Annotated in this window: 44 protein-coding genes and 1 CRISPR repeat array (1 of these 45 running past the window's edge); of the genes, 23 read left to right on the forward strand and 21 right to left on the reverse strand. The window is 63.5% G+C overall.

Features of this window, described 5'->3' with window-relative positions; all coding sequences use genetic code 11:
• Together GDH07_RS27340 and GDH07_RS27345 are read left to right on the forward strand one after the other, a co-directional pair.
• A partial coding sequence (locus tag GDH07_RS27340) for an IS3 family transposase (RefSeq protein WP_152899209.1) occupies window positions 1–96 on the forward strand: 96 nt, incomplete at its 5' end.
• Window positions 77–643, forward strand: a complete 567-nt coding sequence (locus GDH07_RS27345; RefSeq protein ID WP_152899504.1) for a hypothetical protein — start codon at window positions 77–79, stop codon at window positions 641–643. The genes GDH07_RS27340 and GDH07_RS27345, both read left to right, overlap by 20 nt.
• A 348-nt stretch (window positions 644–991) precedes the next feature.
• Here the strand turns inward: GDH07_RS27345 and GDH07_RS27350 are convergent, their stop codons facing one another.
• Window positions 992–1,405 (reverse strand): hypothetical protein, encoded by a 414-nt coding sequence (locus tag GDH07_RS27350; RefSeq protein WP_152899505.1) that lies wholly within the window; start codon window positions 1,403–1,405, stop codon window positions 992–994.
• Between the two features lie 298 nt (window positions 1,406–1,703).
• Here GDH07_RS27350 and GDH07_RS27355 point away from each other — a divergent pair, with 298 nt between their 5' ends.
• Window positions 1,704–2,000 carry a DUF6388 family protein gene (locus tag GDH07_RS27355; RefSeq protein ID WP_031320853.1) on the forward strand — a complete coding sequence of 99 codons (297 nt, stop codon included), beginning with the start codon at window positions 1,704–1,706 and terminating at the stop codon, window positions 1,998–2,000.
• Window positions 2,001–2,063: 63 nt separating this feature from the next.
• On the opposite strand, the gene nadC is transcribed toward GDH07_RS27355, so the two are convergent.
• Window positions 2,064–2,912, reverse strand: coding sequence for a carboxylating nicotinate-nucleotide diphosphorylase (gene nadC / locus GDH07_RS27360; RefSeq protein ID WP_152899506.1), 849 nt, complete (start codon window positions 2,910–2,912; stop codon window positions 2,064–2,066).
• 362 nt (window positions 2,913–3,274) lie between these two features.
• Between nadC and GDH07_RS27365 the strand changes: the two genes are divergently transcribed.
• The 5 genes from GDH07_RS27365 (at window position 3,275) to GDH07_RS27385 (ending at window position 9,707) form a co-directional block, all read left to right on the forward strand.
• Window positions 3,275–5,503, forward strand: coding sequence for a DUF1631 domain-containing protein (locus GDH07_RS27365; protein WP_152899507.1), 2,229 nt, complete (start codon window positions 3,275–3,277; stop codon window positions 5,501–5,503).
• Between the two features lie 63 nt (window positions 5,504–5,566).
• Entirely contained in the window at window positions 5,567–6,127 is a 561-nt protein-coding gene (gene ampD, locus GDH07_RS27370; RefSeq protein ID WP_152899508.1) for a 1,6-anhydro-N-acetylmuramyl-L-alanine amidase AmpD, read from the forward strand.
• Complete coding sequence (gene ampE / locus GDH07_RS27375) at window positions 6,124–6,960, forward strand: regulatory signaling modulator protein AmpE (protein WP_022642187.1); 837 nt, start codon at window positions 6,124–6,126, stop codon at window positions 6,958–6,960. Before ampD ends, ampE begins: the two co-directional genes overlap by 4 nt.
• Window positions 6,961–7,140: 180 nt before the next feature.
• Window positions 7,141–9,171 carry a methyl-accepting chemotaxis protein gene (locus GDH07_RS27380; protein WP_343038350.1) on the forward strand — a complete coding sequence of 677 codons (2,031 nt, stop codon included), beginning with the start codon at window positions 7,141–7,143 and terminating at the stop codon, window positions 9,169–9,171.
• A 164-nt stretch (window positions 9,172–9,335) separates the two neighbouring features.
• Window positions 9,336–9,707 (forward strand): hypothetical protein, encoded by a 372-nt coding sequence (locus GDH07_RS27385; protein ID WP_152899509.1) that lies wholly within the window; start codon window positions 9,336–9,338, stop codon window positions 9,705–9,707.
• On the opposite strand, the gene GDH07_RS27390 is transcribed toward GDH07_RS27385, so the two are convergent.
• Together GDH07_RS27390 and cra are read right to left on the reverse strand one after the other, a co-directional pair.
• Window positions 9,693–10,484: a TatD family hydrolase gene (locus tag GDH07_RS27390; protein WP_343038351.1), complete on the reverse strand. Its 792-nt coding sequence runs from the start codon at window positions 10,482–10,484 to the stop codon at window positions 9,693–9,695. The two genes, GDH07_RS27385 and GDH07_RS27390, sit on opposite strands and share 15 nt — an antisense overlap.
• A gap of 3 nt (window positions 10,485–10,487) precedes the next feature.
• The gene (cra, locus tag GDH07_RS27395) at window positions 10,488–11,483 is read right to left on the reverse strand and encodes a catabolite repressor/activator (protein ID WP_085599024.1); all 996 of its coding nucleotides are present in this window, start codon (window positions 11,481–11,483) and stop codon (window positions 10,488–10,490) included.
• 297 nt (window positions 11,484–11,780) lie between these two features.
• Here cra and ptsP point away from each other — a divergent pair, with 297 nt between their 5' ends.
• The 10 genes from ptsP to GDH07_RS27445 all read left to right on the forward strand — a co-directional run bounded on the left by ptsP (window position 11,781) and on the right by GDH07_RS27445 (window position 28,651).
• Entirely contained in the window at window positions 11,781–14,642 is a 2,862-nt protein-coding gene (gene ptsP / locus GDH07_RS27400; protein WP_152899510.1) for a phosphoenolpyruvate--protein phosphotransferase, read from the forward strand.
• Complete coding sequence (pfkB, locus tag GDH07_RS27405; RefSeq protein WP_152899511.1) at window positions 14,642–15,583, forward strand: 1-phosphofructokinase; 942 nt, start codon at window positions 14,642–14,644, stop codon at window positions 15,581–15,583. Before ptsP ends, pfkB begins: the two co-directional genes overlap by 1 nt.
• Window positions 15,584–15,594: 11 nt before the next feature.
• The gene (locus GDH07_RS27410; RefSeq protein WP_152899512.1) at window positions 15,595–17,358 is read left to right on the forward strand and encodes a PTS fructose-like transporter subunit IIB; all 1,764 of its coding nucleotides are present in this window, start codon (window positions 15,595–15,597) and stop codon (window positions 17,356–17,358) included.
• Window positions 17,359–18,183: 825 nt separating this feature from the next.
• Window positions 18,184–18,561: a DUF6124 family protein gene (locus GDH07_RS27415; protein ID WP_152896622.1), complete on the forward strand. Its 378-nt coding sequence runs from the start codon at window positions 18,184–18,186 to the stop codon at window positions 18,559–18,561.
• 405 nt (window positions 18,562–18,966) lie between these two features.
• On the forward strand, window positions 18,967–22,053 hold the full coding sequence (gene cas3f, locus GDH07_RS27420) for a type I-F CRISPR-associated helicase Cas3f (protein WP_178124004.1): 3,087 nt from the start codon (window positions 18,967–18,969) through the stop codon (window positions 22,051–22,053).
• A 131-nt stretch (window positions 22,054–22,184) separates the two neighbouring features.
• On the forward strand, window positions 22,185–23,537 hold the full coding sequence (gene csy1, locus GDH07_RS27425; protein WP_152896624.1) for a type I-F CRISPR-associated protein Csy1: 1,353 nt from the start codon (window positions 22,185–22,187) through the stop codon (window positions 23,535–23,537).
• A complete protein-coding gene (gene csy2 / locus GDH07_RS27430; RefSeq protein ID WP_152896625.1) occupies window positions 23,530–24,513 on the forward strand; it encodes a type I-F CRISPR-associated protein Csy2 in 984 nt (327 codons plus the stop codon). Before csy1 ends, csy2 begins: the two co-directional genes overlap by 8 nt.
• An 18-nt stretch (window positions 24,514–24,531) precedes the next feature.
• Window positions 24,532–25,554, forward strand: coding sequence for a type I-F CRISPR-associated protein Csy3 (csy3, locus tag GDH07_RS27435; protein ID WP_152896626.1), 1,023 nt, complete (start codon window positions 24,532–24,534; stop codon window positions 25,552–25,554).
• 3 nt (window positions 25,555–25,557) lie between these two features.
• Window positions 25,558–26,121 (forward strand): type I-F CRISPR-associated endoribonuclease Cas6/Csy4, encoded by a 564-nt coding sequence (gene cas6f / locus GDH07_RS27440; RefSeq protein WP_152896627.1) that lies wholly within the window; start codon window positions 25,558–25,560, stop codon window positions 26,119–26,121.
• A gap of 130 nt (window positions 26,122–26,251) precedes the next feature.
• A CRISPR array of direct repeats spans window positions 26,252–26,879; the repeat unit is 28 nt; unit sequence GTTCACTGCCGTATAGGCAGCTAAGAAA.
• A 230-nt stretch (window positions 26,880–27,109) separates the two neighbouring features.
• Window positions 27,110–28,651, forward strand: coding sequence for an alkaline phosphatase D family protein (locus tag GDH07_RS27445; RefSeq protein ID WP_152896628.1), 1,542 nt, complete (start codon window positions 27,110–27,112; stop codon window positions 28,649–28,651).
• 112 nt (window positions 28,652–28,763) lie between these two features.
• On the opposite strand, the gene GDH07_RS27450 is transcribed toward GDH07_RS27445, so the two are convergent.
• Together GDH07_RS27450 and GDH07_RS27455 are read right to left on the reverse strand one after the other, a co-directional pair.
• Window positions 28,764–31,295, reverse strand: a complete 2,532-nt coding sequence (locus tag GDH07_RS27450; RefSeq protein ID WP_343038106.1) for a PepSY domain-containing protein — start codon at window positions 31,293–31,295, stop codon at window positions 28,764–28,766.
• Between the two features lie 152 nt (window positions 31,296–31,447).
• Complete coding sequence (locus GDH07_RS27455) at window positions 31,448–33,751, reverse strand: TonB-dependent receptor (protein WP_152896630.1); 2,304 nt, start codon at window positions 33,749–33,751, stop codon at window positions 31,448–31,450.
• 208 nt (window positions 33,752–33,959) lie between these two features.
• On the opposite strand from GDH07_RS27455, the gene GDH07_RS27460 reads away from it, so the two are divergent.
• Window positions 33,960–34,640: a Fe2+-dependent dioxygenase gene (locus tag GDH07_RS27460; RefSeq protein WP_053138545.1), complete on the forward strand. Its 681-nt coding sequence runs from the start codon at window positions 33,960–33,962 to the stop codon at window positions 34,638–34,640.
• A 3-nt stretch (window positions 34,641–34,643) separates the two neighbouring features.
• On the forward strand, window positions 34,644–35,543 hold the full coding sequence (locus tag GDH07_RS27465; protein WP_152896631.1) for a tetratricopeptide repeat protein: 900 nt from the start codon (window positions 34,644–34,646) through the stop codon (window positions 35,541–35,543).
• A 93-nt stretch (window positions 35,544–35,636) separates the two neighbouring features.
• Here GDH07_RS27465 and GDH07_RS27470 read toward each other — a convergent pair whose 3' ends face one another.
• The 5 genes from GDH07_RS27470 to GDH07_RS27490 all read right to left on the reverse strand — a co-directional run bounded on the left by GDH07_RS27470 (window position 35,637) and on the right by GDH07_RS27490 (window position 40,874).
• On the reverse strand, window positions 35,637–36,800 hold the full coding sequence (locus GDH07_RS27470; RefSeq protein WP_053138548.1) for a type III PLP-dependent enzyme: 1,164 nt from the start codon (window positions 36,798–36,800) through the stop codon (window positions 35,637–35,639).
• 604 nt (window positions 36,801–37,404) lie between these two features.
• Window positions 37,405–38,562 carry an osmoprotectant ABC transporter ATP-binding protein OsmV gene (locus GDH07_RS27475; protein ID WP_053138550.1) on the reverse strand — a complete coding sequence of 386 codons (1,158 nt, stop codon included), beginning with the start codon at window positions 38,560–38,562 and terminating at the stop codon, window positions 37,405–37,407.
• The gene (locus GDH07_RS27480; protein ID WP_022642285.1) at window positions 38,559–39,227 is read right to left on the reverse strand and encodes an ABC transporter permease; all 669 of its coding nucleotides are present in this window, start codon (window positions 39,225–39,227) and stop codon (window positions 38,559–38,561) included. Before GDH07_RS27480 ends, GDH07_RS27475 begins: the two co-directional genes overlap by 4 nt.
• A 12-nt stretch (window positions 39,228–39,239) precedes the next feature.
• Window positions 39,240–40,133 (reverse strand): glycine betaine ABC transporter substrate-binding protein, encoded by an 894-nt coding sequence (locus GDH07_RS27485; protein WP_022642286.1) that lies wholly within the window; start codon window positions 40,131–40,133, stop codon window positions 39,240–39,242.
• Between the two features lie 24 nt (window positions 40,134–40,157).
• A complete protein-coding gene (locus GDH07_RS27490) occupies window positions 40,158–40,874 on the reverse strand; it encodes an ABC transporter permease (protein WP_053138556.1) in 717 nt (238 codons plus the stop codon).
• 463 nt (window positions 40,875–41,337) lie between these two features.
• Between GDH07_RS27490 and GDH07_RS27495 the strand changes: the two genes are divergently transcribed.
• Both GDH07_RS27495 and GDH07_RS27500 read left to right on the forward strand, forming a co-directional pair.
• Window positions 41,338–42,921 carry a peptide chain release factor 3 gene (locus tag GDH07_RS27495; protein ID WP_022642288.1) on the forward strand — a complete coding sequence of 528 codons (1,584 nt, stop codon included), beginning with the start codon at window positions 41,338–41,340 and terminating at the stop codon, window positions 42,919–42,921.
• Window positions 42,922–43,156: 235 nt separating this feature from the next.
• Window positions 43,157–43,399: a hypothetical protein gene (locus GDH07_RS27500; protein WP_022642289.1), complete on the forward strand. Its 243-nt coding sequence runs from the start codon at window positions 43,157–43,159 to the stop codon at window positions 43,397–43,399.
• 104 nt (window positions 43,400–43,503) lie between these two features.
• Here GDH07_RS27500 and GDH07_RS27505 read toward each other — a convergent pair whose 3' ends face one another.
• The 10 genes from GDH07_RS27505 to GDH07_RS27555 form a co-directional block, all read right to left on the reverse strand.
• Window positions 43,504–44,472: a peptide ABC transporter ATP-binding protein gene (locus tag GDH07_RS27505; protein ID WP_022642290.1), complete on the reverse strand. Its 969-nt coding sequence runs from the start codon at window positions 44,470–44,472 to the stop codon at window positions 43,504–43,506.
• Window positions 44,472–45,440, reverse strand: coding sequence for an ABC transporter ATP-binding protein (locus tag GDH07_RS27510; RefSeq protein WP_085596336.1), 969 nt, complete (start codon window positions 45,438–45,440; stop codon window positions 44,472–44,474). The genes GDH07_RS27505 and GDH07_RS27510 overlap by 1 nt, the downstream gene beginning before the upstream one ends.
• Before the next feature lie 10 nt (window positions 45,441–45,450).
• On the reverse strand, window positions 45,451–46,362 hold the full coding sequence (locus GDH07_RS27515) for an ABC transporter permease subunit (protein WP_022642292.1): 912 nt from the start codon (window positions 46,360–46,362) through the stop codon (window positions 45,451–45,453).
• An 11-nt stretch (window positions 46,363–46,373) separates the two neighbouring features.
• Window positions 46,374–47,384, reverse strand: coding sequence for an ABC transporter permease subunit (locus GDH07_RS27520; protein WP_053138564.1), 1,011 nt, complete (start codon window positions 47,382–47,384; stop codon window positions 46,374–46,376).
• A gap of 72 nt (window positions 47,385–47,456) precedes the next feature.
• Window positions 47,457–49,052 carry an ABC transporter substrate-binding protein gene (locus GDH07_RS27525; protein WP_152896632.1) on the reverse strand — a complete coding sequence of 532 codons (1,596 nt, stop codon included), beginning with the start codon at window positions 49,050–49,052 and terminating at the stop codon, window positions 47,457–47,459.
• Between the two features lie 78 nt (window positions 49,053–49,130).
• The gene (locus tag GDH07_RS27530) at window positions 49,131–50,507 is read right to left on the reverse strand and encodes an OprD family porin (protein WP_152896633.1); all 1,377 of its coding nucleotides are present in this window, start codon (window positions 50,505–50,507) and stop codon (window positions 49,131–49,133) included.
• A gap of 169 nt (window positions 50,508–50,676) precedes the next feature.
• Window positions 50,677–52,278: an ABC transporter substrate-binding protein gene (locus GDH07_RS27535; protein WP_022642295.1), complete on the reverse strand. Its 1,602-nt coding sequence runs from the start codon at window positions 52,276–52,278 to the stop codon at window positions 50,677–50,679.
• Between the two features lie 279 nt (window positions 52,279–52,557).
• Window positions 52,558–54,183 carry an ABC transporter substrate-binding protein gene (locus GDH07_RS27540; RefSeq protein WP_053138570.1) on the reverse strand — a complete coding sequence of 542 codons (1,626 nt, stop codon included), beginning with the start codon at window positions 54,181–54,183 and terminating at the stop codon, window positions 52,558–52,560.
• A gap of 704 nt (window positions 54,184–54,887) precedes the next feature.
• A complete protein-coding gene (locus GDH07_RS27550) occupies window positions 54,888–55,451 on the reverse strand; it encodes a helix-turn-helix domain-containing protein (protein WP_022642296.1) in 564 nt (187 codons plus the stop codon).
• Window positions 55,452–55,678: 227 nt separating this feature from the next.
• Window positions 55,679–56,398, reverse strand: a complete 720-nt coding sequence (locus GDH07_RS27555) for an SIMPL domain-containing protein (RefSeq protein ID WP_022642297.1) — start codon at window positions 56,396–56,398, stop codon at window positions 55,679–55,681.
• 256 nt (window positions 56,399–56,654) lie between these two features.
• On the opposite strand from GDH07_RS27555, the gene GDH07_RS27560 reads away from it, so the two are divergent.
• Window positions 56,655–57,671 carry the 5' portion of an ATP-binding protein gene (locus GDH07_RS27560; RefSeq protein ID WP_022642298.1) on the forward strand. It continues 246 nt past the right edge of the window, so only the first 1,017 of its 1,263 coding nucleotides appear in the window; it begins with the start codon at window positions 56,655–56,657; the stop codon falls past the right edge of the window.

Below are 57,671 nucleotides of genomic sequence, written 5' to 3' on the forward strand. Positions count from 1 at the left end.
TACATCCGCTTTTACAATCACCGTCGCCGCCACTCGACGTTGGGCTATCTCAGCCCGATGGAGTTTGAGCGGCGCTATGCGAGCAGTAACTCTTAACTACCTGTCCACCAGCTCCGGGACAGACCAGTCCGATGACGAGGAGTACAAGCTGTACGAGAAGATCTATCTAGCTGAGATTGATCGGAAGGAGAAGCTGATCTCAAGATTGAACCTCCCGCTCGCGTTGATTGTCGCCCTACTCAGCTTCCTTTCCTACCTTCTTCCCAAGGCTCCACCTACAGATACAACCGCAGGAATCTACTTCTGGATTCTGTACCTAGGGGCAGGGATATTTGTTGTTAGGGCAATGTGGCACTTTGCTTGGGCCTGGCGTGTCCGTTTTCACGATTTGGCCATACCTCTGGCCGAGAAGCTCGAAGCCCACCGAAAGACACTCATTGAGTACTACGATGGAAGTGTCGAGCAGGCCAACAGCTTCTTCATGCAGATCATGGTGGATTATTACGTCATGGGAGCCACGAGGAATGCCACCAACAACGATCGACGAAGCTCCGAGTTGGATGCCTTGTCGAGAAATGTCATCTACGCTGTGATCTGGTCAATGACTTCTTTTCTTCCTATTTACGTATCCACCCAGCCTTAGGAGCACTTTATGTCCGAGCGAAAGCCTCCACCGCCGCCGCCGCCGCCAATGAGAAACATCAAGAGTGATGAAGATCTTCCTCGACGCGTACCGCCACCACCGCCTTCGCCGCCAAAGAGAAGGTAGGAGCAAGCCCTCTTAGGAGGGCTTTTTTGTGCTAGCCATTTAGCACGGTGTTGCTGGAGCACATTTCGATTTAGGTATATGTTTAGGTATACGACCTCAGATACTATTTTACAGGTTTCCAAAGTTATCTGGTCTGTAGGTGCATAGTTCGATTCCTGTCTCCGCACCACTGACACCCGACAAAGCCCGCCTGCCGCGGGCTTTTTCTTTCTTGGCTCCGCCTTACCTGACCTTGCGGTTCAAGTTATCCACATCGCGCTGGAGCCGTTGCAGATCGCTACCCTGGTCGCGCAGTTCACGCTTGATGTCGGACAGGTCACCAGAGTTCGAACTGCTGCCGTTGTTGCGCTTGAGGTCGGCAATCGTCCTGGCTTGGTCGTCGACGGTGCGTTTGAGCTTTTCCATCTCGGCGCTGGTGTTCTTCAAGGCGTCCCGCAGTTTTTGCAGGTCCTCGCTACTGAAATCCGAGCTGCGCAGGCTGATATCGCCGCTGGGCGCTCGATGAACAGTGCCAAGCTTGTCGTAGGAGGAAGGGTTGGCGTCGTCGAACTCGACAGCGGCTTGGACCGTACTGCCCAGCAGGGCCAGGGTGCAGGTTGCGAACAGGATGGGGGCGAAAGAAGAGCGACGGGACATCACTGCAGTTCCTTGTGAGATGCCGATATGGCACATCGCTACGACTGCATCCGACGAACCTTGTTCCCGGGGTGAAGCGAGAAGATACCGCCGTTGCAGGGAAATCTGCGGTTTTTCCCACAAGGCTGCATTGAGTCATATAAATCACCGGCCAAAGCCCCTATATTCGGTCCCTGTCTGAGTACCAGCATGCTGTTTTCAGATGATCCCGAATGGCTCTGCAGGCCGGTTGAATCGAGCGGCCCAGAGATCCCAGCGACCCCGATCCACTTCCATTCCCATGATCAGAGAGAACGAGATGATTCCTAAAGAGGCAAGAATCGACGTAGCGCTTGAAAGGTACCTGGCTGCCACGCCTTCCTTGCAAGAAGAAATCAGCGCCCTGAGCCCTGAGGAACAGAAGCAACAGGCGCAATGGGCCTTTGAAGACGAGGCGGAGTCTCGCGGTATCGAGCCGTGGGAACTGGTGCTCGACCTGGTGGCCGAGACACCCGAGGAGCTGAAGGCCATGCGCCTGGAAGTACACCAGGAGGTTGCCGAGGCACTGGGCATGGATCTTCAGGACTATCTGGAACTCAACGAAATCGACGATTGAGCGCTAGCGGCGGCAAGCTTCAAGAACGCTTCTTGAAGCTTGTAGCCAAACCCGCCGCAGTTTTCAGAGGCTCAGGCGCATGGACAGGTCCAGGGCCTTCACATCCTTGGTCATGGCGCCGATGGAGATGTAGTCCACGCCGGTCTCGGCGATCGGACGCAAGGTACTTTCGTTGATCCCGCCGCTGGCTTCGAGCTTGGCCTGGCCAGCATTCAGGCGCACAGCCTCGCGCATGTCGTCCAGGCTCAACTCGTCGAGCATGATTATATCGGCACCCGCCGCCAGCGCTTCTTTCAATTCCACCAGGCTTTCCACTTCCACCTCCACCGGCTTGCCCGGGGCGATCTTGTGGGCGGCGCTGATCGCCTGGGCGATACCACCGCAGGCGGCGATATGGTTTTCCTTGATCAGGAAGGCGTCATACAGGCCGATGCGGTGGTTGTAGCAGCCGCCGCAGGTGACTGCGTACTTCTGTGCCAGGCGCAGGCCGGGCAGGGTCTTGCGGGTATCCAGCAGCTTGACCTGGGTATCGGCGACAAAGTCCGCCAGGTAGCGAGCGCGGGTGGCCACCCCCGACAGCAGTTGCAGGAAGTTCAAGGCGCTGCGCTCGCCGGTGAGCAGCGAGCGGGCCGGGCCTTCGAGATGGAACAGCGCCTGGTTGGGCACTACCCGCTCGCCATCCGCCACCTGCCAGTGCACGGCGACCCGTGGGTCCAGTTGGCGAAACACCGCATCGACCCAGGCGGTACCACTGATCACCGCCGCTTCCCGGGTAATGATGGTGGCCTTGGCCAGGCGTTCGGCCGGGATCAGTTGCGCGGTGATATCGCCGCTGCCGATGTCTTCCAGCAGTGCGCGGCGCACATTGGCTTCGATTTCGGCGGTCAGGTCGGCGAGGCGTAGATTCGGCATAACGGACTCCACAAACAAGGTGCGCCGATTATAGGGGCATGGGATCGGCGAACCCAAGGCGGCTAATCGGCAACCCCGGGCCGAACCTGTGTTTCGTCGCTTTGTCTTAATTGATGAGAGATTTTTCCTAGAAACCTAAGGGTTATTTCCGAGGAGTCGACAGAGTCTGCTGGCGCAACAGGGGAGTTTTACAAGATAATGCGACTTGTAATTGACGTCATAGCTTTGACGTGTCTTTGGCTTCCCCTTACATGAAGTGCAGCGCAGTGCATTTATGCCTTCGCTCAGAGTCGGCTGTGAGCGTCACCGGCTCGGCAGGACCTTGATATCGAACCGAAGAAACACCTTTGCAGGAGGCTTGGATGCACAACGACGGGAATGTAGTGCCTTTGCACAAGGCCGCTACAGAACAGGCGAGCGCTTCGCCGTTGGCCCGCCTGCCTGTGATTCTGCTTCAGGTTCGTGACAAGGCCGCCCAGCAGCTGCGCCATGGCTTGCAAGAGCTGTTCGATAACGCCGACGACACCTTGTTCGAGATGGCTGACCGGGCCCAGGACAACATCGAGCAGAACATCCTGTTCGAGGCCATGCGCGACCTGCGCCTGAAGCGCAAGAGCATCGAGCGCGGCTTTCTCGAGAAGTTCTTCGAGGCCTTTGCCGGCCTGGTCCAGTACGACCCGGCCCTGGTCATCGCCCATGCCGCGGCCTACGACCCGGAGCAGCAACCCACCCGCGATGACCTGGAAAAGACCGTCGCCGTGGATGCCATGGTGGCCAAGGTGCTCAACCGGGCCGGCTTCGCCCTGGGGCACCTGACCGCACGCCTGGGAGTATTGCTGGGCCGGCGCCTGGCCGAAGGCGAGAACCCCCTGGGGCCGGCGCTGCTCTGCGAATATTTCCTGCAGGCCGGGCGCAGCCTGGGGGTGGAGATCAAGGTCAAGCTGATCATCCTCAAGCTGTTCGAGCGCTACGTGCTCAGGGAGGCCGAGCAACTCTATGCCGAGGCCAACCAGTTGCTGATCGCCACCGGGATCCTCCCCGACCTGCTGCCGGCCCCGGCGCGGCGTGCTTCGGACCGGGTCCGCGCCGAGGTCCAGGACGAGGCTGGCCAGGGCGGCGCTGGTAAAACCGGACAACATCCCTTCGACGAAAGCGTCCAGGAAGTCTTCGCTGCCCTGCAGACCCTGTTGCTCCATGTGCGCGGCAGTGTGGCGCCGACCCTGGAAGCCAGCGCCGAGACCCAGCCGATCTCCACTCGCGACCTGCTGCGCCTGCTCTCGCACCTGCAGCAGTACGTGCCGCCACCCAGCCTCCAGGACGATTTCGACCTGCGTAACCAGCTGGAGCAGTTGCTGACCCGGGTCAGCGTCAAGAGCGGCAAGTCGCGGGTGGTGGATGTGGCCGACGAAGACGTGATTAACCTGATCGCGATGCTGTTCGAATGCATCCTCGACGACCGCAACCTGCCGGACTCGCTCAAGGCGCTGATCGGCCGCCTGCAGATCCCCATGCTCAAGGTGGCGGTGCTGGACAAGAGCTTCTTCAGCCGTGGCAGCCATCCAGCCCGGCGCCTGCTCAATGAAATCGCCGCCGCAGCCATGGGCTGGGGCGGCTGTGACGACCACCAGCGTGACAGCCTGTACCTGCGTATCGAACAAGTGGTGCAGCGGCTTTTGAGCGAGTTCAGCGACGACCCGGCGATCTTTTCCGAGCTGCTGGCGGACTTCCTGGCCTTCACCGCGGACGAGCGTCGTCGGGCCGAGTTGCTCGAACAGCGCACCCGCGATGCCGAAGAAGGCCGGGCCAAGGCCGAGCTGGCCCGGCGCCGGGTGGAACAGGCGCTGAACCAGGCCTTGCTGGGCAAGGTCATGCCCCAGGTGGTGGTGGATTTCGTCCGCGATGCCTGGAGCCAGGTACTGTTGCTCAGTTGCCTGAAGCACGGCGACGACTCGCCGCAGTGGCAGGCGGCCGAACAGACCATGGAACAACTGATCTGGAGTGTGCAGCGCCACGCCGAGCCGGACACCGCCATGCGCCTGCTGGCCCTGGTGCCCGGCCTGCTCAAGGGGCTGCGCGACGGCCTGAGCGGCGCGGCCTTCGATCCTTTCGCCACCAGCGAATTCTTCGCCCAGCTGGAGCTTCTGCACCTGCAGGTGTTCGAGCACCAGGCCCTGGCCACGCAACAGCCTGTGGTCGCCCAGGAGCCGGCACCTACGGACATGGTCGAGGTGGCCCAGCAGATCGTCCTGCCCAGTGCCGAGGAAGGCCCGCTGGAAGCGGCGCCCCTGGCCTTGCCGGTCAATGACCCGAGCCTGCAACTGGTGGACCAGCTGCGCCTGGGGGCCTGGGTCGAGTTCCAGGAGGATGAAGACAGCATCTTGCGCTGCAAGCTGGCAGCCATCGTTCCCCATCCCGTGGCCAAGTACGTATTCGTCAACCGTACCGGGATGAAGGTGCTGGAGCGCACTCGCATGGGCCTGGCCCTGGAATTCCAGCGTGGCGCGGTACACGCCCTGGACGACACCCTGCTGTTCGACCGGGCTCTGGAATCGGTGATCGGCAATCTGCGGCGCCTCAATCACGGCAAGTGATCGCAACCGGCACCGGGATCGCGGCATACTGGGCCACTCAAGGCTTTAGTTGAAGGAATCGGTATGCGGCTGGACCCTGCCACGGGTTGGTGCGATGGCGTACTTCACTGTCCGTCACCCAATTTCAATGAACGCCCGGCGGGCGAGATTTCCCTGCTGGTGATCCATAACATCAGCCTGCCGCCGGGGCAGTTTGGCACCGGCAAGGTGCAGGAATTCTTCCAGAATCGCCTCGATGTCACAGAGCATCCCTATTTTGCCGGGATCGCCGACTTGCGCGTGTCCGCGCATTTTCTGATCGAACGTGACGGCGCGGTCACCCAGTTTGTCTCCTGTCTGGAGCGGGCCTGGCATGCCGGGGTGTCGAGTTTCGAGGGGCGCGAGACCTGCAACGACTTTTCCCTGGGTATCGAGCTGGAAGGCACCGACGAGCTGCCGTTCACCGATGCCCAGTACCAGGCGTTGAATCTGTTGACCGAGCAATTGCAGGCGGCCTTCAGCGCCATCACGCCACACAGGATTTGTGGCCATAGCGATATCGCGCCCGGGCGCAAGACCGATCCGGGCCAGGCTTTCGACTGGGCACGCTATCGTGCCGCCTTGGAGAAGGGGGAAGGGCAATGAGTTTTCTGGTGTTGCTGCTGGCGGTGTGGATCGAGAAGTTCTCGGCCCTGCGCCAGAAAGTGCAGCGCGACGGCTGGTGGCTGACGCGCCTGGCACGACTGGAATCGAGCCCGCGCATGGCCGGGCGTCCCTGGAGCCTGCTGGGCTTGCTGGTGCTGCTGCCGGTGCTGGTGCTCGGTTTGCTGTTGCTGATCTTGCAGCCGCTGGCCTACGGCCTGCTGGCGGCGCCGCTGCACCTGCTGGTGGTGATCTACGCCCTGGGGCGCGGCGACTTGCTCGGCGGCCTGGGGCCGTTCCGCGATGCCTGGCGGCGCGAGGACCTGCAAGCGGCGCTGCACGTGGCCAAGCGTGACCTGGGCATTGGTGGCGACAACGGCGAGCAGTTGCTGGAGCGAGTCCAGGGCCACTTGCTGTGGCAGGCCTACCAGGGCTTCTTCGCGGTGATCTTCTGGTACTTCCTGCTGGGGCCGGTGGCGGCCCTGAGTTATCGCCTGCTGGCGCTGGCCGCCGAACACGGCAAGAACCCGGCCCTGGTGGAGCGCGCGGCGCAACTGCGGCATGCCTTCGACTGGCTGCCGGTACGCTTGCTGGCGGCAAGCTTCGCCCTGGTGGGCAACTTCGTGGCGGTGGGCCGGGTGATGCTCCACGAACTGCTCAACTGGCACATCGACGCCGCGCATCTGGTGGAGAAGGTCGGCCTGGTGGCCGCTGAGATCCCGCCGCCAGTCACCGGCCCCGAAGGCATCAACAGCCTGGACCGCATCTGGGAACTGCTGCTGCGCGCCGCCGTGCTCTGGTACGCCGGTTTCGCCCTGTATACCGTGCTCATCTGAGCCTTCTGGCGAGGGGGCCGGCTCCCTCGCCCTGTTCCCCGCAGCGCCGCCCTGGCGCGGTTAACTTTAAGTTACAAAACCTCCCCCGAAATTACGCTATACAGACGGAGCGCCGAATAGTGGCTATCTGCTGCCTTCGCCTGCCTGCCAATAAAAATAAAAGAAAAGGGAGACTTCTTTGTGAAGAGCTTGCTCTATCCCGCTGTCGCGCTGATGAACCGCCTGAGCTTCGGCATGAAGTTCAGCCTGATCAGCGTGCTGTTCTTTGTACCCATGCTGGTGACCAACTTTTATCTGGTGCGCGATTCCTACCGCGAGTTCCAGGGCACCCGGGTCGAACTGCAAAGCCTCGACCTGCTGGGCAGCAGCCTGGCCCTGCGCCGCGATCTGGAAACCCTGAACAACCAGGTGCAAATCAACGCCGGCCTGGGCCAGTCCGGCAAGGCGGGGGACCTGGAGAGCAAGATCGCCGCCCAGGAGCGCCTGGTGCTCGAGCGCCTGCAAGCCATGCAAGCGGTGACCACCGACCCCCAGCAGGTGGAGATCTTCAACGCCAAGCGCGATGAACTGGTGACGGCCTTCAAGGCCCAGCAAGTGGAAAACTCGCTGCTGAACAAGAGCGGGCTGATCGGCAAGCTGCTGGGCAGCGCGCAGCTGTTCAGCCAGATCATCGCCAGCCAGTCGGGCCTCAGCCGCGATGCCCAGGGCGATATCCGCCAGCTCAGCGAGCTGATCACCGGCGTCACCCCGCAAGTCACCCAGATCCTGGGCGACGGCCGGGCCATGGGCGCCTTCTCCCTGGGCCAGGGCTTTCTCAATTCGTCTTCCAGCACCCGTTTCGACGAACTGCTGGTGCAGATCGAAAAACTCCAGGCCGAGTATGGCCTCAAGCTCCAGGACGCCCTGGGCTCCAGCCGCGCCGCCCACGATGCCCTTGACGGCGCGGCCAATGCCAGCAAGGCCAGCCTCAAGCAGGCCAGCGAGCTGTTCGAGGAGCAGGTGGTGATGGCCGAGACCCTGGAGGCGCCCTGGCCGGCGTTCTACGAGCAAGTCAGCCAACTGATGGGGCAGACCTACCAGCTCAACGAAAACACCCTGAAGTTCCTCGACGTCGAGCTGCAAAAGCGCCTGGCGCAGAACCGTAGCCACATGGTGCTGCTGGTGGCGGCCCTGGCCCTGGTGTTCCTCTCGATCGTCTACCTGTATGGCGGTTTCTACGCCTCGACCCGCACCACCCTGCGTCGCCTGGGCGCCATGATGGACAAGGTCGCGGCCGGCGACATGACTGTCACGTTCACCGCCCACAGTCGTGATGAGCTGGGAGAGCTGGGCAGCCTGTTCAACGGCACGGTGCTGAAGATCCACGATTTGATCGAGCGGGTCGGGCATACCGTCAGCGAGGTCGAGCGCCAGGCCGGGCAAGTGGAAAACGTCTCGGCCCAGAGCAACCAGGCGGTGGCCGGTCAGCGCAGCCAGATCGAGCAGGTGGCCACGGCGATGAACCAGATGTCCGCGACCTCCCAGGAAGTGGCCCGCAGCGCTGCGGCGGCGGTCAGCAGCGCCCATAGCGTCAACGACGAAACCATCAGTGGCCGGGGCCTGGTGGAATCCCAGCAAGGCAGCATTGCCCGGCTGGCCAGCGAGATCGACCAATCGGTGCTGGTGATCAACCAGCTGGCCAGCGATAGCCAATCCATCAGCCGGGTGCTGGAGGTGATCAAGAGCATCGCCGAGCAGACCAACCTCCTGGCCCTCAACGCGGCGATCGAGGCGGCCCGGGCCGGCGAGCAGGGGCGCGGGTTCGCCGTGGTGGCCGATGAAGTGCGGACCCTGGCCAAGCGCACCCAGCAGTCCACCGAGGAAATCGAAGACATGATCGGCAAGCTGCACGGCGGGGTCAGTGCGGCGGTCAAGGCCATGGGCAGCAGCCATGCCATGGCCAATGGCACGGTCGATCAGTCGGAGAAGGTCCAGCAGGCCCTGGAAAACATCCTCGGCGCGGTGGGCATGATCGTCGACCAGAACCAGCAGATCGCCGCGGCGGTGGAGCAACAGACGGCGGTGGCCCACGACATCGACCAGAACATCGTCGAGATCAACCGCGCTGGTGAACGTACCGCCGAAGGCGCGCACCAGACCGAGGATGCCAGCCGCCAGCTCGCGGCCCAGGTGGTCCAGCTCAAGCAATTGATCGGTGCGTTCCGGGTCTGAGCTCGCCCTGTAGTGCAGCCCGGCCAGGCCGGGCTGCCACAAGCTGTAGTAATTAATCGCTTTGTCTGGGGTGTTTTTCCTGTTTTCCTGCGCGTTTTTTCCGGGCGCCGCCTGCGCCCGGCCAGTCAGCCATGGCGTGTCCATGGCCCTGAGGAAATACGCCGATGACCGTTTCTTCCGGAGTCCTGGGACGCTGCGCCCACTGCCAGGCTCTGCTCGATCTCGAACCCTGGCAACTCAACGCCATGGCCATGCAGGAGCCCTTCGCCTGCAAGCACTGCCACAAGCCGCTGAAGCTCGACTGTCCGGAGCAGATCAAGCGCCTCAAGACCCTGGGCTCGTTCGCCACCCTACGGGCGCTGTTGATCGTGCTCTGTGCCACGGTGCTGCTGGTGAGCCTGACATTGCAGTGGATCGGGCTGCTGGAGCGGAGCCTGCAACTGGGCATCTCGGCACTGGTGCTGGTGGGGTACCTGCTGGTGATGACGGTTGCCCGGCGCCGACAGCGCCGCCCCCTGCTACTACAGGCCGGCTGAGGGCCAGCCGAACACTGCGCAGGCGTTACGGGTGCTGGCGCTGGCCAGGTGCTCGGCGTCGACGCCGATGATTTCGGCCAGGGCCGCGCAGATCTCCGGCAGGTGCTGGGGGCTGTTGCGCTGGTTGGGGTACATCGCCGGGGCCATGTCCGGCGCGTCGGTCTCCAGCACCAGGGCTTCCAGCGGCAGCTCGGCGAGCACCTTGCGCAGGCGCAGGGCCTGGGGCCAGGTCGCGGCGCCGCCCAAGCCCAGCTTGAAACCCAGCTTGAGGTATTCCCGGGCCTCCTCGCGGCTGCCGGCGAAGGCGTGGATGATCCCGCCGCGCTGGAGCTTGAAGCGCTTCAGGGTGGCGATCACCGCCGCGTGGCTGCGCCGCACATGCAGCAGCGCCGGTAGCTGGAAGTCCGCCGCCAACTGCAGTTGGGCCTCGAACAGCGCCTGCTGGCGCTCGCGGTCCAAGTGCTGGAGAAAGTAGTCCAGGCCAATCTCGCCCACTGCGCACAGTTGCGGATGCCCGGCCAGGCGCGCCAGCCAATCGCCCAGGTGCTGCAGGTCGGCGGGCTGGTGATCGTCCAGGTACACCGGGTGCAGGCCGAAGGCCGCATAGAGCTGCGGGTCGCCTTGCACCAGGTCCCAGACCCGCTGCCAGTTGCCCTGGTAGACCCCCAGCACCACCATCCGGCCGACGCCCCGGGCGCGGCTGTCGGCCAGCAGCGCCGTACGATCGGCGTCGAAATCCGGAAAATCCAGGTGGGTGTGGCTGTCGATCAGCTCCACGGTTCAGCCCTGCTGGATACGCTGTTTGAAGGTCCGGGCGATGGCCTGTACGCCGGGCTGGTACTGGCCTTCTTCGATAGCCGCCAGGGCCAGTTGCAGGGCGGTGTCGGCGATCAGCTGATGTTGCTGGGCCATGGCGTTGACCGGCAGCGGCAGGAAGTCCAGCAGCTGGGTGTCGCCGAAGGTGCCCAGGCGCAGTGGCCGGGACTTGAGCGGGAAGTCGTGCAGGGCATCGAACACCCCTTGCAGCAGCACATAGGAGGTGGTCACCAGGGCATCGGGCAGGTGGCCCAGGCGCTGCAGCAACTCTTCCATCAACTGCCGACCGCAATCGCGGCTGAAGGCCTCGCCGTGCTCGATCACCACGTCGCCGCCGAAACCCTCCAGGGCCTGGCGGAAACCCGCGGCCCGCTCCTGGCTGATGCTCAGCTCCGGGCGGGCGCCGAGCAGCACGATCTGCCGGGGCTCGGGTTGCAGCAGGCTCTGGGTCAGTTGCAGGCTGGCTTGCAGGTCGTCGCTGATCACCGAGCAGAACTGCCCGGCCGGCATCACCCGGTCGATGGCGATGATCGGCAGCCCCTGGGCCTGCAATTGCTGGTAGCTGTCGTCTTCCGGTGGCAGGCAACTGGCGACGATCAAGGCATCGCAGCGGCGCGCGCGAAACAGCTGCAGCAGTTGCCGTTCGCTGTCCGGCGCATCGTCGGAGCTGGCGATCAGCAACTGGTAGCCCCGGGCCCGCGCGCCTTGCTCGAGCAACTTGGCGATCCGTGCGTAGCTGGGGTTCTCCAGGTCCGGGAGAATGAAGCCCAGGGTCCGGGTATGGCGGCTGCGCAGGCCGGCCGCCTGGGGATTGGGAGTGAAGCCGTGTTCTTCGACCACCGCTCGCACCCGTTCCACGGTGGCGTTGCTGATGCGCTGCTGTTCGGCCTTGCCGTTGATGACGTAACTGGCGGTGGTGACGGACACACCGGCCAGTCGAGCGATATCACTGAGTTTCAACCCGGGATTTCCTTATTTTTGGTGCTTGCCCCGACATTTTCGCCAATCCTACCTGATCTGGGCACGCGACCAATGTCGGAAGCGGCAGGCGACCAGCAGGACTTCAAGAGGCGAAGATTATCGAGTAACTTGCCGATCCTGCTAGATTAAACGTTTCAGCAGGCGTATTTTCTGGGCCAAAGCGTAAACGTAGAAGCGCCTCCGCCGGCTGGCCAGTCCCATTTTTGGCCATGACAGCGCCTACGCTGCTGACTTAAAACAATACCTAGCGCTGCCCCGCGCTAAATAGGAGAACCTATGCTCGAACTCACCGTAGAGCAGATATCCATAGGTCAGACGGCTGTGGATAAGTCCGCGGCATTACGCTTGCTGGCCGACAAACTAGTGGCTGACGGCCTGGTGGCCGCGGGTTACCTGAGCGGCCTCGAACAGCGCGAGGCCCAGGGCTCGACCTTCCTCGGCCAAGGCATCGCCATCCCCCACGGCACCCCTGAAACTCGCGACCAGGTCTTCGCCACCGGCGTGCGCCTGCTGCAGTTTCCCGAAGGCGTGGACTGGGGCGACGGGCAGATCGTCTACCTGGCCATCGGCATCGCCGCCAAGTCCGACGAGCACCTGCGCCTGCTGCAACTGCTGACCCGCGCCCTGGGCGAGACCGACCTGGGCCAGGCCCTGCGGCGCGCCAGCTCGCCGCAGGCGTTGCTCAAGCTGTTGCAGGGCGCGCCCCAGGAACTGGCGCTGGATGCGCAGATGATCGGCCTCGGGGTGGCGGCCGAAGATTTCGAAGAGCTGGTGTGGCGCGGCGCACGCCTGCTGCGCCAGGCCGAGTGCGTGAGCAATGGCTTCGCCGCCGTACTGCAGCAGGTCGAGGCGCTGCCCCTGGGGGATGGCCTGTGGTGGCTGCACAGTGAGCAAACCGTGCTGCGTCCGGGCTTGGCCTTCGTCACCCCGGACAAACCCATCCGTTACCTGGGCCAGCCTCTGAGTGGCCTGTTCTGCCTGGCCAGCCTCGGTGAAGCCCACCAGGCCCTGCTCGAACGCTTGTGCACCCTGTTGATCGACGGTCGTGGCCAGGAGTTGTGGCGTGCCACCAGCACCCGCGCGGTGCTCGAAGTACTGGGCGGCGAGTTGCCGGCGGACTGGCCCAGCGCCCGGATCGCCCTGGCCAACGCCCATGGCCTGCACGCGCGCCCGGCCAAGGAGCTGGCGCAACTGGCCAAGGGGTTTGACGGCGAGATCCGCATTCGTCTCGCCGACGGCAAGGAACCGGCAGTCTCGCTCAAGAGCCTGAGCAAGTTGCTCAGCCTCGGCGCCCGCCGTGGCCAGGTGCTGGAACTGATCGCCGAGCCGAGCATCGCCACCGAGGCCTTGCCGGTGTTGCTGGCGGCCATCGAGCAAGGGCTGGGCGAAGAGGTCGAGCCCTTGCCGACCGTCGCGGCGCCCGTGGACGTGCCGCAAGAACTCGCCGCCCGGGTCAGCGCCCCAGCACCCGGCAGCCTGGTCCAGGCCGTACCGGCGGCCCCCGGGATCGCCATCGGCCCGGCCCATGTGCAGGTCCAGCAGGCCATCGACTATCCGCTGCGTGGTGAGTCTCCCGCCATCGAGCGCCAGCGCCTGCAGCAGGCCCTGGGCGAGGTGCGCGAGGACATCCAGGGCCTGATCCAGCGCAGCCAGGCCAAGGCCATCCGCGAAATTTTCATCACCCACCTGGAAATGCTCGACGATCCCGAGCTGGTGGATGAGGTACAGGCCCGCCTCAAGCAGGGTGAAAGCGCCGAGGCCGCGTGGATGAGCGTGATCGAAAGCGCCGCCCGGCAACAGGAGTCCTTGCAGGATGCGCTGCTGGCCGAACGCGCCGCCGACCTGCGCGACATCGGCCGCCGGGTGCTAGCCCAGCTGTGTGGTGTGCTGGCGCCGGTGGAGCCGGAGCAACCCTACATCCTGGTGATGGATGAGGTCGGCCCCTCGGATGTGGCCCGCCTGGACCCAGCCCGGGTGGCCGGGATTCTCACCGCCCGTGGCGGCGCCACGGCCCACAGCGCCATCGTCGCCCGGGCCCTGGGCATCCCGGCGCTGGTGGGGGCCGGCGCCGGGGTACTGCTGATGGCCTCCGGCACCGCCTTGCTGCTGGATGGTCAGCGCGGCCGGCTGCATGTCGCCCCGGACCCGGCGACCCTGCAGCGGGCGGTAGAGGAACGCGACAACCGCGAACAGCGGCTCCTGGCCGCCGCCGAACAGCGTCACCTGCCGGCCCAGACCCGCGACGGTCACGCGGTGGAAGTGTTCGCCAACGTCGGGGAAAGCGCCGGCGTCGCCGCGGTGGTGGAGCAGGGCGCCGAAGGCATCGGCCTACTGCGCACCGAGCTGATCTTCATGGCCCATCCCCAGGCCCCGGACGAAGCCACCCAGGAAGCCGAATACCGCCGTGTGCTCGATGGCCTGGGCGGGCGGCCGCTGGTGGTGCGCACCCTCGATGTGGGCGGCGACAAACCGCTGCCCTACTGGCCGATCGCCCAGGAGGAAAACCCCTTCCTAGGCGTGCGCGGAATCCGCCTGACCCTGCAACGCCCGCAGATCATGGAAGCGCAGTTGCGGGCGCTGCTGCGCTCGGCGGACAACCGCCCGCTGCGGATCATGTTCCCCATGGTCGGCAGCGTCGAGGAATGGCGCCAGGCCCGGGACATGACCGAGCGCCTGCGCCAGGAAATCCCCGTGGCCGATCTGCAACTGGGGATCATGGTCGAGGTGCCCTCGGCGGCCCTGCTGGCCCCGGTACTGGCCAAGGAAGTGGACTTCTTCAGCGTCGGCACCAACGACCTCACCCAGTACACCCTGGCCATCGATCGCGGCCATCCGACCCTTTCGGCCCAGGCCGATGGCCTGCACCCGGCGGTGCTGCAACTGATCGACATCACCGTGCGCGCCGCCCATGCCCACGGCAAGTGGGTCGGCGTCTGCGGCGAGCTGGCGGCCGACCCGCTGGCGGTGCCGGTGCTGGTGGGCCTGGGCGTGGATGAACTGAGCGTCTCCGGACGCAGCATCGCCGAGGTCAAGGCGCGCATTCGCGAACTCAGCCTGGCCCAGGCCCGAACCCTTGCTCAACAGGCCCTGGCCGTCGGCAGCGCCAACGATGTGCGCGCCTTAGTGGAGGCCATGTAATGGCGAAGATTCTCACCCTGACCCTCAACCCGGCGCTGGACCTGACCGTGCCCCTGGCGCGCCTGGAAGTGGGGCAGGTCAACCGTAGCCAGGCCCTGCACGTGCATGCCGCCGGCAAGGGGGTGAACGTGGCCCAGGTCCTGGCCGACCTGGGCCATCGCCTGACCGTCAGCGGCTTTCTCGGGGCCGGCAATCCCCAGGCTTTCGATGAGTTGTTCGCCCGCCGTGGGTTCGTCGATGCCTTCGTTCGCGTGCCGGGGGAAACCCGCAGCAACATCAAGCTGGCCGAGGCCGATGGGCGGGTTACCGACGTCAACGGCCCGGGCCCGCTGGTCGACGCCGTCGCCCAGCAAGCGCTGCTGGCGCGCCTGGAGCAGATCGCCCCCGGGCATGACGCGGTGGTGGTCGCCGGCAGCCTGCCCCAGGGCGTGAGCCCGCAATGGTTCCAGGCCTTGTTGCTGCGCCTGAAGGCCATGGGCCTGAAGCTGGCCCTGGACACCAGCGGCGCCGCCTTGCGTGCCGGGCTGGCGGCCGGGCCCTGGCTGGTCAAGCCCAATGGCGAGGAACTGGCCGATGCCCTGGGCCGGCCGGTGGCCACGCCGGACGACCAAGCCGCCGCTGCGCGCCAGTTGCAGGCCCAGGGTGTCGAGCATGTGGTGGTCTCCCACGGCGCCGACGGCGTCCACTGGTTCGCCGCTGGCCAAGCCTTGCAGGCGCTGCCGCCCAAGGTCGCGGTGGTCAGTACCGTGGGCGCCGGCGACTCGTTGCTGGCCGGGGTGCTGCACGGCCTACTCGCCGGCCAGGACGCCGCCCAGGCCCTGCGCACGGCCACGGCCATCGCCGCCATGGCGGTGACCCAGATCGGTTTCGGCATCGGCGACCGGGCACAACTGGCCCGGCTGGAACAGGGGGTGCGCGTGCAGCCCCTGGCAGAACAATAAGAGAGGTGCCCATGAAGTTAGCCATCGTTACCGCCTGCCCCAACGGCATGGTCACCAGCGTGCTCTGCGCACGCCTGCTGGACGCCGCGGCCCAGCGCCAGGGCTGGAGCACCAGCGTCGAGGTCCACGACCCGGCCCGTCCCGAGCGCCAGCTGTCGGCCGCGACCCTGGCGGCGGCCGAGTGGGTGCTGGTGGTCAGCAGCGGGCCTGTGGATCTGTCGCGTTTCGTCGGTAAGCGGGTCTATCGCAGCAGCCCGTCCCAGGCCCTGCAGGATGTGGATGCCTTGCTGCGCCGGGGTGCCGAGGACGCCCAGGTGCTGATGGCCGCGCAAGAGCCGGGCGAGCCCGCGCCCAGCATCGAACCATCAATGCCACGGGTGGTGGCGATCACCGCTTGCCCCACCGGGGTGGCCCACACCTTCATGGCCGCCGAGGCCTTGCAGCAGGCGGCCAAGCGCCTGGGTTACCAGCTGCAAGTGGAAACCCAGGGCTCGGTGGGCGCGCGCAATCCGTTGAGCGCCGAAGCCATCGAACAAGCCGACGTGGTGCTGCTGGCGGCGGACATCGAAGTGGCCACCGAACGCTTTGCCGGCAAGCGCATCTATCGCTGCGGCACCGGGGTGGCGCTGAAGCAGGCCGAGGCGACCCTGGACAAGGCGCTGGCCGAGGGCCGGCCGGAGTCCGTGGCCAGTGGCGCCCAGGCGCCGGTCAAGCCAGACAAGGCCGGGGTCTACAAGCACCTGCTGACTGGGGTTTCGTTCATGCTGCCGATGGTGGTGGCGGGCGGCTTGATGATCGCCCTGTCGTTCGTCTTCGGCATCACTGCGTACAAGGAGGAGGGCACCCTGGCTGCGGCCTTGATGCAGATCGGTGGTGAGACCGCCTTCAAGCTGATGGTGCCGTTGCTGGCTGGCTACATCGCCTACTCCATCGCCGACCGGCCGGGGCTGGCCCCGGGGATGATCGGTGGCCTGCTGGCCAGCACCCTGGGCGCGGGGTTCATCGGCGGTATCGTCGCCGGGTTCCTGGCCGGGTACGCGGCCAAGCTGATCAACCGCTACCTGCAATTGCCCCAGGGCCTGGAGGCCCTGAAGCCGATCCTGATCATCCCGTTGCTGACCAGCCTGTTCACCGGCCTGGTGATGATCTATGTGGTGGGCAAGCCGGTGGCGGGCATGCTCGGGGCCCTGACGCATTTCCTCGACAGCATGGGCACCACCAACGCGATCCTGCTGGGGGTGTTGCTGGGGGCGATGATGTGCGTGGACCTGGGCGGGCCGATCAACAAGGCGGCCTATGCGTTTTCGGTGGGGCTGCTGGCGTCCCAGAGTTATGCGCCGATGGCCGCGGCCATGGCGGCGGGGATGGTGCCGCCCATTGGCCTGGGCATTGCGACCTTCATCGCTCGGCGCAAGTTCGCCCAGACCGAGCGGGAGGCGGGCAAGGCGGCGCTGGTGCTGGGGTTGTGCTTTATCTCCGAGGGGGCGATTCCGTTCGCGGCCAAGGACCCGTTGCGGGTGATCCCGGCGAGCATTGCCGGAGGGGCGTTGACGGGGGCCTTGTCGATGTATTTTGGCTGCAAGTTGATGGCGCCCCATGGGGGGTTGTTCGTGATGCTGATTCCGAATGCGATCAATCATGGGGTGTTGTATTTGCTGGCGATTGTGGCGGGGAGTTTGTTGACGGCGGGGGTGTATGCGGTGGTGAGGCGGGGGGATATGGGGGTGGAGCCTGAGCCTGAGCCTGGGGCGGGGCAGGTGGGCGGGGCGGCCTGAGAGCCGGCCCGGGCTCTTTGGGTTTGTGTACATATCCGTTGTTGGTGGGGTGGCTTGCTTATGGTTCCGCCCTTACGGCGGGTCACTTTTTTCAAACGCCAAAAAAGTAACCAAAAACGCTTGCCCCCACGTCCGGCCGCTCGCTGCGCTCGGGTTCCCTCGTTCCGGTACTTCTCAGGGGGCATCGCTTCCAGCGATGTCCTCGACTGCGTCGAGGGGCGCTGCGCGCCATTCCCCTGATAAGCACCTGCACTCGGCCTTCCCAGGGGGCGGGTGGGTCAAGATCACCAGCACCACGGCGCGCCCTACCGGGCGGCGCATCGCTGGGTCTTGAATCCGTTGAAGGTCCTTCGGCCCTTGTCGCAGCCTCGCCTTGGCTCGACAGCGGTTACAGGCCCCTGCTTCGTGTAGCCGCTGCCGCAGGCTGCGCACGGGCGCGCAGCGGCCGCTGGATCTTGAATCCGTCGAAGATTTAGTGACCTTTTCATAGCCTTCGACAGGCTCAAAACCCATCCAAATCTCTTTCTTTTGTAAGGGGTTTCCGAGAGACTCCGGTGCGCTTGTGCCTGAAGAATCTGCTGGCTAGTCTCCGGTCGTCACTGATCATCAGTGACCGGGTTTAGCAGCCCGACCAAACTCAGGCACGCCAAGCTCCATCTCCATCCGACCAGCATGCGAATGCTGGTCAATGCGTTATGGCAGCTGTACGCGGGGCACCTTTGGGTGCGCTGGGCTTGCCTGACTGCCTGGTCTGCTAACCCGCGTCCAGCTGCCACCCTCCGTTTAGCAGCGATGGGTGAAAGCTCCATAGTCAGGAGTGCCACCATGAAAAAGCTCGTCCCCGATCCCCCCGTTTTCTCTTCTGTTTCACGTCGCAACCCGGAGCATGACCGGGCCAGCGAGGTGATTCTCCATGCACTGGTGAACACCCGTACCGGCTCGCTGATCCGGACTCTGAAACCCACGGTCGCCGCAGCGGTGGGGCGCGATTCATTGTTCGACGTCCGCTCCGGCATCAGTGCCGAGGAGGCGCTGGTCCATGTGTCCATGCTGCTCAAGGCCGCCGAGGAGGTGTCCGATGAGATCACCGAGCAGGCCAGCGGCGTCGAGCGTGGGTTGATCTGGTCCCTGGTGCATTCGGTGGAGATGGCTCGTGGCGTGGTGGATGCGTTGCTCGATGGCCATCGCCTTTCCCCTGACTGAATACGCATCACCTGTGGCGAGGGAGCTTGCTCCCGCTGGGGCGCTTTCTCGCCTCAGTGCCCGGTGTTCGACTTCATCAGCGGGACGCCTTGGAGAGCCCGGAATCTGCCGGCCAGGATCTTCAGTTATGGGCCCGTGCGCAGCTGGCCATAACGTTTGCTTTACCTTGGCCTTGTGCCCGCAAACCCTGGCGCCAGCAGGGGCTGCTTGCTGTTTGCCGGGGTTTGGGGCGTGCCTTCATGCCCTCTATTTGAACTTCCAATACGCCATGGACGAACAATCGGACATTGCTTATAACCGCTAGCGCTCAATGGATGATGCAGCAGGCGGTTGTATTTCATGGAAGACATCAACTCCGCGACTCTAGAAACAACGCTTCATTGCAAACGCGCTCGAACTCCAGGCTTGTCGCGTCGTGTCGCGAACAAGGGCTGGCACACCGCCCAAGACATCTCGCTGCTGGCGCAGTTGGCGGCGCTGCTGCATGACTTGGGCAAGGCCAGCCGGGCCTTCCAGCAGAAGCTGCGGCGGCGCAGCCTGGAACACAACCTGTATCGCCATGAGTGGGTATCGCTGCGGCTGTTCCTGGCTTTTGTCGGGACGGATGATGACCCTGCCTGGCTCCGGCGCTTGGCCTCGCCCAGTGCCGAGGATGATCAGGCTTGGCTGTCTGCCGGGCGTTTTCAGCGGGATGGGCTCGATGCCACGACGCCGCCATTCAAGCAGCTCGCGCCCTTGGCGGCTGCCGTGGCTTGGCTGGTGGTCAGCCATCATCGCTTGCCGACGCTGCCCAGCTGGAACGAGGCCGGTGATGGCGAGCAGTCGTGGCTGGGCAAGAAGTCCGTTCGCTTCAATCCCGCGATGCTGGACAACCTGATCGAGGGCATCACCCACGAGTGGAATGAGTGCAGTCGTTCGGCGCCGCTCAACGAGGTCGAGGCGTTCTGGCAGTTCGAGCATGGTATGCCCGTGGTCTATCCCCAGTGGCGGGCCCAGGCGGCCAAGCTCGCCCAGCGGTTGTTGGTGTTGCAAGCCAAGCCCGGTCACGGCGATTGGCTGGACAATCCTTATGTGATGCACCTGGCGCGGATGAGTCTGATGCTGGGTGATCATCACTATTCCAGCTTGCCGCCGGAGTCGAGCCAACGGGTCAGGGGCGATGACCAGGACCTGGTGTTCGCCAATACCCATAGCGACGGCCAGCTCAAGCAGCCCCTGGATGAACACTTGCTCGGGGTTGCTCGCATGACCCGCAGCATCGTCCATGGCTTGCCCGATTTCGAGCGGCACCTGCCGCGTTTGGCGCGTCATGCAGGCTTGTGCAAACGCAGTGGTTCCGGGCGTTTTGCCTGGCAGGACCAGGCGGTGGATGCGGCGACCGGTTTGCGTAGTCAGTCGCAGCGACAAGGGGCCTTTATCGTCAACATGGCCTCTACCGGATGCGGCAAGACCCTGGCCAATGCACGGGTCATGCATGCCCTGGCCGACCCCCAGGCCGGCATGCGTTGCACCTTCGCCCTGGGGCTGCGCAGCCTGACCTTGCAGACCGGCAACAGCTATCGCCAGCTGCTGAACCTGGGGGACGACGACCTGGCCATCCGGGTTGGCGGCTGCGCCAGCCGGGCGTTGTTCGAGCATTACCAGGCCCGGGCCGAAGCCAGCGGTTCGGCTTCGGCCCAGGCGCTGATCGAAGAAGACGGCCATGTGCGCTACGAGGGTTCGCTGGCCGCCCACGGCCTGTTGTCCAAGGTGGTGAACCAGCCCCAGATCACCGCGTTGCTCAATGCGCCCATGCTGGTCTGCACCATCGATCACTTGATGCCCGCCACCGAGGCGCAAAGGGCCGGGCGGCAGATTGCGCCGATGTTGCGCTTGCTCAGCAGCGATCTGGTGCTCGATGAACTGGATGATTTCGACCTCGCCGACCTGCCGGCCCTGACGCGCCTGGTGTACTGGGCGGGTTTGCTGGGCACGCGGGTGCTGTTGTCGTCGGCGACCCTGCCGGCGGCCCTGGTGCAGGGGATGTTCCAGGCCTATGGCGCCGGGCGCCGGCACTATCGGCGCAATCGTGGAGAACTCGACACGCCTGATGAGATCCCTTGCCTGTGGGTCGATGAGTTCACGGCCCAGCCTTTCAACTGCCACGATGCCAAGACCTTCAGCCAACAGCATCGGACCTTCGTCGACCAGCGGGTGCAGGCGCTCGGGCGTATCGAGCCCAGGCGGCGTGGCGAACTGGTTGCCTTGAGCATTGGCGCGCAGCCAGTGGCGGACATACGCCGGGCGTTCGCCGAACAGGTGCGAGCCACGATGTTGCAGGCCCATGCCCGGCATGCCGAGGTGTGTCCGCACAGTGGCAAACGCGTCAGTTTTGGCCTGGTGCGCATGGCCAATATCGAACCGCTGTTCGATGTCGCCCTGGCCCTGTTCGCTCTCGGTGCGCCTGCCGGCCAGCGCATTCATCTGTGCGTCTACCACTCGCGGTTCCCGCTGCTGCTGCGCTCGGCCATCGAGGCGCAGTTGGACACCTGCCTGGACCGTCGCCAGCCGGGCGCGGTTTATGACCAACCACAGATCCGCCAGCTGCTCGACCAGTACCCCGAAGAGGAACATCTGTTCGTGGTGCTGGGGTCGCCGGTCACTGAAGTCGGGCGCGACCATGACTACGACTGGGCAGTGGTCGAACCCTCATCGATGCGTTCGCTGATCCAGCTGGCCGGGCGGGTACAGCGCCACCGCCAGCAGCCGTGCCGGCACGCCAATATTTTTATCTTCGATAGCAACCTGCGGCATTTCGAACAACCTGGAGCCGCAGCGTTCATCCGCCCGGGTTTCGAGCATGACAGCCGCCAAGCGGATCACCCCATGCGCCTAGCCAGCCACCGCCTTGGGCAGCTGCTGGATCCGGCCGACTACCAGGAGCTCAGCGCTCGCCCGCGCATCCAGCCCAGGGCCAGTCAGGCGTGGCGTCCACGGCACAACCTGGTGGACCTGGAGCAGGCGCGGCTCAGCGCACAGATGTTGCCCAAGGATCGCAGCCGCGCAGGCCAACCGGCCCCACGCGGGGTCAAGCCTGTGGCTTTCGATCTGGACGCGGCCTGTGCCTGGCAGTACCCCAGGGCAGCCCTGACCTGGGCCTTGCCCCAGCAACAGCCTTTTCGTGAAAACACCATCAGGGAGACAGAGTTGCTGTGGTTGCCCGATGACGATGAAGAACGCTTGGTCCTGCACCGTATTCATGAGCAGCCCGGCGCGGCGGAGCTGTACCTGCCGGCTCAGCGGTTGCTGGAGAACATCGACCTGCAAGGGGTGTCCGCCCCAGGTATCAGCCCCTGGGGCCAGCATGACCTGTTGTCATTGCTGAACGAACAGGCGGCGATCCAAGGACTGCCGTTACGGACCTGCGCCGAGCGCTTCACCACGGTCAAGCTGAGCGCCAGTCCCCAGGGTTGGCGCTTTCATCCGGTGCTGGGGTTTGCCTCAAGAGCTTGAGCCACTGCCTCTGTTCAGGGGGCATCGGCCTCTTGAAGGCACAATCGCAGGTTGCTAAAACCCTTGATGGCCAAGAGCCATCAAGGATTGTCACGGACTTGTCATCGACAAGCGCTCTACAGGGAAGGGACATGAATCAAGGAACGAACCCGGCAATACGCTCCAGGCTGTTTCGCCACACCATCAACGCTTTCATCCAGGAACGGCGAGACGCAAAACTGAAAGGCGCTGAGGCCAGTGATGCACTCAGCGCCGCAAAATATGAATACGCCACCTGGCTCGCCGACGCGGCCCGTCGAGTAGGGCAGATCCAGGCCGTCACCCATGTGCTCAAGGCCACCCATCCCGACGCTCGCGGCAGCAGCCTGCATGTCGCTCCGCAAACATTGCCGCGGCACCGGGAAGTCGGCAGCCACATGCTGGGCAGCGATTACGCGCAGGACATCGTCGGCAACGCCGCCGCGCTGGATGTCTACAAGTTCCTCAAGCTGGAGGTGGAGCAACGTCGGCTACTGGACTGGCTGCTGGAGGACGATGCCGACCTGTTGGCCGCCCTGAGCCCGGCCCCGGCCCTGGCGCAAAGTTGGGCCGAAGCCTTCAAGGGCCTGGTTCGCCCCCATCAGACCTTGAGTTCCCACGCCATGGCCAAGCAGGTGTTCTGGTGTGTGTCGGGCGAGCCTGGCGACGATGCCGGTTTCGAACTGTTGCAACCGATGTTTCCCAGCAGCCTGGTCCATGCGGTCCATGCCGATATCAACGATGCACGTTTTGGGGAGCGCAACCAGGCGGCGCGCCAGGCCCGGCGCCAGCGTCAAGCCCACGACGGAGTCTATCGCGACTATCCACAACTGGTGATACGCAAGCTCGGCGGGACCAAGCCGCAAAACATCAGCCAGCTCAACAGTGAGCGTGGCGGAGTGAATTACTTGCTGGCGTCCTTGCCCCCTAAATGGCGCCAGCAGCATCCGGGCAACCTGCTGCACCTGGAGTCGGTGTTCAGTCGCCTGCGGCGTTTCGAAGACATGGGCGAGCTGATCGAGGCCCTCTGCCTCCTGCTGCAAGCCGATCCGGCGCGCAGCCTGCGCACTCGGGCTCAACGTGAACGTATAGAGCGCGCCCTGGGCCGGGCGTTGGCGGCCTTTGGCCTGAGCTTGCGGGCCTCTTTACCTCCTGGTTGGAGTCGTGACCGGCACTGCCAGCTGCCGCTGTGCGAACAACTCTGGCTCGACCCGCAACGCGCGCAGTTGGCATCGGCTGATGACCACCAGGACGCGGACCAAGCCTTCGCTGCGGCCTTCGCCCAACGCCGTTGGCCGGACGAGATCGCCCAGCGTTTCGGCCACTGGTTGAATGCCATCCTGCTGCAACGGGGCCTGCCGGTGGGCGATACCGAACAGGCGCATTGGGCGCGGCAGGCGGTGGTCGATGCCGAGATCTCATGCGCTACCCGTGAGGTGGTGGAGCAGGAGGTGCGCCATGGCTGAGTGCCCACATTTCGAGCACCTGCTGGTCATCCCTCACCTGCAAGTACAGAACGCCAACAGCCTTTCCAGCCCGCTGACCCATGGCTTTCCGTCGATCACCGCCTTTCTCGGGCTGATGTGGGCCCTGGAACGCAAGACGGTCGATACGGGCCTGGATCTGCAATTCAACGCGGTGGGCGTGGTGGTCCACGATCACGAAGAACAGGTCACCGCTGGTGATTTCGTCAACACCCTGCGCCTGACTCGCAACCCCCTCAATCGCGATGGCAGCACCGCCGCGATTGTCGAAGAAGGGCGGGTCCATCTGCGCATCAGCCTGGTATTCGCGGTCCAGAGCCAGGCCCTTGACGACAAGGAAAGTACCGTCGCCCGCCAAGTGCGGGAGCTCTTGCTGCAGATGCGTATTGCTGGCGGCAGCCTGATTCCCTCCCGTGCCCCCCAGGGCCAGCAACAGCCCTATTCGATCCCCATGACGGGTGATGAAGAGGCACGGGACGCGTTGTTCTACCAGGCCAAGTTGCGCCTGCTGCCGGGTTTCATCCTGGTGGAGCGCCAGGATCTGCTGGAGCAGCGCCATCGTGATCTGCAAGCCAGGCAACCCGGGGCTTCGGTGTTGGACGCCTGGTTGTCGCTGGCGCGGATCAACTGGTCCAGCGCGGGCCCCGACGCAGACGGGGAGGCTTCAGGGCCGGTGCAGTGGCGCAACGACCGCGCCGACCTCGGCTGGCTGGTGCCGATCCCCGTGGGTTATGGCGCGCTCACCGCCTTGCAGGCGCCGGGCACGGTGGCCCGGGCCCGCGACTCGCAAACGGCCTTTCGCTTCGTGGAAAACCTCTATGGCATCGGGCAGTGGATCAGCCCACACCGTTTGCAATCGCCACAACAATTGCTCTGGTACGCCGACTCTCGCAGCGACCAGGGCCTGTACCGCTGCCGCAACGACTACCGCGCGCCATCGCTGGCGCACCTCGACTGACTTCAAAGGAGTTCGAACATGAGCAATGACGCCCTGAAAACCGCTTCGGTCCTGGCCTTCGAGCGCAAACTCGACCCTTCCGATGCGCTGTTCCATGCCGGCGACTGGCAGTCGCGCAGTCAGTGGGAGCCGGTGGTGGTGCGGGAAAAATCCGTACGCGGAACCATTTCCAACCGACTCAAGGCCAAGGAGCTGGACCCAGCCAAGCTGGATGCCGCCATCGAGCATCCCAATCTGCAAACCGTGGACGTGGCCACCCTGCCGCACGATGCCGACACCCTGCGGGTCAGCTTCACCCTGCGGGTGCTGGCCGGTACTGGCCAGCCTTCGGCCTGCAACGATTTCGCCTACCGGCAGAAACTGCTGGAGACTGTACAGGGGTATGTCCAGGCCAATGGCTTTGGCGAATTGGCCCGCCGTTATGCCCATAACCTGGCTAACTGTCGCTTCCTGTGGCGCAACCGCATTGGCGCCGAGCAGGTCGAGGTGGAGGTCGAGCATCTGGTGGAGGGCCAGGCGGCGACTCAATGGCGCTTCGACAGCCTGAGCCTGTCCTTGCGCCAATTCGACGCTGCCGGTGAGCAGGGCGAGGCCTTGCAGTCGTTGGCTGGCTTGATTGCCCGGGGCCTGGCCGGCGAACAGCATGTGTTATTGCGCATCACTGCCTACGCACGCATGGGCGCCGGGCAGGAAGTGTTCCCGTCCCAAGAGCTGATCCTGGACCGTGGGCGCGGAGACAAGAGCAAGACGCTGTACAGCGTGGGCAACATCGCCGGCATCCACTCGCAGAAAGTCGGCAATGCCTTGCGCAGCATCGACACCTGGTACCAGGGCGCCGACAGCAACGGGCCGATCGCCGTGGAGCCCTATGGTTCGGTGACTACCCAGGGCAAGGCCTATCGCCAGCCTCGCGGCAGCCAGGATGATTTCTACACCCTGCTGGACAGTTGGGTGCTCAAGGATCGAGTACCCGCGCTGGAACAGCAGCACTTCGTGATCGCCACCCTGATTCGCGGCGGCGTGTTCGGCGAGGCAGGTTGAGCCATGGACCATTACCTGGATTTGAAACTGCTGCCGGACCCTGAGTATCCCGAGCCGCAGTTGATGAGCGCCTTGCTCAATAAATTCCATCGGGCCCTGCACGACCTGCGGCGCAACGATATCGGCATCAGCTTTCCCGATACCCGGCGACCGATCAGGCACCTGGGGTCGCACCTGCGCATCCACGGCAATCGCCAGGCCCTGGGCCAGTTGCTGGCCATCGATTGGCTGACCGGCATGCGTGACCATGTAGAGATCGGCCAGCCCTGCTCGGTGCCGACGTCGGTGCAGCATCGCCATGTCAGCCGGGTACAGGTCGATAGCAGCCCGGCACGCCTGCGTCGCCGCCTGATCAAGCGCCATGGGCTGACCGAGGACCAAGCCCGCCAGCGCCTGCCCGACAGCGCGGCGAAACGTTGCGACCTGCCGTTCGCGGTGATGCGCAGCCATACCAGCCATCAGCTGTTCAACCTGTTCATCCGCCACGGCCCGCTGCTTGAACAACCACAGCCCGGCACGTTCAACGGCTATGGCCTGAGCTCCAGCGCGACAGTGCCCTGGTTCTGACCCTTTTTTTCGGGTGCAGTGGAGCGCTTTGTAAAATCAATGACTTACAAGGCGCTTCAAAAAAAGGGTGTACAGCAATTTTTAACAGTCTTTCTTTTGAAATTCAGGAAGTTATAGAGAAAGTGCTCTAGTTCACTGCCGTATAGGCAGCTAAGAAAATCTCAGAGTCAGTTGCCCCGAGTGCGCACAGGTTCACTGCCGTATAGGCAGCTAAGAAATTCAGCAGCGAATGGATAGAGTTTCGAATGCTGTTCACTGCCGTATAGGCAGCTAAGAAAAGGACAATGGGATCAAGCGCTCGGGTGAAGATGTTCACTGCCGTATAGGCAGCTAAGAAAAAGCCGGCGCCGGCTCCAGAGCGATCGCTTGCGTTCACTGCCGTATAGGCAGCTAAGAAACCAAAAGTCTTGTAGATGTCCAGCAGCACCGTGTTCACTGCCGTATAGGCAGCTAAGAAAAAGGTGATATGCGTTATCTGGCGCAGAACTCGGTTCACTGCCGTATAGGCAGCTAAGAAAAATGGGGATGGCTGAGCGTGAACGATATCCGGGTTCACTGCCGTATAGGCAGCTAAGAAAGTCTGCCCCAGGCAGCGCGCCGGGCTCATAAAGTTCACTGCCGTATAGGCAGCTAAGAAAGCAGATCGTCGAGCAGATCGATTACGAGCTGAGCTCACTGCCGTATAAGCAGCTAAGAAAAGGAGTACTTGCTGCTTTGGAGGTTTGGCCATGTTCACTGCCGCACAGGCAGCTAAGAAACCAGTCCTTCAGCGTCCATCGGTGCTGTTCATCTCGATTGCCGAACAGGCAGGCAACACACAATCCATCATCAATCCATCGGCACCCGTTACTGCCGTAGAGGCAGCTTGAGAGACTTGATGCACTAATCGCTGGCTGGCCTGGGGCTCCCGGGCCGGGCGCGTCTTTGTCACATCCCCTTCATCGGCGCTGGCTAAGGTGGCCTCTTTTGACCATGTCAGGGAGTCACCATGAGCGAGTTCAACCTCGGTCGTCGACGGATCATGCAAATCGCCGGGGCGGGGATGTTGCTGCCCAGCCTGGCGCCGGCGGTGATCGCCTCGGTCAAGGATCGACCCAAGCTCACCGATGGCGTGCAGTCCGGGGACTTGCAGGGCGATCGGGCGGTCATCTGGAGCCGCAGCGACCGCCCGGCGCGGATGGTGGTGGAGTGGGACACCCGCAGCATGTTCACCAACCCGCGACGCCTGGTCTCGCCGCTGGCCGATGCCCGCACCGACTTCACCGCCCGGGTGGACCTGAGCGGGCTGCCGGTCAACCAGGCGATTTTTTATCGGGTGACCTTCGAGGATGCCCGCACCGGGGTGGCCAGCGAACCCTGGTTCGGCCATTTGCGCAGTGCCCCGAGCCAGCGCCGGGATATCCGTTTCGTCTGGAGCGGCGACACCGTCGGCCAGGGTTTCGGCATCAACCCGGACATCGGCGGCATGCGCATCTACGAGGCGATGCGCCTGCGCCTGCCGGACTTTTTTATCCACAGCGGCGACACCATCTACGCCGATGGCCCGGTGCCGGCTCAATTGACCACCGAGGGTGGGCGCATCTGGCGCAATATCACCACCGAGGCCAAGAGCAAGGTGGCCGAGACCCTGAACGAGTATCGCGGCAACTACCGCTACAACTTGATGGACGAGAACCTGCGCCGGTTCAACGCCGAGGTGCCGCAGATCTGGCAGTGGGACGACCACGAGGTGGTCAACAACTGGTCGCCGAGCAAGCAGCTGGACGAGCGCTACATGGTCAAGGACATCCAGACCCTGGTGGGCCGTGCGCGCCAGGCCTGGCTGGAGTACGCGCCGATGCGCCGGCAGAGTGCAGACGGTGGCGGGCGCATCTATCGCAAGCTCAGCTACGGGCCGTTGCTGGATGTGTTCGTGCTGGACATGCGCAGCTATCGCGGGCCCAACGATGACAACCTCGGCGGCGAGAAGCCGTTCCTCGGCCGTGAGCAACTGGACTGGCTCAAGCGCGAGCTCAAGGATTCCCAGGCGCAGTGGAAGGTGGTGGCGGCGGACATGCCCATCGGCCTGGGCGTGCCCGACGGCGAGGTCAGCCCCGGCGTGGCGCGCTGGGAGGCCATCGCCAACGGCGACCCGGGCCAGGCTCAGGGCCGCGAGCTGGAGATCGCCGAGTTGCTGGCCTACCTGCGCAAGCACCGGGTGCGCAACCATGTGTGGCTGACCGCCGACGTGCATTACTGCGCGGCCCACCACTACCACCCGGACCGGGCGGCGTTCCAGGATTTCGAGCCGTTCTGGGAGTTCGTCGCCGGCCCGTTGAATGCCGGCAGCTTCGGGCCCAACGTGCTGGACAAGACCTTCGGCCCCGAGGTGGTGTTCCAGAAGGCGCCGCCGACCCAGAACGCCTCGCCGTTCGCTGGGTTCCAGTTCTTTGGCGAGGTGCAGATCGATGGCCAGACGGCGGAGATGAGCGTGATCCTGCGTGATCTCGATGGCGTGGCGGTGTTCGAGCGCAAGCTGCAACCGGCCTGATGCGCGCCTATGGCCCATGGGGTAGGAGCGCGGCTCGCCCGCGATGAATGCTAACGCAGTGTCCTAGACACACCGCATCGCGCTTATCGTGGGCGAGCCTCGCTCCTGCGGGTCAGTAGACGTCGCGGCGGCAGCGGCCTTGTTCGATCAGGCGCTCGACCTGTTCGGCGCCCAGCAGCTCGTTGAGCACCTGGTCCACCCCCGAGGCCATGCCTTGCAGGCTGCCGCAGATGTAGAGCGCGGCGCCGTCGTCGAGCCACTGTTGCAAGGTCCCGGCGGCTTCGCGCAGGCGATCCTGGACGTAGATCTTCTGTTCCTGGTCGCGGGAGAAGGCCAGGTCCAGGCGACTCAGGTCGCCCCGGGCCAGCCATTCCTGCAGCTCGTCCTTGCAGTAGAAATCATGCTCGGCATTGCGCTCGCCAAAGAGCAGCCAGTTGCGTTGCTGACCCTCGGCGATCCGCGCCTTGAGCAGGCTGCGCAGCCCAGCCAGGCCGGTGCCGTTACCCAGCAAGATCAGTGGGCAGGGCTCGGTCGGCAGGTGGAAACCGCTGTTGCGGCGCACCCGCAGGCTGATGCTCGCGCCTACTTGGACGTGCTCGGTAAGCCAGCCGGAGCCGATGCCCAGGCTGCCGTCGGCGTGGCGTTCCTGGCGCACCAGCAGTTCCAGGCAGCCGTCGGCGGCGATCGAGGCGATGGAATATTCGCGCTGGGTCAGCGGCACCAGCGCATCCACCAGGGCCTGGGCATGCAGGCCCACCAGGTGGGCGCGGTTCTCCGGTAGCTGGCGGCTGCCCAGGGCCTGCTCCAGGCTCTCTTCCAGGCCGTCGAGCTGCACCGGGCTCTCGCCGGAAAGCCCCAGACCCTCGAGGAAGTGGTCCACCAGCCACGGGCAGTTGCGCGGCATGACTTCCACCAGGTCGCCGGCCAGCCAGCTGCTGGTGCCGGGCGGTTGCAATTGCAGCAAATAGACCCCGGAGCCGCTGCTCTCGGGGTTCAGCAGGTGGCGCTGGCTCAGGGTCCAGTTGGCGAAAGCCGGGGCCTGCCACAGGTCCACCGGGGCATGCCCGGTGAGCTGGCCCAGTTGTTGTTGCCAGTGGCGCAGGGCGTAGCTGTCGCCATTGTCGACTTCCACCGGGGTGAACAGGCTGCTGGCGCCCTGGCTCGACAGCCAGGTGTGCAGGCGCCGGGCGAAACCGCAGAACTGCGGGTATTGGCGGTCGCCCAGGCCCAGCACTGCGTATTCCAGGCCGTCGAGGGCCAGCTCGCGGCCCAGCAGCTTGCGCTCGAAGCCCCGGGCGCTGTCCGGGGCCTCGCCATCGCCAAAGGTGCTGACCACGAACAACGCCCGCTGGGCACTGCGCAGGTCCTGCTCGTCCAGGCTGGCCAGCGGGCGGACCCGGGCGCCGATGCCGGCGGCCTGCAATTGCCCGGCGGTCTGCCAGGCCAGTTGTTCGGCGAAACCGCTCTGGCTGGCAAAGCCGATCAGCCAGCCGTTGGTATCGTCGGTGGCCTGTTCCAGGCCCTGACGGGCGTCCTTGATCTGGCGCTTCTTGCGCCGCCGATCCAGGTACAGCAACCAGCCGGTGATGAAGAACAGCGGCATGCACAGCGAGGCCAGGGTCAGCACGATGCGCCCCACCAGGCCGAAGTAGCTGCCCACGTGCAGGGCGTAGACGCTGGTCAGCAATTGCGCCTTGAAGCTCTTGTCGGCGTAGCGCTCATGCCGGCTGATGACGCCGGTGGCCGGGTCCAGGGTGATCTGGTTCAGGGCGCGCTCGTGGGGCGAGTCCTTGAGCAGGTAGAACACCGTCGCCGGCTGCCCGGCCACGGGCGGCATGCGCACGTTGTAGGCGCTAAGGTCCTTGCCGGCGGCGCTGTAGATGCTGCTCCACATGGCGTTGTAGTCGGCCACCGGGGCCGGGCCCTTGGCCGGCGGGCCGCCACGCCCGCCCCGGGCGCGCTCGCTGTGTGGCGAGTCGGACAGCAGGCGGGTCAGGCCCTTGCTGTACCACTCGTACGACCAGTACAGGCCGGTGAGGGCGAACAAGAGGTAGAACAACAAGCACCAGGTGCCGAACACCGCGTGCAGGTCCCAGTTGAAGGCCCGGCCTTTCTTGGCCCAGTCCAGGGTCAGCCAGGCGCGCCAGCTGGCGACCTGGCGCGGCCAGCGCAGGTACAACCCGGACAGGCAGAAGAAGATCAGGATCAGGGTGCAGGCGCCGGTGATCTGCCGGCCGCTGTCGCCCATGGCCAGGAACCGGTGCAGTTGCAGCATGAAGCCGAAGAAGCCCTGGCCCACGGCCTCGCCGGTGAACTGGCCGGTGTAGGGGTCGAAGTAGCGCATCTGCCCACGGCGTTCCCCGGGCGGCGGGGTGTAGAACACCCGCGCGGCATTGCCGCTGTCGGTCTCGACCCAGAGCATGGACACGTCCTTGCCCTCGGCCGCCTGGAGTTTGGCCACCAGCTCGGCCGGCGGCAGGGTGCCGGCGGGCAGCTTGTCGACCTGCAGCACCGAGGGGTTGAGCGCCCGCAGGATCTCGTCCTCGAACGACACCGTGGCCCCGGTGATGCCCATCAAGGCCAGGACCAGCCCGGCGCTGATGCCGAAGAACCAGTGCAGCTGGAACAGGGTTTTCTTCAACACATCGACCGCCTTGTTCGTCCGAAGAGGTGAAACACGGCGCGCATTATGCCGTGTGTGAGCGAGAAGCATTCTTCTTTACATGCAAAAGCCCCAGGCAGCGGGTGCATGGGGCTTGGGCACCTGTGGCCGGGGCCACAGGGTGTCGCGGTGGATCAGAAGTGGAAGTTGGCACTCATCAGGGCGGTACGGCCTGGGGCCTGGTTGGCGAAGTGCGCCGCGTAGGCCTTGTCGTAGTAGGTCTTGTCCGTCAGGTTCTGCACGTTCAGTTGCAGGTCGACGTTCTTGGTCAGCTTGTAGCTGGCCATGGCGTCGTAGCGGGTGTAGGACGGTACATACAGAGTGTTGTTGTTATCACCCCAGACCTTGTCGACGTAGAAGGCACCACCACCGATGGTCAGCTTCTGGGTCAGGTTGTAGGTGGTCCAGAGGCTGAAGCTGTTCTTCGGCGTGTTGGGCAGCTCGTTGCCTTTGGCCGGGTTGTTCAGGTTAGTGATCTTGCCGCTGCGATCACCAGCGGCACCTGGATCGACGATGGTGCTGTCCAGATAGCTGTAGCCGGCGAACACTTGCCATTTGTCGGTCAACTTTCCGCTGGCTGTCAGCTCGAGGCCGTCGACGCGGGTCTTGCCGGCGTTTTCGTAGGTGTAGTTGCTACTCAAGACTCGGGTGTTTTCTTTCTCGGTGCGGAAGATCGCTCCGGTCAGCGACAGCCGCTCGCTGAACAGATCCCATTTGGTACCGATTTCGTAGTTGGTGGTTTCCTCGGGCTTCATGTCGCTGACGATGCTGGTCGGCGTCCCGGAGGTGGTCGCGAAGGGGTTGGGTTCAGCCCCGTTATCCAAGGTGCTGCCCACCGGTGTTGCAGACGTGGCATAGGAAATGTAGACGCTACCGTTGTCCTGGGGCTTCCAGATCAACCCCAGCTGGCCGGTCACGAATTCACTGGTGTCCTCAGCCTTGAAGGTGGTGGTACGAGCGCCGTTCTTGGTCTTGGCTTGGGTTTCGAAATGGTCGTAGCGCAGGCCCATGTTGACCAGCCACTGCGGGGTCAGCTCCAGGGTATCTGCGAAGTAGATGGCACGAGTGGTGCCCTCGGTATCGGTACCCGCGTAGTTACGACTGATAGTGCCGGCGTAGATGTCGTCCGGCGTCGGATTCGACAGCGAGGTACAGACGCCCGATGGCTGCGGCACGTTGCACTTGATACTCGAGTTATTGGAAACGTTGTAGCCGCTCTTCTTCGAGGACTCGTCGGACAGTTCGATACCGGTGGAGAAGTTGTTCTTGAAGCCACCCAGGACGAACTCACCATAGAGATCGGTCTGGTTGGTGGTGGTCTCGGTATTCGAGACCCGGGTGTTGGCCCGGCGCCATACCGTGCCGCTGCGTACGTTGCCCTGGCTATCGTCCGGCTGGGTCAGGATGTAGTCCTGCATGCTGGTGCCGTGGCGGAAGGTGTTCTTGAGGGTCAACGAGTCGTTCAGGTCGTGCTCGAAGGCGAAGGTCGCCGTGTCCACCCGGGACTTGCGGAAGTCGCGATCGGTCAGGCCGTAGAAGTTGCTGCTATCGCCACCGTTGACTGGTTTGTCCGGATGCGCGGCGGTGTGGGCCGTGCCCATGGAGTAGCCGTAGGGAATGCCCGAATCCGGCAGGTCGTCGCTTTCCAGATGGTAGTAGTCGAGGAATACCCGGGTGTCGGTACCCAGGCCGAAGGCCAGGGACGGCGCGACGCCCCAACGGTCGTAGTTGACCTTGTCCCGTCCAGCGACATTGCTTTCATGGCTCATCAGGTTCAGGCGGCCCGCAACGGTGTCACTGAACTGATAGTTGCCGTCCAGGGTGTAGCGTTGAGTCTGGTCGGAGCCCCAGGTGAAACCACCGTCGAGGGAGTTGCCCAGGTGAGCTTTCTTGCTGACCAGGTTGATGCTGCCCCCTGCTGCGCCACGGCCACCCATGGCCGAGTTCGGGCCTTTGCTGACCTCGATATTTTCCACGGCGAAGACTTCCCGGCTTTGAGCGCCGGTATCGCGTACGCCATCCAGGTAGGTGTCGCTTTGTGCATCGAAACCACGAATGAAGGGGCGGTCACCTTGTGGGTTGCCACCTTCACCAGCGCCGAAGGTGATACCTGGAACGGTGCGCAGTGCGTCTTGCAGCGAGGTCGCCGCCGTGTCCTTGAGGACTTGCTGCGGTACTACAGTTACCGAGCGCGGGGTGTTGACCAGCGGTGCCGTGTACTTCTTCGAGGAGGAGCTGTCGACCTTGTAGGACGTCGCGTCCTGGGCCTCGCCAGTGATGCTGGTGGCTTCCAGGGCAATCGCTCCCGAGGCTTTCTTGCCGGTGTCCTCGGCGGCCTGGACCATGTGCGCGGCAGAGCCGGCGGTGATGGCGACGCCGATGGCCGATGCCAGCAAACGTGGCGAACTGACAGCGGATAATGGTTGTTGGCGTGTCATGTCTTGTCCCCTCCCCGAGGTTTTGAGGCCGCGGAATATAGGGGATGCGAGCATTCGTTATCAATTGCGAAATATTGCTATTCGCACTGAATTTACATTCTTTACAATTTATCTTTACGGTTTTTGCATTCCCATCCGTCCCGGGCGTTTTACACAGTCAATAAGAATCAATACCATTGCCGCACTTTCGGCTTCCAGGTACCTGGCCATGTTGCTGCACATCCCCGGCGTGTTCACCCGTGATGAAGTAGGGCGCATCCGCCAAGCCCTGGAGCAGGCGGACTGGGCGGACGGCAAGATCACCGCCGGCTACCAGTCGGCCAAGGCCAAGCACAACCTGCAACTGCCCGAGGGCCATCCGCTGGCCCGGGAGATCGGCGAGGCGATGCTCGAGCGGTTATGGCAGAACCCGCTGTTCATGTCCGCCGCCTTGCCGCACAAGGTGTTCCCGCCACTGTTCAACTGCTACACCGCAGGTGGCAGTTTCGACTTCCATATCGACAATGCCGTGCGCCAGCCCAAGGGCAGCGCCGAGCGGGTGCGTACCGACCTGTCCTCGACCCTGTTCTTCAGCGACCCTGAGGACTACGACGGCGGTGAGCTGGAGATCCAGGACACCTACGGCGTGCAGCGGGTCAAGCTGCCGGCCGGCGACCTGGTGCTGTATCCCGGCACCAGCTTGCACAAGGTCAATCCGGTGACCCGTGGTGCCCGCTACGCTTCGTTCTTCTGGACCCAGAGCCTGGTGCGCGAAGACAGCCAGCGGGCGCTGTTGTTCGAGATGGACGGGGCGATCCAGGAGCTGACCCGGGACATGCCCGAACACCCCTCGCTGATCCGCCTGACCGGCACCTACCACAACCTGCTGCGCCGCTGGGTCGAGGTCTAGGCCATGGCTTTTCGACTGCGCCGCGAGGAAAGCCTCGATGGCGGGCAACTGAGCGCCATGCTCGAAGAGAGCCCGGGCCGCGCCGCCCAGGCGATCCTGCTGGCCGCCGGCGAAGGCCTGGTGGACGCCCAGGCGCTGCTGGGGCAGATCCTGCTCGATGGTCGCGGCATCGAGCGGGACCAGGCCCTGGCCCTGCGCTGGTTCGGCATCGCCGCCCAGCGCGGGCACCTGATGGCGCGCAACATGCTCGGCCGTTGTCATGAACACGGCTGGGGCTGCTCGGCGGACGCCGGCGTCGCTGCCGAGCATTACCGCCAGGCCGCGGCTGCCGGCCTGGACTGGGGCCTGTACAACTACGCCAACCTGCTGGCCACCGGCCGTGGCGTGCCCCAGGACCACGGTCGGGCCCTGGCCTGCTACCAGCGCGCCGCGCAGCTGGGCCATGCCAAGTCGATGAACCTGCTGGGGCGTTACCTGGAAGAGGGGCTGGTTTGCCCGGCCGATCCCCAGGCGGCCCGGGATTGGTATCGTCGCTCGGCCGAGGGCGGTGACTTTCGCGGGCAGTTCAGCCATGGGGCGATCCTCGCCGATGCCGGGCGCATCGACGAAGCCCAGGACTGGCTGCAGCGGGCCCTGGCCGGCGGCAACCTGAATTTCCTCCGGGTCGCCCGTGGGGTGCTGCTAGAGGCCCGCCATCCCGAGATCCGCCAGTTGGCCCTGGCCTATCACCAGCGTGCGGCGCAACTGGGGGATGAGCGGGATGCCGCAAGGCTTGCCGAGTTGGCGGCCACGCTCGACCTGTTGCCTTCTGAGGGCCTGGCCGAGGTGGACGCGGACAGAGTCGTCGAGCATCAGGTGGTGCAGGCTTGGGCCGAGGACCTCTCCAAGGACGCAAAGGTGTAAACCTTATTCAGGACGGCACAGCGCTCATAAAAAAGCCCATGACACGTCATGGGCTTTTTCTTACCGCTTGCAGCTCAAGGCTTGCCGCTGCCGTCAGACGTAGTAGGCCTTCAGCGGTGGGAAGCCGTTGAACTCCACGGCGCTGTAGCTGGTGGTGTAGGCGCCGGTGGACAGCCAGTACAGGCGGTCGCCGATGGCCAGGTTCAGCGGCAGGCCGTACTTGTAGTTCTCGTACATGATGTCGGCGCTGTCGCAGGTCGGGCCGGCAATCACCACTTCTTCCACTTCGCCTTTCTTCTCGGTCCAGATCGGGAACTTGATGGACTCGTCCATGGTTTCGATCAGGCCGGAGAACTTGCCCACGTCGGTGTATACCCAGCGCTCCACGGCGGTGCGCGACTTGCGTGCCACCAGGACCACCTCGCTGACCAGGATGCCGGCGTTGGCGATCAGCGAACGGCCCGGCTCGAGGATGATTTCCGGCAGGTCGTCGCCGAAGTCTTCCTTGAGGAAACGGATGATTTCCTCGGCGTAGGTTTCCAGGCTGTTGGTGCGGGTGATGTAGTTGGCCGGGAAGCCACCGCCCATGTTGATCAGCTTCAGTTCGATGCCGTCTTCTTCTTTGAGACGCTCGAAGATCACCTTGACCTTGGCGATGGCGGCGTCCCAGACGCTGATGTCGCGCTGCTGGGAGCCGACATGGAACGACACGCCGTAAGGCACCAGGCCCAGGTCGCGGGCCAGGATCAAGAGGTCCATGGCCATGTCGGTCTGGCAGCCGAACTTGCGCGACAGCGGCCAGTCGGCGGTGGTGGAGCCTTCGGTGAGGATGCGCACGTAGACCTTGGAGCCCGGGGCGGCCTTGGCGATATTGCGCAGGTCGGCTTCGGAGTCGGTGGCATACAGGCGCACGCCCTTCTCGTAGAAGTAGCGGATGTCCTTGGACTTCTTGATGGTGTTGCCGTAGCTGATGTTGGCCGGGTTGACGCCGCGACCCAGCACCTTGTCCAGCTCGTAGATCGAGGCGATGTCGAAGCTCGAGCCTTTTTCGTGCAGCAGGTCGATGATTTCCACGGCCGGGTTGGCCTTGACCGCGTAGTAGACCTTGGCGAATTCGAACCCGGCGCGCAGGTCGTCGTAGGCCTGGGCGATCATCTGGGTATCGATCATCACGAACGGGGTTTCTTTCTGGTCGGCGAACGCCTTCATTTTCTGAAAGGTTTCGCGCGCGAAATAGTCTTCGACGTTAATCGACATGCGTGGAAGCTCCTGATGGCAAACGTTGGTAATCAATGGGTGGCAGGCAATGCCAGGGTCGACACCGCCTTGTGAACGTCCTCCGTATCCCCACTTTGGTTCGCCTACTTCCCAAGGCATGTCGCCGAAAGCAAAAAGGCCATGGGAAATCTGCCCTTGGCCTTGCTGTCTCGTCGTCAGTACTTGAGCCGGATGGATCGTTTCCAGCATGGACGTTCGGCGCGAACTTTAGGCGGTGAGGGGGCTGAGATCAACAAAAAATGTCGCGTTTTTGCACTTGTCTGACGTGCGTTATCGGCATGTCCTTTTGTAGCCGACACAGATGACCGGCAGATGTTCCCGAAGAATTTCCGAGTGTTAAAAATACCTGCACGTTCGCGGCTTTTGCGCGCCAAGTGGTGGTGAACTGCCGAAGTCGCCAACATCGGCGACGTTAGCGGCGAGAGGGTGGCCAGAGGGGGATTTTGCCTGTTGCGTCAGGTTCCGGCGGGGAGCTTTTGCCGGGGCGGCTGTTGATATTTCTTTTCGCCGCCCGGGTGGGTAAAAAAACGCTGGCGAGCAAGCGTGCTTGCTCGCCACGGGTTGGCTTTTGATTATTTATTGATCAGGCACTCACGGCCTCGGCCGGGGAGACGATGTTGGTCTTCATCCCACGGGAGCGTCCCGAGCTGAGATAGGCGGCGATGGACTCCTGGGTCACTTCGCCGAGGAACACCCTTTCGGCGTCCAGCACCGGCAGCCACGAGCGGTTGAACTCGTACATGCGCGACAGCAGGATGCGCAGGTGCTCGTCGTAGGCGGCGGTGGCGTTGAACTGGCGCAGGAACTGGCCGCAGGTGCCGCCCTGGCGGTGCAGGTCGCGGCGCCGTACATAACCCAAGGCTTTATTCTCGGCGCAGGTCACCACCACGTAGCGCCGGTCGTGCTCGTCCATCAGTTCCAGGGCCTCGGCCACCGGGGTGTCCGGGCTCACCGACGGCGCGTTGTCGGCCGCGTCCTCGGCCTTGACCAGCAGCAGGCGCTTGAGGGTGCTGTCCTGGCCGACGAAGTTGCTGACGAAATCGTCCGCCGGATGGGCCAGCAGGGTGTCCGGGTGGTCGATCTGCAGCAGTTTGCCGGCGCGGAAGATGGCGATCTTGTCTCCCAGCTTGATGGCCTCGTCGATGTCGTGGCTGACCATGATCACGGTCTTGTTGAGCGCCCGCTGCATCTCGAAGAACTCGTTCTGGATCATCTCGCGGTTGATCGGGTCCACCGCACCGAAGGGTTCGTCCATCAGCAGCAGCGGGGCCTCGGCGGCCAGGGCGCGGATCACTCCGATCCGCTGTTGCTGGCCGCCGGACAGCTCGCGCGGGTAGCGATGCAGGTAGTGCTTGGGTTCGAGCTTGATCATGCTCATCAGCTCGCGGGCGCGGTCGTGGCACTTCTGCTTGTCCCAGCCCAGCAGGCGCGGCACCACGGTGATGTTTTCCTCGATGGTCATGTTGGGAAACAGGCCGATCTGCTGGATCACGTAGCCGATGTTGCGACGCAGGGTCACTTCGTCCAGGCCGGTGGTGTCCTCGCCGTTGATCAGCACCTTGCCCGAGGTGGGCATGATCAGGCGGTTGATCATCTTCAGCGTGGTGCTCTTGCCGCAGCCGGAGGGGCCGAGGAATACGCAGATCTCGCCTTCGTTGACGGTCAGGCTGACCGAGTCGACGGCTTTGACATCCTTGCCGTTGCTGCGAAAGGTCTTGCTCAGGTTCTGTAGTTCGATCATTTCAGGGCTCCTATTGGGCTCAATCCTTTTGGCGTCAGCGAACGTTGCAGCCATTGCAGAAGCAGGTCGGCAAAGATGGCCAGCAGGCTGACCAGCACGGCGCCGACGATCAACATCGACATGTCGCTGCGGCTGATGGAGGCCAGGATCAGCACCCCCAGGCCGCCGGCGCCGATGGTGGCGGCGATGGTCATGACGCCGATGTTCATCACCACCGCGGTGCGTACTCCGGCGAGGATCACCGGCACCGCGATCGGCAGCTCGACCATGCGCAGGCGCTGGCCGAAGGTCATGCCGATGCCCCGGGCGGCCTCGCGGATGCCCGGTTCGACGCCGGTCAGCGCCAGGTAGGTGTTGCGCATGATCGGCAACAGGGAATAAAGGAACACGGCGGTGATCGCCGGCAGCGGCCCCAGGCCCTGGCCGAACTTGGAGTAGAACGGCAGCAGCAGGCCGAACAGGGCGATGGAGGGGATGGTCAGCAGCACCGTGGCGCTGGCCTGCAATGGCCCGGCGAGGCTGGGGAAGCGGGTCATCAGCACGCCCAGGGGTACGCCAAAGACGATGGCCAGGGTGACGGCGATGCCCACCAGGGTGATGTGTTGCCAGGTCAGGTGCAGGACCTGGGCCCAATCGAGATGGGAAAAGGCGTTCAAGAATTCCATGTCTTCTCCTCTTTAGTTGATCGGGTGCTGGCGCAGGAAATCTGCGGCCACGGCGGAGGGGCTTTCATGGTCGACGTCGACCCGCGCGTTCAGCTGGCGCATGGTTTCGTCGTCGAACAGCGCCGCCAGCGGCTCGAGTTCGGCGGCCAGTTGCGGGTGAGCGTCGAGGTAGGCCTGGCGCACCACGGGAGCGGCGGTGTAGTCCGGGAAGTAGTGCTTGTCGTCTTCCAGCAATTTGAGCTTGAAGGCGCTGAGGCGTCCGTCGGTGGTGTAGACCAGGCCGGCAAACACCTGGCCATTGCGCAGGGCGGTATAGACCAGGCCGGCGTCCATCTGCCGAGTGTTCTTGCGGGTCAGGGCCATGTCATACAGCTTGACCATCCCGGCCATGCCGTCGGAACGGTTGGCGAACTCGGTGTCCAGGGCCACCAGGCGGTTTTCTCGGGTGTTTTCGTCCAGGGCCCGGGTCAGGTCGCTGATGCTGTTGATCCGTGGATGTTCCTTGGCCACGTTTTCCGGCAGCGCCAGGGCATAGGTGTTGCTGAACTTGGACGGCGACAACCAGACCAGGCCTTTTTTCGCGTCGAGTTCTTTCACCCGGGCGTAGGACTGCTGCTTGTCGAGCTTCTCGTCGATGTGGTTGTAGGCCACCAGCGACACCCCGGTGTATTCCCAGATCAGGTCCAGTTGGCCGCTTTCCTGGGCGCTGCGCGCCAGGTTGCTGCCCAGGCCGCCGGTGACCCGGGTGTCGTAGCCCTTGCTGCGCAGGTACTGGGAGGTGATTTCCGCCAGCAGGGTCTGCTCGGTGAAGACCCGGGCGCCGATGCGGATCAGCGGTTTTTCCGCGGCGTGGGCCAGTGCGCTGAAAAGCAGGACGCAGCCGAGTATCAGGCTCAATTTCTTCATGTCGGTTCCTTGTCTCTGACGGGCTTAGGACGGGCGCAGGCCACGTTCCAGCCAGAGGCGGCTGGCCAGGGTCACCAGGCCGTCCAGAAGCAGCGCCAGCAGGGCGGTGCAGGCGGCGCCGAGCAGCAGTTGCGGCTGATTGTTCAGGGCGATGCCGGGGAAGATCAGGCTGCCCAGGCTGTTGGCGCCGATCAGGAAGGCCAGGGGCGCGGTGCCGACGTTGATCGCAAGGGCCACCCGCACGCCGCCGACGATGATCGGCACGGCATTGGGTAATTCGACTTTCCACAACACCTGGCGCGGGGTCATGCCGATGCCGGTGGCGGCTTCCTTGAGCGAGCCCTGGACGTTCTTCAGGCCTTCATAGGTATTGCGCACGATGGGCAGCAGGGAGGCCAGGAACAGGGCGAAGATCGCCGGCCCGCTGCCGATGCCGAGGACCCCGAGGGCAATGGCCAGGACGGCCAGGGGAGGAATGGTGTTACCGATGTTGAACACTTGCATGAAGCGTTCGGCGCGCCTGGCCATGGCGGGGCGGCTGAGGAGGATGCCGGCGGGAATGCCGACCAGCAGGGCGGCGCACATGGACGCCAGGACCAGGAACAGATGAGCTTGCAGGTAGAACAGTAGATCGTCGCGGTAGTGTTCGATCGTCTTGATGCCGATCCAGTGGACCAGCAGGGCCAGGAGGGCAATGACCGCAGCCCCTCCTATCAGCCCTTTGCCATAGCGAATAGCCACGGGCGGACTCCTTTTTTCTTATCGGTCGGCGGGCGCTTTCCCCTGTGGCAGGGCCGTGGCCGACTGCCGGGAAAGTCCCCGCGAAAAGCAGTTCGTCGAGTGCCGGCAGGGCGGCGGTGAACGAACCATGAGCGCAGCTTCGTCAAGCTAACTTGCTGAAATTCCAGGCATCTGATGAGCGCCTGGCAGGGAAGTGGACGTCTCCACCTTTTAAAAGGTTCCATAGTCGGCGGCGTTTGGCCACCCTTGTGGCCGCGACTTCGTGGCGCGAGGCGGTGATCGAGGCGGGGAATCCAACGGGTTCCAGGGCGATGTCCGGGTTGCGGATGCTGCGCGCCCGGTCGCAGCCGTCGCTGGCGCTCGACAGCGGCTACAGGGGGATGGCGGGGCCGGACGGTGGTCCGGGAAGGCAGCTTTGCGCTATACTCGCCGCCCTTTTTTGATCACCGCCAGGCGATTTCCCATGACCCAACAGGCCGCCGAAGTCGCGAAACGCCGCACCTTCGCCATCATTTCCCACCCGGATGCCGGTAAGACCACCATCACCGAGAAGCTGTTGCTGATGGGCAAGGCCATTGCGGTGGCGGGTACCGTCAAGTCGCGTAAGTCCGACCGCCATGCCACCTCCGACTGGATGGAGATGGAGAAGCAGCGCGGTATCTCCATCACCACCTCGGTGATGCAGTTCCCCTATCGCGAGCACATGATCAACCTGCTCGACACCCCCGGCCACGAAGACTTCTCGGAAGATACCTACCGCACCCTGACCGCGGTGGACTCGGCGCTGATGGTGCTCGACGGCGGTAAGGGCGTAGAGCCGCGGACCATCGCCCTGATGGACGTCTGCCGCCTGCGGGATACGCCGATCGTCAGCTTCATCAACAAGCTGGACCGCGACATCCGCGACCCGATCGAGCTGCTGGACGAAATCGAGGCGGTACTGAAGATCAAGGCCGCGCCGATCACCTGGCCGATCGGTTGCTACCGCGATTTCAAGGGCGTGTACCACCTGGCGGGTGACTACATCATCGTCTACACCCCGGGCCATGGCCACGAGCGTACCGAGACCAAGATCATCGAGAAGCTCGACTCCGCCGAAGCCCGTGCCCACCTGGGCGACGAGTACGAGCGTTTCCTCGAGCAGCTGGAGCTGGTGCAGGGCGCCTGCCATGAGTTCGACCAGCAGGAGTTCCTCGACGGCCACCTGACCCCGGTGTTCTTCGGCACCGCCCTGGGCAACTTCGGTGTCGACCACGTGCTCGACGCCGTGGTCGACTGGGCGCCGCTGCCGCTGCCACGGGCGGCCAACGAGCGCAGCGTGGCGCCCCAGGAAGAGAAGTTCTCGGGCTTCGTGTTCAAGATCCAGGCGAACATGGACCCCAAGCACCGCGACCGCATCGCCTTCATGCGCATCTGCTCGGGCAAGTACGAGAAGGGCATGAAGATGCGCCACGTGCGCACCGGCAAGGACGTGCGCATCGGCGACGCCCTGACCTTCTTCTCCTCTGAGCGTGAGCAACTGGAAGAAGCCTATGCCGGCGACATCATCGGCCTGCACAACCACGGCACCATCCAGATCGGCGACACCTTCACCGAAGGCGAGGCCCTGGGCTTCACCGGTATCCCGCACTTCGCCCCGGAACTGTTCCGTCGCGTGCGCCTCAAGGACCCGCTGAAGTCCAAGCAACTGCGCCAGGGCCTGCAACAGCTGGCCGAAGAGGGCGCGACCCAGGTGTTCTTCCCCGAGCGCAGCAACGACATCATCCTCGGCGCCGTCGGTGTGCTGCAGTTCGATGTGGTGGCCAGCCGCCTGAAGGAAGAATACAAGGTCGAATGCGCCTACGAGCCGATCACCGTGTGGTCCGCGCGCTGGATCAGCTGCGACGACAAGAAGAAGCTGGAGGAGTTTTCCAACAAGGCGGTGGAGAACCTGGCACTGGACGGCGGCGGTCACCTGACCTACCTGGCGCCGACCCGGGTCAACCTGGCGTTGATGGAAGAGCGCTGGCCGGACGTGAAATTCCGCGCGACCCGCGAACACCACTAAGTTCGCCGGCAACATCCCAAGCCCCGCGGTGCAGGCCGCGGGGCTTTTTTGTGCCTGCTGGCAAGCCCAGGGTGGCACGCACCGTTAGTCGGACGGGGGCTCCTGGCATGGGGATCGATAGCTGGCTATCTGGAAAGTCCCGGGTATCGCGACTAGGTTTCAGGTGGTGCTGTGGCCGCTGCACGTCAGGGTTTGCAGCCATCGATGATTCACCTATGAAGGGATGGAATCGGCTATGAGAATTTTTCAACGCGTGGTGCTGCTGATCAAGGTGCTGGTGCTGCTGAGCCTGGGAACCTCCGGGGCCTGGGCCCACAACCTGTTGCAGGTCAAGGAGCCGGGTTACTCGTCGGAGCAGAGCACGCCGGTGCAGATGCTGGCCAAGTCCGAGTCGGAGCCGGGGGATGAGGGGCAGGGCGGCAGTTCGGGGGATGACGACCAGACCACCGACGATGGCGGGGAGCCCGATCAGGGGTGAAAAAAACCCCTCGCGGCGGATCGATGCGCAATCCGTCGCAAGGGGCCGGTGCAACAAGGTCAAGGCGTCTGCGGTGGTCCCGCAGGCGCCTTTTTCATGCTCGTCTACAAGAACTGCTCGGCGTAGTGGCAAGCCACTTGGCGTGTGTCGAGCTGGCGCAGGGCCGGCTCTTCAGTGCTGCAACGCTCGGTGGCGTACGGGCAGCGCTTGTGGAAGGCGCAGCCGGGCGGCGGGTTCAGCGGGTTGGGCAGTTCGCCGGCGATCTTGATCTTCGGTTTGTCCGGGTCCGGGTGGATGGCCGGGGTCGCCGAGAGCAGGGCCTGGGTGTAAGGGTGCAGGGGACGGTTGTAGATGTCCTCCTTGGGGCCCATTTCCACCGGCCGGCCCAGGTACATCACCAGTACCTGGTCGGCGACGTGGCGCACCACCGCCAGGTTGTGCGAGATGAAGACGTAGGCGGTGTTGAATTCCTGCTGCAGGTCCATGAACAGGTTCAGCACCTGGGCCTGGATCGACACGTCCAGGGCCGAGGTCGGTTCGTCCGCCACCAGTACCTTGGGTTGCAGCATCATCGCCCGAGCCAGGGCAATGCGCTGGCGCTGGCCGCCGGAGAACATGTGTGGATAGCGCTGGTAATGCTCGGGGCGCAGGCCCACCTGCTTCATCATCGCCTGGACTTTCTCGCGGCGCTCGGTGGCCGACAGCTTGGTGTTGATCAGCAGCGGCTCGGCCAGCTGGTCACCGATCTTCTGCCGTGGGTTGAGCGAGGCATAGGGGCTCTGGAACACCATCTGCACGTCGCGGCGCAGTTGCTTGCGCTGCTCCTTGGTGGCGCCCTTGACCTCATGGCCGGCGATCTGCAGCGAGCCCGAGGATGGCTCTTCGATCAGGGTCAGGGCCCGGGCCAGGGTGGACTTGCCACACCCGGATTCGCCCACCACGGCCAGGGTCTTGCCGGCCTCCAGTTCGAAGGACACGCCATTGAGCGCGCGGACGGTGGCGTGGCCCTTGAACAGGCCCCGGGACACTTCGTAGTGACGGGTCAGGTCGCGGGCGGTTAGAACGACGGCCATCACGCCACCTCCTGGTTGAGCGGGTAGAAGCAGCGCACCAGGCTGGCGGCTTGCGGATCGAGGCCGGGGCGTTGCTGGCGGCAGTTTTCCTGGACGTAGGGGCAGCGTGGCGATAGCAGGCAGCCCTGGGGCCGGTCATAACGACCGGGAACGATGCCCGGCAGGGTGGAGAGCCGCGAGGCACCGAGGCTGTGCTCGGGAATCGCCGCCAGCAGGGCTTCGCTGTAGGGGTGTGCGGGGATGTCGAACAGCTCCGGCACCTTGCCTACTTCCACGGCCTGGCCGGCGTACATCACGCAGACGCGCTGGGCGGTCTCGGCCACCACGGCCAGGTCGTGGGTGATCAGCACCAGGCCCATGTTCTGCTCTTTCTGCAAGCTCAGCAGCAGGTCCATGATCTGTGCCTGGATGGTCACGTCCAGGGCGGTGGTCGGTTCGTCGGCGATCAGCAGCTTGGGTTCGCCGGCGATGGCCATGGCGATCGCCACGCGCTGGCTCATGCCACCGGACAGCTGGTGCGGGTAGGCGTCCATGCGGCTGGCGGCGCCCGGGATCTCGACCTTCTCCAGCAGTTCGATGGCGCGCTTGCGGGCGGCCTTGCCGGACATCTTCAGGTGCAGGCGCAGCACTTCCTCGATCTGGAAGCCCACGGTGTAGCTGGGGTTCAGCGCGGTCATCGGGTCCTGGAAGACCATGGCCAGGTCCTTGCCGACGATCTGCCGGCGCTGGCGGGCGCTGAGCTTGAGCATGTCCTTGCCGTCGAAGGTCAGGGCGTCGGCGGTGACGATGCCGGGATGCTCGATCAGGCCCATCAGGGCCATCATGGTCACCGATTTGCCGGAGCCGGACTCGCCGACGATGGCCAGTACTTCGCCCTTGTCGACCTTGAGGTCCAGGCCGTCCACCACGGGAACTGCCTTGGCGTCGCCGAAACGGACATTGAGATTCTTGATTTCTAACAGTGACATGGGAATCTCCTCAGGCGGCATTCTTGAGCTTCGGATCCAGCGCATCGCGCAGGCCGTCGCCCATCAGGTTGATTGCCAGCACGCTGAGCAAAATGGTCAGGCCAGGCAGGCTCACTACCCACCAGGCGCGTTCGATGTAGTCGCGGGCCGAGGCCAGCATGGTGCCCCACTCGGGGGTAGGCGGCTGGACGCCGAGGCCGAGGAAGCCCAGGGCGGCGGCGTCGAGGATCGCCGAGGAGAAGCTCAGGGTGGCCTGGACGATCAGCGGCGCCATGCAGTTGGGCAGCACGGTGATGAACATCAGGCGCGGCAGGCCGGCACCGGCCAGGCGTGCGGCGGTCACGTAGTCGCGGTTGAGCTCGCCCATGACGGCGGCTCGGGTCAGGCGCACGTAGGACGGCAGCGAGACCACGGCGATGGCGATCACGGTGTTGATCAGGCCTGGGCCGAGGATGGCGACGATGGCCACGGCCAGCAGCAGCGAAGGCAGGGCCAGCATGATGTCCATCAGGCGCATGATGCTCGGGCCCAGCAGGCGCGGGAAGAAGCCGGCGAACAGGCCCAGCAGGATCCCCGGGATCAGCGACATCACCACCGACGACAGGCCGATCAGCAGCGACAGGCGCGAACCCTGGATCAGCCGCGAGAGCAGGTCGCGGCCCAGTTCGTCGGTACCCAGCAGGAACTGCATCTGCCCGCCTTCGAGCCAGGCGGGTGGGGTCAGCAGGAAGTCGCGGTACTGCTCGCTGGGGTTATGCGGGGCTACCCAGGGGGCGAACAGTGCGCAGAACACCACCAGCAGCATGAACAGCAAACCGGCCACGGCGCCCTTGTTGCGGGAGAAGTGCTGCCAGAATTCTTTGTAGACGGACGGGTAAAGCAGGCTTTGATCGACTGCTACCGAGGAAGTTGGAGTGCTCATGAGTCTTGGCCTCAGCGCTGATGACGGATGCGTGGGTTGGCAAAGCCGTAGAGGATGTCCACCACGAAGTTGACCATGATCACCAGGCAGGCGATCAACAGGATGCCGTTCTGCACCACGGGATAGTCCCGGGCGCCGATGGCTTCGATCAGCCATTTACCGATGCCGGGCCAGGAAAAGATGGTTTCGGTCAGGACCGCGCCGGCCAGCAGGGTGCCGACTTGCAGGCCGACCACGGTCAGTACCGGGATCAGCGCGTTGCGCAGGCCGTGGACGAAGACCACCCGGTTGGGCGACAGGCCCTTGGCCTTGGCGGTACGGATGTAGTCCTCACGCAGCACTTCGAGCATCGAGGAGCGGGTCATCCGCGCGATCACCGCCAAGGGAATGGTGCCCAGCACGATGGCGGGCAGGATCAGGTGTTCCAGGGCATCGACGAAGGCGCCGGTGTCGCCGGCCAGCAAGGTATCGATCAGCATGAAGCCGGTCTTGGGCTCGATGTCGTAGAGCAGGTCGATACGTCCGGAAACCGGGGTCCAGCCCAGGCTCACCGAGAAGAACATGATCAGGATCAGGCCCCACCAGAAGATCGGCATCGAGTAGCCGGCGAGGGAAATCCCCATCACCCCGTGGTCGAACAGCGAGCCGCGCCTGAGGGCGGCGATCACCCCGGCCAGCAGGCCGATGACGCCGGCGAAGAGCAGGGCGGCCATGGCCAGTTCCAGGGTCGCGGGGAACAGCGAGGAAAACTCGCTCCAAACGCTGGTGCGGGTGCGCAGGGACTCGCCCAGATCGCCATGGGCAAGCTTGCCGATGTAGTCCAGGTACTGGGCATACAGCGGTTTGTTCAATCCAAGGCGTTCCATTGCCTGGGCATGCATCTCGGGGTCGACCCGGCGCTCGCCCATCATGACTTCCACGGGATCGCCGGGAATCATGCGGATCAAGGCGAAGGTCAACAAGGTGATGCCGAAGAATGTGGGAATCAACAACCCCACACGGCGGGCAATAAAACTAAACATCTTCTGAAGTACCTCAATCAGCCGGTTAGGCGTGTCCGCCGCTCCCGGGTCGGGAGCAGCGGGCGTTTCTTATTACTTCACCTGGGTGGTAGCGAAGTTGTTGGTGGTCAGGGGGCTCTGGTGATACCCCTCGACGTTCTTGCGCATGGCGGTGAACATTTTCGGATAGGCCATGGGAATCCAGGGTTGATCCTGCTCAAAGATCAGCTGGGCCTTTTCATAGAGTTCGGCACGCTTGGCAGGTTCAGCCTCGGCGCGGGCCTGGTCGATCAGGTCCTGGAAGGTCTTGTTGCACCAGCGGGCGTAGTTTTCGCCGTTTTTCGCTGCGTCACAACTCAGGTTCGGGGTCAGGAAGTTGTCCGGGTCACCGTTATCCCCGGCCCAGCCAGCGGACACCATGTCGTGCTCGCCGTTCTTCGCGCGCTTGAGCATTTCGCCCCATTCCATCACGCGGATATCCAGCTTGAGGCCGATCTTGGCCAGGTCGGCCTGCATCATCTGTGCGCCCAGCAGCGGGTTGGGGTTGGTCGGGCCGCCGCCGTTGCGGGTGAACAGGGTGATCGAGGTGCCTTCGGGCACGCCGGCTTCCTTGAGCAGGGCGCGGGCCTTGTCCAGGTCCCGGGGCGGGTTCTTCAGGCTGGTGTTGAAGCCCAGCAGGGTCGGTGGGTACGGGCCGGTGCCGACCAGGGCATTGCCCGGGCCATACAGGCTGTTGACGTAGGCTTCCTTGTCGAAGGCGATGTCGATCGCCTTGCGGACCCGCACGTCGCTCATGTACTTGCGGGTGGTGTTCATGGCGATATAGCCGGTGGTCATGGCCGCCAGTTCATGTACCTGCAGGTTCGGGTCGGCCTTGATGCTGGGAATGTCATCGGGCTTGGGATACAGGGCGACCTGGCACTCGTTGGCCTTGAGCTTCTGTAGCCGTACGTTGTTGTCGGTGGTGATCGCCAGGATCAGTGCTTCGGCCGGTGGCTTGCCACGGAAATAGTCCGGGTTGGCCTTGAATCGCACCTGGGCGTCCTTGGCATAGCGGATGAAGATGAACGGTCCGGTGCCGATCGGCTTGCTATTGAGCTCGGCGGTCTTGCCTTCCTTGAGCAGCTTGTCGGCGTATTCGGCCGGGAAGATCGAGGAGAAGGCCATGGCCACGTCGGCCAGGAACGGAGCTTCGCGGCGGGTCAGTGTGAAGACCACGGTGTGGTCGTCGACTTTCTCTACGCTCTTGAGCAGTTCCTTGAAGCCCATGCTTTCGAAATAGGGGAAACCCACGCTGGACTTGTCATGCCAGGGGTGTTTCGGGTCCAACTGGCGCTGGAAGCTCCAGAGCACGTCGTCGGCGTTCATGTCGCGGGTCGGGGTGAAGTAGTCGGTGCTGTGGAACTTGACGCCCTTGCGCAGGTGGAAGGTGTATTGCAGGCCGTCAGGGCTGATCTCCCAGGACTCGGCCAGGGCCGGCTCGATGTCCGTGGTGCCCGGCTTGAAGTCCACCAGCCGGTTGAAAATGGTTTCCGCCACTGCGTCGGCAGTCACCGCGGTCGTGTACTGGACCATATCGAAGCCTTCCGGGCTGGCTTCGGTACAGACCACCAAGGGTTTGGCCGCGGCGCCCAGGGCGACGCTCAGCAATGCGGCGCTCAAGGCCGCTTTCATGGGTAGCATTTTCATCGAGAACCCCTTTCGAACGATGGAACCAGCGTAGCTTGAAGGGCGGACTCGTCATGAGTCCGCCGTTCAACTGGTGGGTTATAGGATATTGAATGGAACCGTGGTGACCAGGCGGAACTCGTTGATGTTGCCGTCGGCCTGGTACTTGCTGGCGCGGTGGGTGGTGTAGGTCGCGCGGATCGCGGTGGCCTTGAGCGGGCCGCTCTGCACCGCGTAGCTGGCGCCGATGCCGTATTCGTAGTGGGTTTCGCCGTCCATCTTCTTCACATCGTAGGCGGTACCGGTGTAGTGGGTACCGTCGATGCCCCAGCCGCGGGCCTGGTAGAGGTTGAACTTGAGGCCGGGCACGCCGTACTCGGCCATGTTCAGGCCGTAGGCGATCTGGAACGACTTCTCGTTCGGGCCGTTGAAGTCCGAGAGCAGGGAGTTGGCCAGGTAGATGCCGTTGGTTTCGTGCAGGTAGTCGAAGTACTCGTTACCGTTCACCGCCTGGTAGGAGAAGGTCAGGCTGTGGGCCTGGTGGGCCAGGCCCAGGGACAGCGAGTAGGTATCGTTGTCGATCTCGCCCATCTCTTTCTTGCCGGCATCGACGGTCTTGTAGTAGTTCAGGCCGGTGGTCAGGCCCAGCACCGAGCTGTCACCCAGTTCGTGGGTGAAGCCGAAGTAGTACTGGTTCCAGAAGTCTTCCACCTTGGAGGCGTAGAGGCTGGTCTTCAGGCTCTTGAGCGGCTGGTAGTTGGCGCCGATCACGCTGACGCGGTCGGTCTCGGCGCTGTTGTTGGTGTATTCGGAGCGGAATTTCGACAGGCTCTGTTCGGTCCGTGGCGATACCCGGTCATAGCTACCGGCGTCGAACGACAGGTTGTTGAATTCTTCGCTGTGGATACTGGCCCCTTCGAAGCTCGAAGGCAGCGGACGGTTGCCGATGACATCGACGATCGGCGTGCTGACGTTCTGCCGGCCGACGGTCAGGGTGGTGTTGGATACGCGGAACTTGACGTTGGCCAGGCCCAGCTTGCTCCACTGGCCCACGGCGTCGCCGTCGGAGTGGGTCAGGGTACGGTTGTTCTTGCCGGCGATGTCCTTGCGGTCACGATCCAGGGCAATGGCGTTGTAGGCGGCGACTTCGGTGCTGACCCCAACGGTGCCTTCGGTGAAGCCGGAGGTGTAGTTGAGGATGGTGCCCTGCACCCAGTTGATACGGCGCGGGGTGGAGGTAGGCTGGCCGTTGTGGTTGTAGGAGAAGCGGTCGTTACGACGCTTCAACTCGTTGGCGTACCAGTTACGGGTGCTCCCGGACAGGCTCTGGCCTTCGATGAACCCCTTGGACTCGGCCTGGGCATTCTTGCTGTTCAGTTCAGTCGGGACGAAGTCCTGGCTGACGCTCTCTGCATAGGCCGTAGCAGTGATGCTACTGATGGCCAGGGCTAACAATGCGCTGCTGCTCAGTTTCATGGGTGATGCTCCTTTGTTTTGTTTTTTTACTTGCCGGTTTTTTTCGGCCGGCTGGCTTTTTGGAACTCATTCAAGGCATCGCAAACGTTTGCAGAGGGCTCATTCTCTGAATCCAGGCAATACGCCTGCATGAGGGCGAGCAACGCCCTCAGGGTTCTAGGCTCATCGGTTATGGGGTCAGGCCGACCCCGGAAAAGGAGTTGCGGCCAAAGGGGCTGACCTTGAAGCCCTCGACTTTCGCGCTCAACGGCTGGTTGATCGTCGAATGGGCGATAGGGGTGATCGGCACCTGTTGCTTGAGCAGTTGCTGGGCCTGCTTGTACAACAAGGTGCGCTGGTCGCGGTCGGTGACGATCTTGGCCTGCTTGATCAGCTTGTCGTACTGCGGGTCGCACCACATCGAATAGTTGTTGCCGCCAATGGCATCGCAGCTGTACAGGGTGCCCAGCCAGTTGTCCGGGTCACCGTTGTCGCCGGTCCAGCCGATCAGGCTGACGTCGTGCTCGCCGTTCTTGGTGCGCTTGATGTACTCGCCCCATTCGTAGCTGACGATCTTCACCTTGAGGCCGATCTTCGCCCAGTCCGCTTGCAGCATCTCGGCCATCAGCTTGGCGTTGGGGTTGTAAGGGCGCTGCACGGGCATGGCCCACAGGTTGATCTCCGTGCCTTCCTTGACTCCGGCGGCCTTGAGCAGCTCGCGGGCCTTGTCCGGGTTGTAGGCGGCATCCTTGATGCTGTCGTCGTAGGACCACTGGGTCGGCGGCATGGCGTTGACCGCCAGCTGGCCGGCACCCTGGTACACGGCATTGAGGATGGCCGGCTTGTTCACCGCCATGTCCAGCGCCTGGCGCACTTCCAGGCGGTCGAACGGCTTGTGCTGCACGTTGTAGGCGATGTAGCCGAGGTTGAATCCGGGCTTCTCGATCACTTGCAGTTTCGGATCGCTCTTCAGGGCGTCGACATCCGCCGGGCGCGGGTGCAGGGTGACCTGGCATTCGCCGGCGCGCAGCTTCTGCACCCGCACCGAGGCATCGGTGTTGATGGCAAAGATCAGGCGGTCGAGCTTGACCCGGCTCGGGTCCCAGTAGTGCGGGTTGGCGGTGTAGCGGATCTGCGAATCCTTCTGGTAGCGCTGGAAGACGAAGGGACCGGTGCCGATGGGTTTCTGGTTGATCTGGCTCGGGGTGCCGGCCTTGAGCAGGTGCTCGGCGTATTCGGCGGAAAGGATCGAGGCGAAGCTCATGGCCAGGTTCTGGATGAACGCCGCATCCACGGTATTCAGGGTGATGACCACGGTCAGCGGGTCGGTTTTCTCGACCTTGGCGATGTTCTTGTTCAGGCTCATGCCGTTGAAGTAGGGGAACTCCGTCGGGTAGGCACGGCGGAACGGATGGTCGGCGTCGAGCATGCGGTTGAAGGTGAACAGCACGTCGTCGGCATTGAAGTCACGGGTCGGCTTGAAGTACGAGGTGCTGTGGAACTTCACGCCCTCGCGCAGGTGGAAGCTGTACTTCAGGCCATCCTCGGAGATGTCCCAGCGGGTGGCCAGGGCGGGCAAGACGTTGGTCGCGCCTCTCTCGAACTCCACCAGGCGGTTGTACAACGGCTCGGCGGCATCGTTGTCGGTGGCGGTGGTGTATTGCGCGGTGTCGAAGCCGGCCGGGCTGCCTTCGGAGCAGAACACCAGGCTGCGATCGGCAGCCTGGCCCAACGAACTGGCGACCAACAAGCTGCTGCCCAGCAATGCCGGGATGATCAAGGAGTGACGCATGACGATCCATCTCCATTTTTTGTTGTGATGATCAAGGGACCATGGCTCCTTCCTGGAGCCTGTACAGGCCATTGATGCCAAACCATGGTTGCAAAAATGCCCACCGTCGCCCTTGCAAGTTGAAGGCCAGGGCCGTATCCGGCGCGGGCTCTGCAAGTCTTTTCGGGTACGGCTCCGGGATCGCGCGGCTGCGAGATAGCGCAGTTGCGTCGATGCCGGGGCGGACTCTTTCGGGGGGGCAAGGCGACGGTGGCGTCAGGACGCCACCGTCGTCGCAAGTTACTTGCTGATGCTCACGCCGTAGAAGGAGTTCAAGCCGAACGGGCTGATCTTGAAGTCCTGCACGTTGGCGCGCATGGGTTGGAACACCGTCGAGTGTGCGATAGGTGTCATCGGGACTGCGTCTTTGAGGATGTGCTGCGCCTGCTTGTACAGCTCGGTGCGTTTAGCGACATCCGATGTGGCCTTGGCTTGCTTGATCAAAGCGTCGTAAGGCTTGTCACACCATTTCGAGAAGTTGTTGCCGTTCATGGAGTCGCAGCCGAACAGGGTGCCCAGCCAGTTGTCGGGGTCACCGTTGTCACCGCTCCAGCCGATGATCATCGCCTGGTTCTCGCCGCCCTTGGAACGCTTGATGTACTCGCCCCACTCATAGCTGACGATGTTCACCTTCAGGCCGATCTTCGCCCAGTCGGACTGCAGCATTTCTGCCATCAGCTTGGCGTTGGGGTTGTAGGGACGCTGTACCGGCATGGCCCACAGGGTGATCTGGGTGCCTTCCTTGACGCCGGCTTCCTTGAGCAGTTGGCGGGCTTTCTCGGGATCGTACTTGGCGTCCTTGATGGTGGTGTCGTAGGACCACTCGGTCGGCGGCATGGCGTTGACCGCCAGTTGGCCGGCGCCCTGGTACACCGAATCGATGATCTGCGGCTTGTTCACCGCCATGTCCAGGGCCTGGCGTACCTTGAGGTCGGCCAGTGGGTTGGCGTCGGTGCGGCCCTTGAGGACCGGCATCACGTTGTAGGCGACATAACCCAGGTTGAAGCCGGCCTGTTCAGGCATCTTCAGGTCCTTGTCTTCCTTGAGGGCCTTGAGGTCGGCCGGGCGTGGGAAGAGGGTGACCTGGCATTCGTTCTTCTTCAGCTTCTGGATACGCACCGATGGGTCGGTGGTGATGGCGAAGATCAGGTTGTCGATCTTCACGTCTTCAGGTTTCCAGTAGTCCTTGTTGCCGGTGTAGCGGATGTTCGAGTCCTTCTGGTAGCTCTTGAACACGAACGGGCCGGTACCGATCGGCTTCTGGTTGATGTCGCTGGTCTTGCCTTCCTTGAGCAGCTTGTCGGCGTATTCGGCGGACTGGATGGAGGCGAAGCTCATGGCCAGGTTCTGGATGAACGCGGCGTCGACGCTCTTCAGCGAGAAACGCACGGTCTTGTCGTCGAGTTTCTCGATCTTGGTGATGTTGGTGTCCATCCCCATGTCGGTGAAGTACGGGAATTCGGTCGGGTATGCCTTACGGAACGGCATGTCCTTGTCGATCATCCGGGTGAAGGTGAACACCACGTCGTCGGCATTGAAGTTGCGGGTCGGGGTGAAGTACGGCGTGGTATGGAACTTGACGCCTTCACGCAGGTGGAAGGTGTAGGTCAGGCCGTCTTCGGAGATGTCCCAGCTGGTGGCCAGGCCCGGGATGACCGCGGTGCCGCCACGTTCGAACTGGCTGAGACGGTTGAACAGGGTCTCGGCCGAGGCGTCGAAGTCGGTTCCGGTGGTGTACTGGCCCGGGTCGAAACCGGCAGGGCTGCCCTCGGAGCAGAACACCAGATTAGTCGCCGCCTGGGCGATGGGGGCGCTGGCCAGCAGACCGGCGCTGACTAAAAACGGAATGACTGCTTGTTTGAACATGGTGGCCTCATGATTTGTTGTCATTGTTTGTGTTGAGGGCGACCTTGTGAGTCGACCCGCCGATACTTATGCAGGCCCCATACCCAATGCAAGATGTGGGGCCGGCGCAGGTATCAAAGAGTGGAACGAACGTACAGGAATGACGCATTTGTATAAAACTTGACGCATTTGATCGTTTGCGTCGGTTCTTTATGGTGCATCTGCCGCCTTTTTTGTGGGCATGCATGGGCGATTGCGCCCCGTAATGGTGCATGCTCTGGGCGGGCGGCGAGCGATTTGCGCAGCGGATTTCCCGGCGCACGGGCGGTCCTGCAGGAGAACTGCAACGCCATGGCGGCCGGAAGGGAAGACGCGGGGTAATGGTTGCCAACGGCGTGGGGCAGCGGGGAGCCGAGGCTCAGACCGGCGGCTTGCCAAACCTGGAATGGGTGGAACTTACACATGCAAACCTCATTTTTTCTTTTTCTAGGGCTTACCTGAGGGTGGCCTTGTGGGCCGTGGCAACTCGCCTTGCCATGGGAAATGGATGAACCCATGGAGCCTTTGCGGCGATGGCGAGTGCCTGTCATGTGTTTGCGTGGTCACTCGCCGATGCCGAAATTAAGTCATGCTGAAATTGCGGTCAACGAAAATTAAGCATGACTAACTTTTCTCCTGCGCAAAGCCTCGTCCTTGAGGCTCGGCAGGCATGGCGGGAATGGGTTTCAGGAGGCGGGGAGGTCGTCGAACAGGCCCATGGTGGTGACGGTCAGGACTTCCGCCGGACCGTCGCCGACATTGGCCAGGAAGTGGGCCTTGGTAGCGTCGAAGTGCACCGAGTCGCCGGGGCCCAGGGGGTATTGCCGGCCTTCGATGGTGTACACGATCTGTCCAGAGAGAACGTAGGAAAACTCCGAGCCATCATGGGAGATGAGTTCCGATTGATATCCCACGGAGATGTTCATCTTCACCGCGTTGATCATGTTTCCGGGAAATGAACTGGACAGGCGTTCATAGGCCAGCGGCTGGCCCTCGATGGTATAGCGCACCCGTTCACCGTCGTGGGAGTCGGGCTGGGCCTGGATTGGCTGGTCGAACAGGGCGTTCAGTGGAACATTCAGGGACTTGGCGATGTTGACCAGGGATGAAATGGACACGCCGGTGAGATTGCGTTCTGCCTGGGAGAGGAAGCTGGCAGTCAGACCGGACTCGCTGGCAATCTGACGCAGGGTTTTCTTGGCGGCGCGGCGATAGCGGCGCAGGCGTTCGCCGATGCGATCTGCGGTCATTGAAGAGACTCTTATTGGAAAGCTGCAGTAAAAATACCCGGCGTGTATCTGACGGACGTCAGCAACGTATGACAGATACATGACGGGGCCGTCACTGTAACATCACCTTGCTGGTTGGATTCATACACAACGACGCGAGTTTTCCTAATTCGCCAGACGACAGGTAGAAACGCAAAACGGCGACCACGTTTGCACGGGGCCGCCGTTTTGCGTGGTTGATGCGTGGCTTATTGCATCAGCACTTCGATGGCGCCGTCGGCGGTCATGTTGACCTTGCTGGTTCCGGCTTCGACTTCCGGGGTGACGGAAGAGGAAGCGAAGTCCGCACCGGCGGCCTTCATCATCGGTGCGCGCAGGTAGGGCTGTGGATAGCCGTTGCTGTTGAGGTTCAGGTTGACGATCTTGTAGCCCTTGCCACCCAGGGCCTCGGTCGCCAGCTGGGCCCGGGCCTTGAATGCCTGGACCGCGTCCTTGAGCAGGGCATCCTCGCTGGCTTTGCGGGTCGCAGGGGCGATGGCGAAGTCCATGCCGTCCATCTTCAGGTCGGTCAAGAGTTCGCCGGTCAGCTTGGACAGGGCGGCGAAGTTGGAGCTTTCCAGGCGCAGTTCCGCGCGCTCGCGCCAGCCGGTGATCTTCTGGCCCTTGCTGTCGTAGATCGGGTAGCTGTTGCGGCTACCCTGGCTCAGGGTCACTTCCTTGACCTGGCGCGCCTGTTCCAGGGCCTTGTTCATGGTGGTGCTGATTTCTGCCGCCAGCTTGGCTGGATCGGAGTTCTGCGACTCGCTATAGAGGGTCACGATCATCAGGTCCCGGGCCACTTCCTGGCTGGCTTCGGCGCGCAGGGAAACCTGGTTGTAATGCAATTCATCGGCGGCCAGGGCAGGCAGGCTGGTGAGGGTGCCGGCGCCAAGGGCCAGAAGGGCGACGCTGCGAGTGAAAGGCTGCATGGGATCTCCTTGAGTGCAGTCCGCAAGCCGAAAGTTCGCGCCTGCGTGAGCGATATGACTCTAGCTTTTATTCCCAGTTGCACCCATTACAACTTTGATACACCTTGGCCTCCCTTATTCCGGGACTTGTGCTTGTAGCTCAAAGCTTGCCGCTTGCCGCTGCTTTTCCTGTGGCGCTTTGCCGCAGTTTGCCTGCGTTGGGGGCTGCTTGGTTATACTCCCGCCGATTGCCCTGGAGCGCTCATCAGGAGAGCTCATGCTCGCCCCCGTAAAATTGCTGTCTGCAACTCGCCAGAACCTCTGGCGCCTGACCTTCATCCGCACCCTGGTTCTGGCCGCTCAGGCCGGTTCGGTGGGGCTTGCCTACTGGCTCGACCTGCTGCCGCTGCCCTGGTTGCAACTGGGCATCACCCTGGTGTTCTCCATGGTGCTGTGTGCCTTCACCGCCATCCGTTTGCGCACCTCATGGCCGGTGACGGAGCTGGAATATGCCCTGCAACTGGCTTGCGATCTATTTATCCACAGCGTGCTGCTGTATTTCTCCGGCGGCTCCACCAATCCTTTCGTCTCCTATTACCTGGTGCCCCTGACCATCGCCGCGGTGACCCTGCCCTGGCGCTATTCGGTGGCACTCTCCGGGATTGCCCTGGCCCTCTATACCCTGTTGCTAGCGTGGTTCTATCCCTTGCAGACCCTGCCCATCGCCCGCGAGAACCTGCAGGTCTACGGCATGTGGCTGAGCTTTGCCCTGGCCGCGGCGGTGATCACCTTCTTTGCCGCACGGATGGCCGAGGAGCTGCGGCGCCAGGAAGAACTGCGGGCGATCCGCCGCGAGGAAGGGCTGCGCGACCAGCAGTTGCTGGCCGTGGCCACCCAGGCCGCCGGCGCCGCCCATGAGTTGGGTACGCCGCTGGCGACCATGAGCGTGTTGCTCAAGGAAATGCGCCAGGACCATCCCGATCCGTTGTTGCAGGATGACCTCAGCGTGCTCCAGGACCAGGTCAAGCTGTGCAAGGAAACCTTGCAGCAACTGGTACGTGCCGCCGAAGCCAATCGGCGGATGGCGGTAGAGATGCAGGATGTGACCCAGTGGCTCGACGAAGCCCTGAACCGTTGGCACCTGATGCGTCCTGAGGCCAGCTATCGTTTCCACCTGCTGGGCCAGGGCCCGATGCCACGCCTGGCACCGCCGCCGGACCTGACCCAGGCGCTGCTGAACTTGCTCAACAATGCCGCCGATGCCTGCCCCGAAGGCCTGGAGGTACGCCTGGAC

This window comes from Pseudomonas piscis, from assembly GCF_009380155.1.
Lineage (GTDB): Bacteria > Pseudomonadota > Gammaproteobacteria > Pseudomonadales > Pseudomonadaceae > Aquipseudomonas > Aquipseudomonas piscis.

Excerpts from the sequence above, each read along its gene's own strand:
- GDH07_RS27345 (WP_152899504.1), top strand. The coding sequence starts at position 77 with ATGCGAGCAGTAACTCTTAACTACCTGTCCACCAGCTCCGGGACAGAC.
- GDH07_RS27350 (WP_152899505.1), bottom strand. The coding sequence starts at position 1,405 with ATGTCCCGTCGCTCTTCTTTCGCCCCCATCCTGTTCGCAACCTGCACC.
- GDH07_RS27355 (WP_031320853.1), top strand. The coding sequence starts at position 1,704 with ATGATTCCTAAAGAGGCAAGAATCGACGTAGCGCTTGAAAGGTACCTG.
- nadC (WP_152899506.1), bottom strand. The coding sequence starts at position 2,912 with ATGCCGAATCTACGCCTCGCCGACCTGACCGCCGAAATCGAAGCCAAT.
- GDH07_RS27365 (WP_152899507.1), top strand. The coding sequence starts at position 3,275 with ATGCACAACGACGGGAATGTAGTGCCTTTGCACAAGGCCGCTACAGAA.
- ampD (WP_152899508.1), top strand. The coding sequence starts at position 5,567 with ATGCGGCTGGACCCTGCCACGGGTTGGTGCGATGGCGTACTTCACTGT.
- ampE (WP_022642187.1), top strand. The coding sequence starts at position 6,124 with ATGAGTTTTCTGGTGTTGCTGCTGGCGGTGTGGATCGAGAAGTTCTCG.
- GDH07_RS27385 (WP_152899509.1), top strand. The coding sequence starts at position 9,336 with ATGACCGTTTCTTCCGGAGTCCTGGGACGCTGCGCCCACTGCCAGGCT.
- ptsP (WP_152899510.1), top strand. The coding sequence starts at position 11,781 with ATGCTCGAACTCACCGTAGAGCAGATATCCATAGGTCAGACGGCTGTG.
- pfkB (WP_152899511.1), top strand. The coding sequence starts at position 14,642 with ATGGCGAAGATTCTCACCCTGACCCTCAACCCGGCGCTGGACCTGACC.
- GDH07_RS27410 (WP_152899512.1), top strand. The coding sequence starts at position 15,595 with ATGAAGTTAGCCATCGTTACCGCCTGCCCCAACGGCATGGTCACCAGC.
- GDH07_RS27415 (WP_152896622.1), top strand. The coding sequence starts at position 18,184 with ATGAAAAAGCTCGTCCCCGATCCCCCCGTTTTCTCTTCTGTTTCACGT.
- csy1 (WP_152896624.1), top strand. The coding sequence starts at position 22,185 with ATGAATCAAGGAACGAACCCGGCAATACGCTCCAGGCTGTTTCGCCAC.
- csy2 (WP_152896625.1), top strand. The coding sequence starts at position 23,530 with ATGGCTGAGTGCCCACATTTCGAGCACCTGCTGGTCATCCCTCACCTG.
- csy3 (WP_152896626.1), top strand. The coding sequence starts at position 24,532 with ATGAGCAATGACGCCCTGAAAACCGCTTCGGTCCTGGCCTTCGAGCGC.
- cas6f (WP_152896627.1), top strand. The coding sequence starts at position 25,558 with ATGGACCATTACCTGGATTTGAAACTGCTGCCGGACCCTGAGTATCCC.
- GDH07_RS27445 (WP_152896628.1), top strand. The coding sequence starts at position 27,110 with ATGAGCGAGTTCAACCTCGGTCGTCGACGGATCATGCAAATCGCCGGG.
- GDH07_RS27455 (WP_152896630.1), bottom strand. The coding sequence starts at position 33,751 with ATGACACGCCAACAACCATTATCCGCTGTCAGTTCGCCACGTTTGCTG.
- GDH07_RS27460 (WP_053138545.1), top strand. The coding sequence starts at position 33,960 with ATGTTGCTGCACATCCCCGGCGTGTTCACCCGTGATGAAGTAGGGCGC.
- GDH07_RS27465 (WP_152896631.1), top strand. The coding sequence starts at position 34,644 with ATGGCTTTTCGACTGCGCCGCGAGGAAAGCCTCGATGGCGGGCAACTG.
- GDH07_RS27470 (WP_053138548.1), bottom strand. The coding sequence starts at position 36,800 with ATGTCGATTAACGTCGAAGACTATTTCGCGCGCGAAACCTTTCAGAAA.
- GDH07_RS27475 (WP_053138550.1), bottom strand. The coding sequence starts at position 38,562 with ATGATCGAACTACAGAACCTGAGCAAGACCTTTCGCAGCAACGGCAAG.
- GDH07_RS27480 (WP_022642285.1), bottom strand. The coding sequence starts at position 39,227 with ATGGAATTCTTGAACGCCTTTTCCCATCTCGATTGGGCCCAGGTCCTG.
- GDH07_RS27485 (WP_022642286.1), bottom strand. The coding sequence starts at position 40,133 with ATGAAGAAATTGAGCCTGATACTCGGCTGCGTCCTGCTTTTCAGCGCA.
- GDH07_RS27495 (WP_022642288.1), top strand. The coding sequence starts at position 41,338 with ATGACCCAACAGGCCGCCGAAGTCGCGAAACGCCGCACCTTCGCCATC.
- GDH07_RS27500 (WP_022642289.1), top strand. The coding sequence starts at position 43,157 with ATGAGAATTTTTCAACGCGTGGTGCTGCTGATCAAGGTGCTGGTGCTG.
- GDH07_RS27505 (WP_022642290.1), bottom strand. The coding sequence starts at position 44,472 with ATGGCCGTCGTTCTAACCGCCCGCGACCTGACCCGTCACTACGAAGTG.
- GDH07_RS27510 (WP_085596336.1), bottom strand. The coding sequence starts at position 45,440 with ATGTCACTGTTAGAAATCAAGAATCTCAATGTCCGTTTCGGCGACGCC.
- GDH07_RS27515 (WP_022642292.1), bottom strand. The coding sequence starts at position 46,362 with ATGAGCACTCCAACTTCCTCGGTAGCAGTCGATCAAAGCCTGCTTTAC.
- GDH07_RS27520 (WP_053138564.1), bottom strand. The coding sequence starts at position 47,384 with ATGTTTAGTTTTATTGCCCGCCGTGTGGGGTTGTTGATTCCCACATTC.
- GDH07_RS27525 (WP_152896632.1), bottom strand. The coding sequence starts at position 49,052 with ATGAAAATGCTACCCATGAAAGCGGCCTTGAGCGCCGCATTGCTGAGC.
- GDH07_RS27530 (WP_152896633.1), bottom strand. The coding sequence starts at position 50,507 with ATGAAACTGAGCAGCAGCGCATTGTTAGCCCTGGCCATCAGTAGCATC.
- GDH07_RS27535 (WP_022642295.1), bottom strand. The coding sequence starts at position 52,278 with ATGCGTCACTCCTTGATCATCCCGGCATTGCTGGGCAGCAGCTTGTTG.
- GDH07_RS27540 (WP_053138570.1), bottom strand. The coding sequence starts at position 54,183 with ATGTTCAAACAAGCAGTCATTCCGTTTTTAGTCAGCGCCGGTCTGCTG.
- GDH07_RS27550 (WP_022642296.1), bottom strand. The coding sequence starts at position 55,451 with ATGACCGCAGATCGCATCGGCGAACGCCTGCGCCGCTATCGCCGCGCC.
- GDH07_RS27555 (WP_022642297.1), bottom strand. The coding sequence starts at position 56,398 with ATGCAGCCTTTCACTCGCAGCGTCGCCCTTCTGGCCCTTGGCGCCGGC.